Origin of the sequence: Pseudomonas sp. G5001 (assembly GCF_013385475.1) — a bacterium.
GTDB lineage: Bacteria > Pseudomonadota > Gammaproteobacteria > Pseudomonadales > Pseudomonadaceae > Aquipseudomonas.
In genome coordinates this window covers 111,615-169,285 of record NZ_JACAPZ010000005.1, presented here as the reverse complement: position 1 = coordinate 169,285, position 57,671 = coordinate 111,615, and the positions used below count along the sequence as shown (strand labels likewise).

The following is a 57,671-nucleotide window of genomic DNA, read 5'->3' as shown; positions in this document are numbered from 1 at the left end:
GGGGAAAGTGTCCGCAGCGGAGGGGGGCCCGCTGCGGTTGCACTCGGTTGTCGGTTATTCGCCGACTTTGCCGCCTTTCTGATCGCACATCGCCTTGCTCATCGACAGGAAGCCCTGGCCTTTGCAAGAACCCATGCCTTTGCAGGCGTGGTCTTTGGTTTTGCAGTCGTTCTGGCCTTTGCAGGCGTTGACGCCATAGCAATGGACCTGGGCGTCTGCTGCCTGTACCTGAGTGGCAACACCGGCAAACATGCCAGCAGCGGCGATAGCGAGGGCGGCACCAGCAGCAGCGGATTTGATGTTCATTGTGTATTCCTCATGATCGGTAGTGGAGCCGGTCTGAACGGATTGTTCAGTCTCGACATAGCACTAGAGTGAGGTCCCCCCATGGCGTTACAGCGCGACTGAAAAATTATTCCTCGAGTTTCAAGAGCGGCTCCTGGAACCGCAACAGACGCCCCGCATTGCCCAGCACCAGCAGCGTACTGAGGTTGTGCAGCACCGCCGCAATCATCGCGCCCGCCGCGCCCAGCCAGCCAAATGCGGCGAACACCACGATCGCCAGCGTCCAGCCCAGACCGATGATCACGTTAACCTGCAACGTGTGCCGGCACTGGCGACTCAAGCGCACACAGGTGCCCAGGCGCCGCAGGTCGCTGCCGATCAGCACCACGTCCGCCGATGCCAGCGCGATATCCGCCCCGCCCGCGCCCATCGCCACACCGACCACACCCGCCTTGAGCGCCAACGAATCGTTGATCCCGTCGCCCACCACCATCGGCCGGAAACCGCTGCCGATTTCCCCCAGCACGCGATTGAGTTTGTCCTCCGGCAAAGCCTGGGCTTCGACGTCGCTGATGCCCACTTCCAACGCCAGGCTGTCGGCCACGCTCTGGCGGTCGCCGGTCAGCAGCAGTTGGCGCCCCAGGCCCAATTCACGCAGCTCTTTCATCGCCTGGCGCGCTTCAGGTTTCACGCTGTCCGCCAGCAACAGCCAGGCAAGGAACTGCCCGTTCAACGCAAGCCCGGCAATCGGGCCGTCGTGATTGGGGACCGCCGTGGTCGTGATGCCCAGTTGCTCAAACAATTCCGGCCGGCCGAGGGCGGCTTCGCCCTGCCCGGTCTGCGCGACCACACCGAGGCCCTGGCGCTCGCGAATATCCGACAACACCAGCATCTGCTCTTGAGTCGCCAGCCCCGCCAATGCCCGGCTGACCGGGTGGCTGCTGGCCGAACCGAGGCTGGCCGCCAGGTTGAGCAGCACTTGCCGATCCGGCTCGCGGGTGTCGATGGACTGCAAACGCAGGGTGCCAAACGTCAGGGTGCCGGTCTTGTCGACCACCAGCGACGTCAGGTCCGCCAGCTCTTCGAGAAACGCCGAGCTGCGAATCAGAATGCCGTGACGCGCCGCCACCGCAATGCCCGCAATCGCCGTGGCCGGCGCCGACAACACCAAAGCACACGGGCACGCCGCCACCAGCACCGCGAGCATCGCCTGGGCGTCATTGGTGACAAACCAGGTGACCGCCGCCAGCAACAGCACCAGCACCATGTAGCTGCCGGCGTAGCGCTCCAGCAATCGGGTGATCGGCGGCTTCGAACGTTCGGCGCTCTGCATCAGGGCGATGACTTTACCCAGCGTCGACTCATTGCCGGTGCGGGTCACTTCCAGGCGCAGCAAACCGTCGAGGTTGATCGCGCCACCAAACACCTGCACGCCGATACTCGCTTCCAGCGGCACCGATTCACCGGTAATTGGCGCGGTGTCCAGGCTGGCCTGGCCCGACAGCACCACGCCGTCGGCGGGCACGCGGTCACCGGCACGCACTTCGACGATATCGCCGGTCTTCAGGATGCCGTTGTCCACTTCCAGGATCGTCCCGTCCGCCTGCACCAACCGTGCGTGGCTACGGGTCAGCTTGCCCAGGGCATGAATCGCTTCCTGGGAGCCGATGACGCTGCGCTCTTCCAGCACATGGCCGAAGATCATGATGATCGGCAGCAGCGCGGCGGTCAGCAGGTCACCGGTAGCCCAGGCGCCAAGCATGGCCAGGGCGATCAGTTGGTCGGTGATGCCATGCAAACTTGGATACCGCAGGCTGTACCAGGCCGAGCGCATCACGGGCACGGCCACCAGCAATGAGGCGACGCCCAACAGCAGTTGGCTCACGCCGGTCTGGTCCGGCGCCAGCCAGCGCCATACCAGGCCCAGGCCGAGCAGGCCCAGGGCGAGCATCGCCAGGGTCAGTTGCCGGGCGGCGCTGCGTTGTTCGGCCGATGAGAGCATCGGGGCGGCGTGGGCGGTCATTGTTCGGCTCCCTGAATGATCAGGCGGGAATCGTCTTTAGGGTCAACCGTGGTCACGGAGCCGGCCTGCCCGAGAATCTTCGGCAGGCGTTCGCGGTAGAGGCGCAGCAACAGGCCTGGGTCTTGGACCTGGGCCAGGCTGGCGACGGTAGCGGTTTGCGCCTGGGCGTTGGACAGCCGTTCGCTGGCCTGGGCGTGAGCCACTTGCACGGCGCGGTCGGCGTCCTGGTTGGCGGTCTGGGTAAGTTTTTCGGCGTCGGTGCGCGCATTGGCCACCGCCTTGTCGGCTTGCTGGCTGGCGGTCAGCACTGCGTTGAAGGCATTGACCGCCGGGCCCGGCAAGCTCGATTGCACGTCGACCCGGGTGACTTCGATGCCCAGGCCAAGGCCGGTGGACGCCAGGTCAGCCAGGCGTTGATTGATGCCGCGCACCAGGTCGCCACGCAGCCGTTCGCGGCGTTCGGCGGCTTGGTTGTCGGCGCCGATCAACTCGGGGCGCGCCACCAGAATCGTGTCCAGATCCCGCGCCGCAGTCAGCACCACAGCGCTGCGAGTGACCAGTCGATCCAGCGCCGGCAGCACGTGATCGCCCTGCAACACAAACGCGTAGGGCTCGGTGACCTTATAGAAGACCCGCACATCCAGCTGCACCACCCCGGCATCGCCGGTCAGCAGGTAACCGGAGCCGGCCAGGGCATCGCTCAGCGGCGTGGCAAAACTGGCCACGCGATCGGCTTGGGTGGCCGCATCGGAACGCAGCAGGTTTTCCACCCGGCGCTCGATCACCCGGTCCGCGGCGGGCAACAGCACCACTTGCTCGAACGGACGCGGCCAGGCCAGCAGCAGCCCGGCATTCTGGATCCGGTCCAGCGCACCGAAGTGCAACACCACGGCGCGGTTCTGCGGGTCGATCTGGCGCACGTTGGAAAACGCCCACGCCAGCGCGGCCAATACCGTCACCGCATACAGCGCCAGGAACGTCAGCCGTCCAGCCTGGATCCACGGGCTGTCGAGGCTTTCCCGCTCACTCATGGCTGGACATCCTTCGGCCCATCCACCAGCGCGCGGAAAGGCGCGGCGTCGGTGCGCAGGATGATCTTGGTGCCCGGCGTGACCACTGTGCCAAGGGTGTCGAGGGAACGCAGCAGGTTATACAGCTGCGGATTGCCGGCGTAGGCATGGCCATAAATCTGCGCGGCTTCGACCCGGGATTGCGCTTCGATGTCGGCGGCTTTCACCGTGGCGTCGGCCTGGACGATCCGCGCATCACGCTCGGCGGCCGAACGAATCTGCGCCGCTTCACGCTTGCCCACGGCGGTTCGTTCCGTGGCGATGGTCTCGCGCTCGGCGCGCATGCGGTCGACGGTGGCGGCCAGGGTCACCGACGGCAAGGTCAGCCGTTCAACGCCCACCTGCACCACACGCACGCCATAGGTGGTGAGCAATTGTTGATCAATCTGCTGGCGCAACTGCGCTTCAAAATCGGCAATGCGCACCTGGCTGGCATCGGTGTTCACCAGGTTGGCCAGGTCGAAACTGGCGGCGGTGGTTTCCAGCGCCGAGCCGACAAAGGTGCGAATCTGCCGCGCCGCTTCATCCGGCTGGTTCTGCACCGCGCGCATAAAGCGCTGCACGTTGTCGGGGTCGCCCTGCACCTGCCAGGCCACGTAGGCCTGCACGATGATCCGCAGGCCATCGCGGGTGCCCACATCCTGCAAACCGCTGGAGGTGGTGCGCAGGCGCAGGTCCACCGGAATCGCCGCCTCGAACGGCGCCGGCCAGCGCCATCCCAGGCCCGGCTCCAGCAATACCCGCGACGGGTTGCCGAAGCGAGTAATCACCGTGGCTTCACCGGAACGCACCTGCACCAGGCTCGCCGCGGCGACCGCGAACAGCACCAGCAACACCGCCCAGCCCATACGCCGCCAGGGGAACGGGCCGGCTTCGTGCTCGTCGCCATGATGGTGATGATGGTGGCCGTGGTGGTGACCATGGCCTGCGTGATCGTGAGAATGAGCGCTCAACAGATGAACTCCTTATTGAACGGCTTTACGCGGCACCGCAGGGTCGGCCGGTAAGGTAAAGGAACGCAGATCGATGGTCGGTGCGCCACTGGCGCCCAGGCGATGATCAAGAATGAGTAACTTGGCGTGAGCCAGGCCCTGGCTCAGTTGGCTCAGGTACTGCTCCAGCACGAACGCCTGGCCGGCTTGTTGATAGGCCTTTTGTTCGGCGCTGAAGCGCAGGTCCGCCGCTTGGGCGCCGGCGCTGACTTCATGGGCCGTGGCCTGGGCCTGGTCACGGGCGGTACTGGCTTGCAGCAACGCCTGGTTGGTCTGCTCACTGGCAGCGCCGCGCTCTCGGGAAATCAGCGCCTGGGCGCCGATCTGCGCAGCTTGCACCGCGTGGTAGGCATTCGCCGCACCGGAGGGCGGGTGAATGGCTTCCACCACGGTGGCGAGAATTTCCACGCCGCTGTCGAGTTTCTTCAGGTCCGCTTGCACCGCCTGGCCAATTTCATCGGCGAGGCTGTTGCGTTCCTCACCCAGCAATTCATCAAGGGTTCGCGAGGCAAACTCGTGGACGAGGATGCGGCTGGCGGTGCTGCGGATCAGCGTGGGCACATCGGCGCTGTTATAGGTGGCGGCGAGTGCGGCCTGGTCGGTCAAGCCGATGCGGTACACGAAGCGCACGTCCATATTGACGATCTGGAAGCTCTGCTTGTCGCCGCTGCTGCTGGCGATCACCTGGGATTTGTCATTTACATGGCTGGCGTCCCACAGGCGGTTGGCGATCAGCGGCGCCGGGCCCTCGGCCGGAGCGACGTCGGTGTTTGCCGCTTCGCCAACGCTGGTGGCCAGCTCATGGACCACGCCGTTCTCCACGTTCAGCACGCGGCCGAGCGGCCATGGCAAACCGGCATGCAGGCCAGGCCCGAAGACCTCCACCGGCTTGCCAAAGCGTTCATAGATCCCACGACTTTGCAGGGCGACTTCATGCACGCCGGTCAGCAACCAGCCTACGGCCAGCACCACCACCAACACCGGCAGGAATGCCCGGCGCATGTAGGTGAAGGCCCAGATCTGCCGCAGGTCGATGCCGAAACGGTTGTGCAGTTCGTGCTGCAAGGCGAGCAACGGTTGCGGCGGCCAGCGCAGCATCCCGGCGATAAAACTTTGCGCCATCAGGCGCGGCTCAAGCCGCTCCTGGCGTGGGCTGAACAGCGACAGCAGGCCTCTTAGTAGAAACTCCAGCGCCACCAGGGCCGGCAACAGGCCGATCAACACGGCCAGGCGCAGAGGCCACACGGACTCTTCACCGGCAAACAGCAGACAAATCGCACTGATCACCAGGCAGATAATCGCCACCCGGCTCAGTTGCGCCAGTTGCACCGCTTCCGGCCATTGGGCGGTGCTTTCCTGGGCCATGCGCCGTTCAAACACCAGCAAGCCGAATGCCAGTGCCAAGGCAATGGCGGCGCCCACACTGGCAGCCTGGCCCAGCGCCGCGGCGGGCAAGGTCAGGCTCCAGAATTCCAGAACGCTGAAGAATGCCAGCAACGACCAGCCGCACAGCCAGAACACCGGCGCGCCTATCTGCACCAGCAAGCCATTACCGACGCGACCGAACTGCCGGTTTAGCCAGCCAGGTTCTTCTTGTGGCAGCGGCGGTTCGATCAGCCGTGCAGCCGGCTCCTCCAGCGCCATGGCCCGCCAATCCGCGACCCACCACGCCGATTGCAAGCCAGCCACCAGCACCAGCAACGCCGAGGCGCAGTTGATCAGCACCACCGGCCAGATCGACAGCGGGGCGAACAGCGCCACAAACAGCGCCAGCATCCAGCCGCCGACCGCCAGCACCGTCAGGCCAATGCCGGCCTGCCTTAACCGGCGGGCATGAAACAACCCCTGCTGAAAACGCGGCAGCCCTTCGATGGCCACGTCATCAGCGTCTAGATCCACTCGCATCCCCAAACGCCCACCCAGAAACAATTAGTTACTCTATAACCCGAAGCGTGAAATTTTTGTTTGGTTTCACACAGATAGTGACGAAAGCCCCAGAAACACGAGCCATCACTGGTTTCAGCGGTGATAAATCGGCACACTCCCCAGAGTTTTTCGCGGGCTTACGGACAAGGAAGCGTCACTCCCCATGATTTCGATCTATCAGCTCAAACCGCGTTTTCAGAACCTGCTGCGCCCGCTGGTGCAGCGCCTCTACGACAACGGCACCACCGCCAACCAGATCACCGTGCTGGCCGGGGTGGTTTCCCTGCTGGTGGGATTGCTGATTGCCGGCTTCGCACAACATGTGTGGCTGTTTGCGCTGATCCCGCTGTGGATGATCCTGCGCATGGCCCTCAATGCCATCGACGGCATGCTCGCCCGGGAATTCGGCCAGCAATCGCGACTCGGCGCCTACCTCAATGAACTGTGCGACGTGATCGCCGACAGCGCACTGATCCTGCCGTTTGCGCTGATCCCCGAGGTCAGCCTGGCGCCGGTGTTGCTGGTGACGCTGCTGGCGGTGTTCAGCGAATACGCCGGCGTGCTCGGGCCGATGGTCGGGGCCTCGCGGCGCTACGACGGCCCGATGGGCAAGAGCGATCGGGCATTTGTGCTCGGGGTGCTGGCCACCGGCGTAGCGCTGGGTTGGCTGGGTGCCGGTTGGGTCGAAGCGGTGATGTGGCTGGTCGCCGCCTTGCTGGCCTACACCCTGGTCAACCGCGTGCGCCAAGGCTTGAAAGAAGAAACGAACACCTCCCCTTCTGCATAAGGATTTTGCGATGCGTGAACAGCAAGAGCACACCTTCAGCACCCATGACGGGGTGGAGCTTTTCTACCGTCATTGGCCCGCCACCGCACCCGCGGGCTTTGCGCCGCGCAAGGCGATCTTGCTGTTCCATCGCGGCCACGAGCATTCCGGTCGTATCGCCCACCTGGTGGACGAGCTGAACCTGCCGGAGTTCGACTTCTTCGCCTGGGACGCCCGTGGCCACGGCCAATCCCCCGGCGCGCGCGGCGACAGCCCGAGCTTCGCCACCAGTGCGCGGGACGTGCAGACTTTCGTTGACCATATCCGCAGCGCCTACAACATCGAGGAAGAACACCTCGCAGTGATCGCCCAAAGTGTCGGCGCGGTGATCGCGGCCACCTGGGTGCACGACTACGCGCCGAAGATTCGCTCGCTGGTACTCGCCTCCCCCGCATTCAAGGTCAAACTCTACGTGCCCTTCGCCCGGCCGGGCCTGGCGTTGATGCGCAAGTTTCGCGGCAACTTTTTCGTCAACAGCTACGTCAAGGCCAAGTTCCTGAGCCATGACCCGGAGCGCGTGGCGTCCTACGACAGTGATCCGCTGATCACCAAAGCCATCTCGGTGAATGTGCTGTTGGGCCTGTACGAAGCGGCCGACCGGGTTGTAGCCGATGCCCAGGCAATTCAGGTACCGACCCAACTGCTGATCTCCGGCTCGGACTTTGTGGTGCACCGCAAACCCCAGCAGCAGTTTTTCGACCGCCTCGGCAGCTTGAAGAAAGAGCTGCACATCCTCCCCGGCTTCTTCCACGACACCCTCGGTGAACGTGACCGCGCCGTGGCCTTGAGCAGCGCCCGGCGCTTTATCCTGCAGAACTTCGAACACCCGCTGGACCGCGCCTCCTTGCTGGATGCCGACAGGATTGGCCTGACCTGCGCCGAATCCGAGTCCCTCGCCGCGCCGTTGCCACGCAACTCCCTGCGCGACCTGTACTGGCGCATGACCCGCGCCAGCATGGGCCTGGGCAGCAAACTGTCGGATGGCGTGAAGCTCGGTTTCGACACCGGCTTCGACTCCGGCAGCACCCTGGACTACGTGTACCGCAACAAACCCACCGGCAAAGGCGGGCTGGGGCGGATGATCGACACCAATTACCTGAACTCCATCGGCTGGCGCGGTATTCGTCAGCGCAAGTTGAACGTGGAAGAGCTGCTGCGCCTGGCGATGGCCAAGCTGCGGGACGAGCAGCGGGAAGTGCGCATCGTCGACATCGCCGCCGGGCATGGTCGGTACATTCTGGAAGCCTTGCAGGGCGTTTCGCCGTTGCCGGAATCGATCCTGCTGCGGGACTACAGCGATATCAACGTGCGCGACGGTGGCGCGCTGATTCGTGAAAAAGGGCTGGGGGATATCGCCCAGTTCGTCAAAGGCGATGCGTTTGACCGGGCGGACCTGGCAGCGCTGGAGCCCAAGCCGACGCTGGCGGTGGTGTCCGGGCTGTATGAACTGTTCGCGGATAACGCGATGGTCGGTGGCTCGCTCGCCGGCTTGGCCGAAGCCGTGGAGCCAGGTGGTTATCTGGTGTACACCGGCCAACCGTGGCACCCGCAACTGGAACTGATCGCCCGCGCCCTCACCAGCCACCGCCAGGGCCAGGCCTGGGTAATGCGCCGGCGCAGCCAGGCGGAAATGGATCAACTGGTGGCAGCCGCCGGTTTCCGCAAGATCACCCAGCGTGTGGATGAGTGGGGGATTTTCAGCGTGTCCCTGGCACAGCGAGCCTGACCCATGCGTGAACCGGGCCTGTTGAAACCGGCGGTGCTGTGGCTGCTGCTGTTGGCGCCGCTGTTTTTCAGCACCTACGGCTTTGCCACGTGGGTCACCAGCCAGCGCAGCGATGTGGGCACGATGGTGTTCGGCTGGGAAACCCATATCCCGTTCTGGGCCTGGACCATCGTGCCCTACTGGTCGATCGACCTGCTCTACGGTTTCTCCCTGCTACTGCCAAGCACCCGCCATGAACTGAAACAACATGCCTTGCGCCTGCTGACGGCCCAAGTGATTGCCGTCACCTGCTTCCTGATCTGGCCCTTGCGCTTCACCTTTGAAAGGCCGGCGCTGGACGGCGTGTTTGGCTGGCTGTTTGCGGTACTCGCCGGGTTCGACAAGCCGTTCAACCAGGCGCCGTCATTGCACATCGCGCTGCTGGTGGTGCTGTGGATAATGTATCAGCGGCATAGCCAGGGCCTGTGGCGCTGGCTGGTGCATGGCTGGTTCGCGTTGATCGGCCTTTCGGTGCTGACCACTTATCAACATCACTTTATTGACTTACCCACAGGCGCCCTCGCCGGCTGGATGTGCGTGTGGCTGTGGCCGCTGGAACATCCGAGCCCGCTGCTGAATGCCCAGCTGACCAGGGACCGCCAGCGTTGGCGCCTGGGACTGCGCTATGGCTTCGGGTCGCTGGTGTGTTTGATCCTGGCGTTTTCCCTTGGCGGCGGCTGGTTGTGGCTGCTTTGGCCGGCGGTATCCCTTGGCTTGATGAAGGCGAATTACCTGGTACTGGGCGTTGCGGGATTTCAGAAACGCGCCGACGGACGACTCACTCCGGCGGCGCGCTGGTTGTTGGCGCCTTATCTGGTGGCCGCCTGGATCAATTCCCGCCTGTGGACACGTAGACATCCACAGCCCGATCAGGTTGTGGATAACGTTTGGCTGGGGCGAATTCCCACCAGCGGTGAGCTGGGATCATTCAAGGCGGTGGTCGATCTGTGCGCCGAATTGCCGATTAATCCACAGGGTCGCGCCTACTACAGCCTGCCAGTGCTCGACCTGACGGCGCCCACTGCAGCGCAATGCGTGGAAGCCGCCCAAGCGATAGAGCGGCTACGCTCAGCCGGACCCTTGCTGGTGTGCTGCGCCCTCGGTTACTCACGCAGCGCCACCGCCGTGGCTGCATGGCTGCTACATACCGGGCGCGCAGGCAATGTCGACGAGGCGGTGGCTATTATTCGTACAGCACGCCCACGTGTGGTGCTGCATTCCGCGCACCGTGAAGCCCTGGAGGGTTTAGCCCATGCCCGCTGATATGGAATTACAGGTCGTCGCCAGCCTGCTGCGGCGGGGCCGTTCCCTGGATCAGTTATCCACAGGCCTGACCTTGCTCGGCGTACTGTTCGGCCTCGCTCAACTGCTGATGGCCAGCATCACGCCGGTCTGCCTGATCCTCAGCCTGTGGATGATTGTGCTCGGGCTGCTGGAAAAATACTGGGCGCTGCGGGTGGCCTTCGACGCCGACCTGTTCGCCCTGCTCGCCCGCGACACCGACCGCACGCCCGACTTCGACCAGGCCATGCAAACCCTTGGCCTGCAATCCGCCAAACGCGCAGGCCGCCCCTGGACCGAGCGCCGTCGCGGCGCCCTGAAACTGTTGCGCAAGCAAGCCTACCTGCTGGCGGCGCAAGTGCTGCTGACCGTGGCCGTCATCCTGGCCAGCCCCTGGCTGCCCTTCGCCGGATAAGGAATCCCCATGTTCGAACCCGTGGTCGCCACCCTGATTACCTCCATGGCCCGCACCGTCACCGGCGCCCGCAGCCTGTGGCTTGGCTGCGCGCCGGTGCCGGTGCAACGCATCTACTACGCCAACCACAGCAGCCACGGCGATTTCGTGCTGCTGTGGGCCTCGTTGCCGCAGAACCTGCGTAAATTCACCCGCCCGGTGGCCGGCAGCGACTACTGGAACACCAGCGCCCTGCGCCGCTACATCATCAACCGGGTGTTCAACGGCGTGCTGATCGACCGCGAGCGCAAGGACCCTGTGGATAACCCTCTGGCGCCGATGCTTCAGGCCTTGGAAAACGGCGACTCGCTGATCATCTTTCCCGAGGGCACGCGCAACCTGGAAGATGGCCTGTTGCCGTTCAAAAGCGGGCTGTATCACCTGGCCAAGAGTTATCCACAAGCCGAATTGATCCCGGTGTGGATCGCCAACCTCAACCGGGTCATGCCCAAGGGCCGTGTGCTGCCGCTGCCCTTGCTGTGCACCACCAGCTTCGGCGCACCGCTGCAACTGGAGGACGGCGAAGACAAGGCGCTGTTCCTCGCCCGCACCCGCGACGCCTTGCTCGCCCTTGCCCCGGAGCATTCCTGAGATGGATAGCCAAACCCTGATGTTGTTCGGCGGGATCGGCGCGATCCTCGTGCTCGCCTCGCTGATCGGCCTGATCCTCAAACTGCGCACCCGTGGCACACCCAACGCGGTGATCGACAACCTCAACGCCCGCATCAATGCGTGGTGGGTGATGGTGGTGGTGATCGGCGTGGCGTTCTGGCTCGGCACCGGCGCGGTGATCCTGCTGTTTTACGCCGTGTCGTTCTATGCGCTGCGGGAATTCCTCACACTCACGCCGACCCGGCGAAGCGATTACCCGGCGCTGGTGGCGGCCTTCTACCTGGCGCTGCCACTGCAATACCTGCTGATCTACTTCGACTGGTACGGGCTGTTCTCGATCTTCATCCCGGTGTACGTGTTCCTGCTGTTGCCGATCCTCGCGTCATTGGGCGGCGACAGCACGCACTTCCTGGAACGGGCATCGAAGGTGCAATGGGGGCTGATGATCGCGGTGTTCTGTGTGTCCTTCGTGCCGGCGCTGCTGACCCTGGATATCGTCGGCTACGAAGGCCGCAACCTGCTGCTGATTGCCTACCTGGTGATCGTGGTGCAACTGTCGGACGTGTTGCAGTACGTGTGCGGGAAGCTGTTCGGCAAACACAAGATCGCGCCCAACTTGTCGCCATCGAAAACCGTGGAAGGGTTTGTCGGCGGGATTCTGCTGTCATCCCTGATCGGCGCGGCGCTGTGGTGGACCACGCCGTTCAATCCCTGGCAGTCGTTCCTGATTGCACTGTTGATCAACCTGCTGGGATTTGCGGGCGGGATCGTGATGTCAGCGATCAAGCGCGACCGCGGCGTGAAGGATTGGGGGCACATGATCGAAGGGCACGGCGGGATGCTGGATCGGCTGGATTCAGTGTGTTTTGCCGCGCCGATCTTCTTTCATCTCGTGCGCTACTGGTGGACCTGACGACCACCTCCCTCCCCAAATCCACACAACCCCAGTGGCGAGGGAGCTTGCTCCCGCTGGAGTGCGCAGCGCTCCCAGGATTTTGGGGCCGCTACGCAGCCCAGCGGGAGCAAGCTCCCTCGCCACAACAAGCGTCCTTACCACAATAAGAAATCACCAGCCGGGAAGATGCCCCCGGCGTCATTATCTGATCGTTCCCACGCTCTGCGTGGGAATGCATCCGGTGACGCTCCGCGTCACGACTTTTAAAGCGGACGCGGAGCGTCCAGGGCGGCATTCCCACGCGGAGCGTGGGAACGATCTAGCCGGGAAGGTGACTCAGCGGCAACGCCCCGGGCGTCTTCACCGTCTGAATCGCGAAGTTACTGCGGATATCACTCACCCCCGGCAACTTCAACAAGCTCCCGGTCAGGAACCGTTCATACCCGCGCAAGTCCGGCACCACCACTTGCAGCAGGAAATCCGACTCCCCCGACACCAGAAACGCCGAAATCACCTGGGGCAGCGCCGTCACCGCCAACCGAAACGCCTCCGCCTGCTCGTCGTTATGCCGCTCCACTTTCACCCCGACAAACACCGTCAGCCCCAACCCGACTTCATCCCGGTCCAGGCTTGCCTGGTAACCACGAATCACCCCGGCCTCTTCCAGCAGCCGCACACGCCGCAAGCAGGGCGAGGCCGAGAGGCCAATCTCGTCCGCCAGTTGCACGTTGCTCAGCCGGCCATCCCGTTGCAGGGCTTCAAGAATCTTGCGGTCAAATGCATCCAGCTTCAGATTTGGCATAAGTGAAATGTTTCGCCCGAAAAAAGTGGCAGATTGTGCCAAGACTAGACGCTTTTCCATCTGACTACGCAAGCACCTGCCCCGGCCTTCGCCCCTAAAATTGCCCTACGAATCACCTACCGCAAGGGGCAGGCACATGGCAGAACTCTGGTTGTTTTTAGTCGCGTTGGCAGTGGTGTACCTGCTGCCCGGCCCGGACATGATCCTGCTGCTGCAAACCGGCGCCCGCCAGGGCAAGGCGATGGCACTGGCAACCGCAGGCGGCTTGGGCCTGGCGCGAGCCTGCCACGTGGCGCTGGCGGGGATGGGCCTGGCGACCCTGTTCAAGGTCGCACCCTGGACCTTCGATGTGGTGCGCCTGGGCGGTGCGGCGTATCTGCTGTGGATCGGCGTGCAGTGCATGCGCTCAAACCTGCTGCCCAACCTGAACGCCGAGCACAGCACGGCACCGGCGCATGCCTGGCGCGAAGCCTTCCAGCGGGGGTTGCTGACCAACCTGCTCAACCCCAAGGCGCTGCTGTTCTGCTCCGTGCTGCTGCCGCAATTCATTGATCCACATGGCACATCGGTGACGGCGCAGTTTGCGCTGTTGGGGGCGATTCTGGTGGCGGTCGGCCTGGGATTCGACAGTTGCTATGGATTGGCCGGCGCAAGAATCGGCCGCTGGCTTGAACGCAGCCCGTCCGCCCAGCGCCTTCAGCAATGGCTGTTTGGCAGTCTTTTGATCGGTTTTGCGATACGCCTCACCTTCGTACAGCAAGCCTGAGCTTTGCGGCGCATTTGCCGTCATCTTTTGTATCAAAGAGACGTGTAAGATACGCGACACATTGCCAGGGATGCTCACCATGTTTGATTCGTTAAAAGCGACCAGCCGCCGTTTTTTCGGGGCCTTGATCTCAGTGGTGAGTGTCCTGTTCAGCGCCGTTCGATGGCTGGCGCGCAGCCTGTTCGGCCAGTGGCAGCCGCCGCGCTGGCTGCAAGCCACAGGCAACGGCCTGGTCAACGTCGGCCACAAGGCCCGGGCTTATCCGCGCCAGGCTGCGGGCGGCGCGCTGGCCCTGGTACTGGTGCTGGCCGCGGGCTTTTACGGCTGGCACTGGTATTCCCACCTGCCACAGCCCCACACCGTGGGTTATTCGCTGCACAAGCCCAACCTGACGGATTACACCCAGCCGCAGCCAGTTGTGGATAACTTGCAGGTGCGCTTCGCCGAATCCGTGGCCCCGCTGGCGGCCATCGGCAAGCCGGTCACCGAAGGCATCACCCTCAAGCCTGCCATCGCCGGCGCCTGGCGCTGGGCGGATGACCGCAGCCTGGTGTTCACCCCGGAAAAAGACTGGCCCGTCGACGCCCACTACACCATCGACCTGGCCAAGAAAACCCTGTTGGCCGACGGCGTACTGCTCAGCCAATACACCAGCCAATTCTCCACCCAGCCGTTCCGCGCCACCTTGACGCAAAACGAGCTGTACCAGGACCCGAGCAACCCGACGCAGAAACAGCTGGTAGCGACCTTCCACTTTTCCCACCCGGTAGACGAAGACAGCGTACGCAAACGTGCCTCGGTCGCCCTCGGCAAAGGTCTGGCCTACCGCGACGCGCAACTGCCCAATCGCCCGGAAATCACCTTCGACGAACACAAGCTCAACGCCTTTGTGCGCTCTGCCGCCCTGGCCACCCCACTGGAAAGCACCCCGGTCAGCGCCAAGCTCGATGAAGGCCTCAAGGCCCGTGATGGCGGCAATCCCAGCTCGGCGCCGCTGGTGGCCGAAGTCACCGTGCCCGGCCGCTATCGCCTGACCTTTACCGGCGCCGAAGTCAGCTTTGTCGACAACGAGCGCGGCGAACCCGAGCCGGTGTTGATGTTCAGCAGTTCCAGCGCCGTGGCCGACGAGACCATCGCCAACAAGGTGCAGGCCTGGATGCTGCCGGAAAAAGCCGAGGACGATACCCGCCCCTGGAACCTGCAAGACATCGACGACAAGCTGTTGGCCAGCAGCACCAAGGTCAAGCTGACCCACGTGCCGAGCGTCGAACCGCTGAACACCCTGCACGCCTTCAAGTTCAAGGCCCCGCCGGGCCGCGCCCTGTATGTGCGGGTGCCGGCCAACCTGGAAGCCATCGGCGGCTACCTGGCGAAAAATCCGACAGCCTCTCTCGTGAGCATGCCGGCTTATCCACGCACGCTGCAGTTCCTGTCCGACGGCGCCCTGCTCAGCCTCACCGGCGAAAAACGCCTGGGCTTCATGGCCCGTGGCGTACCCGGCGCCCATGTGGAAATCGCGCGCCTGCTGCCCAACCAGTTGCAACACCTGGTGGACCAGAGCAGCGGCAGCTTTGCCCGACCGAATTTTGCCAATGACTACTTCGACCGGATGGTGGAGCGTCAGAGCCTGGACATTCCGCTGTCGGCTGGCGACCCGTCGAAAACCGTCTACGACAATGTCGACCTGAGCAGCTACCTGACGGCCAACGGCGGCCGCCGGGGGATTTTTGTGCTCAAGCTGAGCCCGCAGGACGACCCGGCCGATCGCACCTTCGACTACTCGCGCAACACCACCAGCGACCTGCGTTTCATCGTGGTCACCGACTTGGGCATCATCGCCAAGCGCTCCAGCGATGGCAGTCACGATGTGTACGTGCAGTCCATCGGCAACGGCTCGCCGGTGTCCGACGCCCAGGTCGATATCATCGGCCGCAACGGTTTGCCGGTCGCCAGCGGCCATACCGACGCCGAAGGTCACGCGCACTTCGCCAAGCTGGATGAACTGCGCCGTGAGAAAACGCCGTTGATGTATGTGGTCAGTCGCGGCAATGACCAATCCTTCCTGCCGATTGCCCGTCAGTCGCAACAGCTGGATTTGTCGCGCTTTGATGTAGGCGGCCTGGAAGAAGACGGTGCGATCAATCGCCTCAGCGCCTACCTGTTTACCGATCGCGGCCTGTACCGGCCCGGCGAGACCGCGCACCTGGGCATGATCGTGCGCAGCGGCGACTGGAAAGGCGCCCTGCAAGGCCTGCCGGTTGAGTTGCAGATCACCGACCCCCGTGGCCTTGAGGTGATTCGCCAGCCGTTGAAACTGTCGGCCAGCGGTTTTGAAACCTTCGATTTCCCAAGCAGCGAAGTAGCGCCATCCGGCGATTACACCGCGACCCTGCAACTGATCGGTGAGAAGCAGCGTCGTACCGACCTGGGCAGCGTCAGCTTCAAGGTCCGCGACTTTGAACCGGACCGGATGAAAGTCAGCCTGAGCCTGCACGATACACCGGTGCTGGGCTGGATCCCGCCGGACCAGGTGGTGGCCAAGGTCACCGCGATGCACTTGTTCGGCGCTCCGGCCGCGGGTCGTCGCGTCACGGCGAAAATGTCTCTGAGCCCGACGCTCGCGGCCTTTGATCGCTACCCGGATTACCGCTTCCGCCTGAATGACTCGCTGGAAGAAGCCAGCTCCGAAGACCTGGCCGAAACCACCGTCGACGACAATGGCCAGGCGGTGCTGGACCTGAACCTGCAACGCTTCGCCAACAGCACCTACCGCCTGCAAGTGATGACCCAGGTGTACGAAGCCGAAGGCGGTCGCAACGTCGCCGCACAAAGCGCATTGCTGGTGTCGGCGGCGCCGTACCTGGTGGGTGTGAAGAGCAAGGATTCGCTGTCTTTCGTCGCCAAGGACGCTCCGCGTGAAGTGCAATGGCTGGCCGTGGCGCCAGACCTCACGCCAGTCGCAGTCGACGGCCTGACCAGTGAAGTGGTCGAGCACCGCTACGTCTCGGTGCTGGTGAAGCAATCCAACGGCACCTACAAATACGAGTCGCGCATCAAGAACATCAGCCAGCCGGCCTCGCCGCTGGTGATGACCAAGGACGGCGCCAAGCAAACCCTGAACACCGGCACCCCGGGCGATTTCACCCTGCAACTCAAGGACGCCAACGGCAACCTGCTGAACCAGATCGACTACAGCGTCGCCGGCCGGGGCAACACCTCGCGCTCCCTGGAGCGCAACGCCGAACTGCAACTGCGCCTGGATAAACGCAGCTACGCCACCGGTGATGAGATCGCCATCAGCATTCGCGCGCCGTACACCGGCGCCGGGTTGATCACCATCGAGCGGGACAAGGTCTACACCCAGCAGTGGTTCAAGGCCGACAGCACCAACAGCGTGCAACACATCCGCGTTCCTGCGGGGCTTGAGGGCAATGCCTACGTCAACGTGCAGTTCGTACGGGACATTGGTTCGTCCGAGGTCTACATGAGCCCGCTGTCCTACGGCGTGGTGCCGTTCAGCATCAACCTCGACGCGCGGCGCATGGCGCTGAAAGTCGAAGGTCCGGCGAAGATCGAGCCGGGGCAGACCCTGGATATCAAGGTCAACGCCGACCGCCCTGGCCGCGCAGTGGTCTACGCGGTGGACGAAGGCATCCTGCAAGTGGCGCGCTACCAGACGCCGGACCCGTTGGGCTTCTTCTTCCAGAAGCGTGCACTGGAGGTCGGCACCAGTCAGATCCTTGACCTGATCCTGCCGGAATTCAGCCGCCTGCTCAGTGGGGCAGCGCCGGGTGGCGATACGGAAGGCGCCCTGGCCAACCACCTCAACCCGTTCAAGCGTAAACATCAGCCGCCTGTGGCCTGGTGGTCTGGCCTGGTGGACTTGCCGGCCGGTGAAACCGTGCTGCACTACCAGGTTCCGGACAGCTTCAATGGCAAGCTGCACCTGTTTGCGGTGGCCGTGGACAGCGACAGCGTGGGCGTCAGCGAGGCCAACACCGAAGTGCGCGGGCCGCTGGTGATCACGCCGAACGTGCCGGCCTTTGTCGCACCGGGGGATGTGTTCAGCGTCAGCGCCGGGGTGTTCAGCAACCTGGACGCGGCGGCGGACGTGAAGTTTGAAGTGCAGACCAGCGATGGCCTGCAGGTGCAAGGCGACAAGGCCAGCACCCTGGCCCTGCAACCGCGCAAGGAGGGTGTCGCCGAGTTCAAGATCAAGGTAGGCGAAACCCTCGGCTCGGCAGACTTGCGCTTCGTCGCGGTGCTGCCGGATGGCAAGCGTATCCAGGTGGCGGAAACCACATCGATCCGACCCTTGAGCGAGCATCGGGTGGCCCTGAGCCTGGGCCGTTTCGACAGCGCCAGCAAAGAGCTGAAACCGACCCGCGAGCTGTTCAGCCAGTTGCGCGATGTGCAGTTGGGCGTCGCCGCTTCGCCGCTGGTATGGGCCAACGGCCTCAAGCATTACCTGGATGACTATGGCTACGCCTGCACCGAGCAATTGGTGTCCAAGGCCATGCCGGCGTTGATCTGGGGTGGTAACGCGCCGGAGGCCGAGCAGGCCTTCAGCGGTGCGGTGCGCATGCTGCGTCAACGGCAGAACCAGGCCGGCGGTTTCGGCTTGTGGGCGGCCAACCCGGATGTGGCGCCGTATGCCAGCCTGTACGCCACCGACTTCCTGATCGAAGCCAGGGAGCGCGGGCTGCCGGTGCCGGAAGACCTGCTGCAACGTTCCAACGCGTACCTCACCGACCTGGCCAACGGCCCGAGCGAAGGCCTGTCGGAATTGCGCAACCGCGCCTATGCCAGTTACCTCCTGAGCCGTCAGGGGATTCTGGTGAGCGGCGCCTTGAGCGATATCCGCGAGCGCTACGAAAGCTACTTCAAGGACACCTGGCAGAACGACATTGGCGCGGCGTACCTGGCCGCCAGCTACAAGCTGCTCAAGCAGGATCGTCAGGCCGATACCTTGTTCCGCAAGGTGCCGTGGCTTTCCCTGTCGGATAAATGGAACAGCGACGGCCTGTATTACGACCCGCTGGTGCACGACGCCGAGCACCTGCATTTGCTCGCGCGGCACTTCCCGGAAATGCTCGACGATGTGCCGACAAGCCTGCTGGATAAACTCGGCAAGCGTCTCAACGAGCAACGCTACAACTCGCTGTCGGCGGCACTGTTGCTGCGGGCCCTGGACAATTACGGCCAGCGCGCCCAAAGCGACATGACCCTCAAGGCCACCGCATGGCTCAGCGACAAGCAGCAACAGTTGTTGCAGATGGCCGGCCAGCCGCCACGTGCGGCGGTGCCTGCCGGTACGCAAAAACTGCAGATGGAAAAATCCGACGGCCCGGCGGCGTTCTACATGCTGAGCGAAGCGGGCTATGACAAGGGCGCCAACCTCAAGCCGATCAACAGCGGCCTGGAAATCATCCACGAATACCTCGACCTCAAAGGCAATCCAGTCAGCAAGGTCGCGGTAGGCGATGAGTTCCTGGTGCGCCTGCGCTTGCGGGCCACCGACCGTGATCAGGTGCAACAAGTGGCGGTGGTCGACCTGCTGCCGGGCGGCGTCGAGCCTGTGTATAACTTGCCGCCGGAGCCGGAAGCGGCCAGCACCGAGGAAAGCGAAGGCGACGATTCGGAGTACGTTGAAACCGGCGAAGACACCGAAGAAGCCGACGCCTGGCAGGCGCCGATTGGCGAGACCGACTTGAGCAACTGGCAACCGGACTACGTCGACGTGCGTGATGACCGAGTGGTGTTGTACGGCACCGCGCTGCGGGATGTAGGCACCTTCGTGTACCGCGTGCGCGCCACCAACGCCGGTACCTTCAATACGCCACCGGCCTACGCCGAGGGCATGTACGAAACCACCCTGCAAGGACGCGGCAAAGTAGGCCAGCTTGAAATTACCAAGCCTTAAAAGCCTGACGCCGCTGCTGGCAGCGGCGTTGATTCTGGCGGGGCTACGGTTGTGGCCCCACGCGCCGCTGGAACAGGCAGCCACCTCCTCACGGGTGGTGCTGGCCGATGACGGTTCGCTGCTGCGCATGACCCTGGCGGCTGACGGGCAATATCGCCTGTGGCTACCCCTGGAACGGATTTCTCCGTCACTGGTGGAGGCGTTGCTGCTCAAGGAAGACCGCAATTTCTACTGGCACCCGGGGATCAATCCCCCGGCGTTATTGCGGGCGGCCATGGCCACCTATAGCGGCGGCCAGCGTCAGGGCGGTTCGACGCTGAGCATGCAGTTAGCGAGGCGCCTGTGGGATCTCAACACTCGCCAAGTGCCCGGCAAGCTGCAGCAGATGGCCCTGGCGTTGTGGCTGGAGGCGCGTTACAGCAAGCACGACATCCTTGAGGCCTACCTCAACCTGGCGCCCATGGGCGGCAATATCGAAGGTGCCGAAGCGGCCAGCCGGATCTATTTTGGCAAGTCAGCGGCGCAGTTGTCCTTGTCTGAAGCCCTCGCGCTGGCCGTGATTCCCCAGCAACCGGGTCGTCGGGCGCGCTTTGGGCCTTCCCTGCAAACCGCCCGGCAACGGCTGATGGCCGACTGGCGGGAAACTTATCCACAGGACCCGCGTAACGACAGTTTGCTGGACCTGCCGCTGGAAGCCCGCAACCGCCAGCAGATCCCGTTTCTCGCGCCGCACCTGAGCGAACAGTTGCTGGCCTCGCAAACCGGCAATGAGTTGAACAGCACCCTCAACCTGGCGCTGCAACAATTGCTGGAACGGCTGATCACCGGCTTCATCGCCGAGCGCCGCAGCAGCGGTGTGGAAAACGCCACGGCGATCCTGATCGACAGCCGCGACCAGAGCGTAAAAGCCCTGGTGGGCTCGGCAGACTACTTATCCACAAGCATCCACGGCCAGGTCAACGGCGTGTTGTCGCGGCGCTCGCCGGGCTCCACCCTCAAGCCATTCCTGTATGGGCTGGCGCTGGACCAAGGGGTGATCCACCCCATGAGCATCCTCAAGGACATGCCGAGTAACTTCGGCTACTTCCAGCCGGAAAATTTCGACGGCAGTTTTGTCGGGCCGGTGACAGCCCGTGACGCGCTGATTCGCAGCCGCAATATTCCGGCGGTGTGGCTGGCCAGCCAAACCCGCTCACCGTCACTCTACGGATTGCTGCAACGGGCCGGGATCAAGGGCCTGCGCGGCGAAAGCCATTACGGCTTGGCGCTGGCCTTGGGCGGCGGCGAGATGACGCCCGAGGAGCTGGCGCGGCTGTATGTGATGCTGGCTGGTGACGGGCATTTGCGGCCGCTGCGCTATTTGCAGGAACAGCCGCAAACCACTGGCGCCCAGCTACTCACGCCGCAGGCCGCGTTTATGGTGCGCGACATGCTGCGGCGCAACCCGCGCCCGGACGGGCTGCCGGGGCGCCACTGGCGTACGGCCTGGAAGACCGGCACGTCCTGGGGTTTTCATGATGCATGGAGCGCCGGCCTCGTAGGCCCGTACGTGCTGGTGGTGTGGGTGGGCAACTTCGATGGCCGTCCGAATCCTGAGTTTATCGGTGCGAAAACTGCGGCACCGTTGTTCTTCCGTATCGCCGACGCCCTGCCGCTGGCCTTGCCCAATGTGGTGATCAAACCCGACAAGCCGCCTGCCGGGCTGATCCGCATCGACGTCTGCGCGGCCTCTGGTGACTTGCCCAACCGTTGGTGCCCACGTACCCGCAAGACCTGGTACATCCCCGGCGTGTCACCGATTCGGGTGTCCAACCTGCACCGCCCGGTGCTGATCGACACCCGCACCGGCAAGGCCGCGTGCCCGCCGTTCGACCCGCAGTACACCCGTGAAGAAGTCTTCGAATTCTGGCCCAGTGATGTGCAGCGGCTGTTCCGCGCCGCCGGGCTGCCCCGGCGTACGCCGCCCAATGTGCAGAAAAGCTGCCAACCCAACCGTGTCGGCGATCAAAGCGAAGCGCCACAGATTCGCTCGCCGCTGACCCAGGTCAGCTACCACCTGCGCCTGTCCCAGCCCCAGGAAAGCATCCCGCTGAACGCCAACGCGGCCAGTGATGCACTGACGCTGTATTGGTTCGCCGACCAGACCCTGATCGGCCAGGGCCCGCCGCAAACCACGCTGAACTGGCGGCCGGGTAAGTCGGGGGAGTACCGGTTGCGGGTCACTGACGATCAGGGCCGCAGCGCCAGCCGAGGCTTGAAGGTTGAGTTTGTACCCTGATCAGGCGTCTTCGTCGCCTAAACCGGCAGTGCCGGCATCTTTTGCGAAATGCTTGTACGCCACCCCTAGCTTGCGTTGCTCAAAGATCGAAAACACCAGGGTGCCCAGCAGAATCATCATCCACACCAGGAACACCTTCATGGTGTCCACCTGGGCCACCACCAGCAGCAAGGTCACTACGCCGCCAATCACCATGCCCAGGCCCATCCAGGCGCCGAGCACGCGGCCTACCGCCAGGCGCATGCCCGTGGGCAGCAAGAGCCGCAGCGCGAGCAACACCACAAACATCGTCAGCAAGAAGCCAAACGCGGCCATGAAAGGAATCACGAAGCCGTTGTCACGGTACAACCAGGCCAGAAACCGATAGGCGGGATTCAGCTCTGCCATTTGCTGGTAGGTGGCAGGGCCCGGCAAATGCAGTTGGGCAAAATGTTCCGGCGTCATGGCCATGATGCCGACGCCGATCAAACCCACCACCACCGCGTAGAAACCACCGGCGCGCCACAGCGGCGCCAGCACACGGCGGTTTTCCACCTCCTTGGTCTCGGCCAGGCCGAACACCGCGTCAGGTTGCCGGCCCTGGGCAATCACCGTCTTGCCCGCACGCTCGCAGGCGTCGCCAATCAGCATCACCTGCATATCCTGGGTGAGGAGCAGTTCGCCCTGGCGGCGGGAGTTGCTGATCCATTCATGGTCGTCAGGGCGCTTCTTGCCGAACAGGTCGATACCCTCGGCAATCACTGTCACTTCACCGGTGGCGTCCTGCAGGCGGAAGTCATTGCAGCGAGCCTCGGCCGAGACCTGGCTCCAGCTCCAATCGCCATCCTTGTCTTTGGTGCCTTCTTCGATGACCCACACGTAACCGGCGCAAGGCTTGCCGTGGACCGGGGAGATCAGGGGCGTGTCGACGATCACCTTGCCGTTCACCTCCACCAGCCCCATGGCCAATGAGCGTATCTGGCTGGTGGCCAGGCGCTGTTCGGTGCGATAGAAATTGGGGCCGAAGCTGGCCAGCAGTCCGATCAGGATGCACACAGGAAAAAACAGCGCCACCAGGATCGTCGGGGCGTAGACCATCAGGCCAATAAAGCCGGCGAGAAAGGCCAGTGCCACCAGGGTTTTCCACGCTGGTTTTTTTGTGACAACCCCTGCCTGGGTGGTTTTCATGCCCCCGGCACCTCAAGCTTCACGCCGTCGTAGCGGGTTTCTTCGGCGCTGATGGCCAGCAGCGGAATGCGCTGATAGCCGAGCATCTTGGCGAAGAACAGATCAGGAAAAATCGCGATGGCGATGTTGTAGAGGTTGACCGACTCATTGAAGAACTCGCGACGGTCGGCGATGCGTTCCTCCACCGCCGAGATCGCATGCTGCAACTCGACCATGTTGGGGCCGGAGATCAGCGTCGGATAATTCTCGGCCACTGCAATCACCGACTTGAGCGCCGTATTGAGCTGGTTGGAGGCATCGACTTTATCGGTGAGGCTGCTGGCGTTGAGGTACGCGGTGCGGGCGTCGCTGAGGCGGGTAAACAGCGCGTTCTCATGGTTCATGGCGGTTTGCACCACGCGCATCAGGTCGGGAATCTGGTCTGCCCGCTGCTTGAGCAGCACGTCGATGTTGGCGAAGGCTTTATCCACATCGTTGCGGCGCATCACCAGGCCGTTGTAGACCCCCACCAGCCAGCCGACCAGGCCGACGACAATAATCAGCACGACGATACCGGCGATCAGCAGTTCGATGTTCATGGCGGCGGCATTCCCTGGCTAGTTATCCACAGGGCGCATTCTAGGGGTAAAGCAGGGGAATACTCCCGGAATTAGTCCACAGAAACGGCAAGACCCGATGCTCGGTAGCCTGAAAAAGCAAAACCCCCGAAGAACGGGGGTTTTGGTGGTTCGGGTGCGGCTTATTCCACCGTCACCGACTTCGCCAGGTTACGCGGCTGGTCAACGTCGGTGCCCTTCAGCACAGCCACGTAATACGACAGCAGCTGCAGCGGGATGGTGTAGAGGATCGGCGACAGGGTGTCGTGGATGTGCGGCATGTTGATGACGTGGGTGCCTTCGCCATTGGTCATGCCGGCCTTCTCGTCGGCGAACACGATCAGTTGGCCGCCACGGGCGCGCACTTCCTGCAGGTTGGACTTGAGCTTCTCCAGCAGTTCGTTGTTCGGCGCGACGGTAACGACTGGCATGTCGTCATCCACCAGGGCCAGCGGACCGTGCTTGAGCTCACCGGCCGGGTAGGCTTCGGCGTGGATATAGGAGATTTCCTTGAGTTTGAGCGAACCTTCCATTGCCACCGGGTATTGCGCACCACGGCCGAGGAACAGGGTGTGGTGTTTGTCGGCGAACAGCTCAGCGACTTTCTCCACGGTGCTGTCCATGGCCAGGGCTTCACCCAGGCGGGCCGGCAGGCGGCGCAGTTCTTCGACCAGGTGTGCCTCGACGCCTTCGCCCAGCGTGCCGCGAACCTGGCCCAGGGACAGGGTCAGCAACAACAGGCCGACCAACTGGGTGGTGAAGGCCTTGGTGGATGCCACGCCGATTTCACGACCGGCCTGGGTCAGCAGGGTCAGGTCGGACTCGCGCACCAGCGAGCTGATGCCGACGTTGCAGATCGCCAGGCTGCCGAGGAAGCCCAGTTCCTTGGCGTTGCGCAGGGCGGCCAGGGTGTCGGCGGTTTCGCCGGACTGGGAGATGGTCACGAACAGAGTGTCGGGCTGCACCACCACCTTGCGGTAGCGGAATTCGCTGGCGACTTCGACCTGGCACGGGATGCCGGCCAGTTCTTCCAGCCAGTAACGGGCGACCATACCGGCGTGGTAGCTGGTGCCGCAGGCGACGATTTGCACGTTGCGCACTTTGGCGAACAGCTCAGCAGCTTGCGGGCCGAAGGCTTGCACCAATACCTGGTTCTGGCTCAGGCGACCTTCCAGGGTGCGTTGCACCACGGCCGGTTGCTCGTGGATTTCCTTGAGCATGAAGTGGCGGAACTCGCCCTTGTCGGCGGCTTCGGCGCCGTCGCGGTACTGCACGGCTTCACGTTCCACGGACTGGCCGTTGACGTCCCAGATGGACACGCTTTCGCGGCGGATCTCGGCGATATCGCCTTCTTCCAGGTACATGAAGCGGTCGGTTACCTGGCGCAGGGCCAGTTGGTCGGAGGCGAGGAAGTTCTCGCCCAGGCCCAGGCCAATCACCAATGGGCTGCCACTGCGGGCGGCGACCAGGCGGTCGGGCTGGCTGGCGCTGATCACGGCCAGGCCATAGGCGCCGTGCAGTTCCTTGACGGTGGCCTTGAGGGCGTTGGTCAGGTCGCCGATGTCCTTGAGCTTGTGGTTCAGCAGGTGGGCGATGACTTCGGTGTCGGTGTCCGAGGTGAAGACATAACCCTGGCCCTTGAGTTGTTCACGCAGCACTTCGTGGTTTTCGATGATGCCGTTGTGCACAACCGCCAGGTCACCGGAGAAGTGCGGGTGGGCGTTGCGTTCGCACGGCGCGCCGTGGGTGGCCCAACGGGTGTGGGCGATACCCAGGCGGCCTACCAGCGGCTCACCGGCCAACGCTTGTTCGAGTTCGCTGACCTTGCCCGGGCGACGCATGCGCTCAAGCTTGCCGGCGTTGGTAAAGAGCGCCACACCGGCGCTGTCGTAGCCACGGTATTCCAGGCGTTTGAGGCCTTCGAGCAAAATGGCAGTGACGTTTCGTTCAGCGACTGCGCCAACAATTCCACACATGGTTTCTCTCCTAGATGACTGCCGCGCAAATCAGCGTGATGCCGCGGGCTTGAATCTGGTCGCGGGCCTCAAGTGGCAGGCGATCATCGGTAATAAGGGTATGGACGCTGCTCCAAGGCAGTTCCAGGTTGGGGATCTTGCGGCCAATCTTGTCGGACTCGACCATCACCACCACTTCGCGGGCGACTTCGGCCATGACGCGGCTCAGCCCCAGTAATTCGTTGAAAGTGGTGGTGCCGCGCTCCAGGTCGATGCCATCGGCACCAATAAAGAGCTGGTCGAAATCGTAGGAACGCAGTACCTGTTCGGCGACCTGGCCCTGGAACGAGTCCGAATGCGGGTCCCAGGTGCCGCCGGTCATCAACAATACCGGCTCGTGTTCCAGGTCGCTCAAGGCGCTGGCCACGTGCAGGGAGTTGGTCATCACCACCAGGCCGGGCTGGTGGCCCAATTCGGGGATCATGGCGGCGGTGGTGCTGCCGCTGTCGATGATGATGCGCGCGTGTTCCCGCAAACGCCGGACGGCCGCACGGGCGATGGCGCGCTTGTAGGCCGAAATGGGCTGTGCCGGATCACCGACCAGTTCCTGAGGCATGGTGATGGCGCCACCGTAGCGACGCAGCAACAGACCGTTACTTTCGAGGGCAGCCAGGTCCTTGCGGATGGTGACTTCCGAGGTTTCGAAACGCTTGGCCAATTCGTCCACGCTGACTTCACCTTGCTCGGTGAGCATGGCAAGGATGTTGTGGCGACGTTGGGGTGTATTTCGTTTCGACATGGTGATGATAAGTTTCGTTTCGAAAGATAACGAAGGCAATCAAAACCTATTCATTCAAAATGGTCAAGCGTGCGGCGGAGTTTTTTGAATCAACTCAGATAAAAATGTGGGAGCGGGCTTGCTCGCGAAGGCGGTGTGTCAGTCGGCGCATGTATCAACCGAAAGACCGCCTTCGCGAGCAAGCCCGCTCCCACATGAGTACCGCATTGTTTCAGGGTTGTGGATAACTCAGGTCTTTTTGATTTTGACCGGGCGTTTCCAGCCGTCGATGTTGCGCTGGCGGGCGCGGGCCACGGCCAACTGGGACTTATCCACATCCTGGTTGATGGTGGAACCTGCGGCGGTGTTTGAACCATCACCGATAGTGACGGGGGCGATCAGCGAGTTGTTGGAGCCGATAAACACGTCTTCGCCAATGGTCGTCTGGTACTTGTTGGCGCCGTCGTAATTGCAGGTGATGGCGCCTGCGCCGATATTGCTGCGGGCACCGATCACTGCATCGCCGAGGTAAGCCAGATGGCCGGCCTTGGCGTCGTCACCCATCCGGGCGTTTTTCAGTTCGACAAAGTTACCCACGTGGGCGCGGGCGCCCAGCACGCTGCCCGGACGCAAACGCGCGAACGGACCCGCATCACTGCCCTCGCCCATCACCGCACCGTCGATATGGCTGTTGGCCTTGATCACCACACCCTTGCGCAGGGTGCTGTCCTTGATCACGCAGTTCGGCCCGATCACCACGTCGTCTTCAATGACCACACGGCCTTCGAGGATCACGTTGATATCGATCAGCACGTCGCGGCCAACGGTGACGTCACCCCGCACATCGAAACGTGCCGGATCACGCAGCGTCACGCCCAGCGCCATCAGGCGGCGGCCTTCACGCAGTTGGTAGTGACGCTCCAGCTCCGCCAGTTGCTTGCGGTCGTTGGCGCCCTGCACTTCCATCGGGTCGTGGGGCTGTTCGGTGGCTACCACCAGGCCATCGCTGACGGCCATCTCGATGACGTCGGTCAGGTAGTACTCGCCTTGGGCGTTGTTGTTGGACAAGCGGCTCATCCAGTCAGCCAGGCGGTCAGCCGGCACAGCGAGGATGCCGGTGTTGCCTTCAGTGATGGCGCGCTGGGCTTCGCTGGCGTCTTTATGCTCGACGATGGCGGCGACCTTGCCGTCAGCGTTGCGCACGATGCGACCGTAGCCGGTCGGGTCGTCCAACTCGACAGTGAGCAAGCCCATCTGGCCTGGCACCACGTGCTTGAGCAGGCGCTGCAAGGTTTCCACTTCGATCAGCGGCACGTCACCGTAGAGGATCAGCACGGTGTCGGCCTTGATGAACGGCACGGCCTGCGCGGTGGCATGCCCGGTACCCAACTGCTTGTCTTGCAATACGAAATTCAGGTCATCCGCCGCCAGCCGCTCACGCACCACATCGGCACCGTGGCCGATCACCACATGAATGCGCTGTGGATCCAGCTGCCGGGCGCTGTGGATAACATGGCCAAGCATGGAGTTGCCGGCAACCGGGTGCAGCACCTTGGGCAGGGCCGAACGCATGCGGGTGCCCTGGCCTGCGGCAAGAATTACGATTTCGAGAGACATGAATGGCTACCAATCCTGGGCGGTCAGACTTCAGACCAAAGAAGTGTTTTGCAAAAAAAGAAAAAGGGTAGCCGAGGCTACCCTTTTTAATCAATCACGCATGAGGCTTGACGGCTTAGCCGCCAAACTTCTTGCGGATCTGCTGGACGGTGCGCAGCTGAGCTGCGGCCTCGGCCAGACGTGCAGCAGCAGAACCGTAGTCGAAATCTGCGCCTTTTTCGTTCAGGGCCTTCTCGGCAGCCTTGACGGCTTCCTGAGCGGAGGCTTCATCCAGGTCGGCAGCACGTTGCACGGTGTCGGCAAGTACCTTGACCATGTTCGGCTGAACCTCGAGGAAACCACCGGAGATGTAAAACACCTCCCGTTCCCCGCCCAGCTTGGTCAGAGTGATCGGACCAGGCTTCAAGGATGTAATCAATGGCGCGTGGCCAAAGTTAATACCCAGGTCGCCCAGTTCGCCGTGTGCAATCACACTCTCGATCTGACCGGAGAAGATTTCCCCTTCCGCGCTGACGATATCGCAATGGAATGTCATAGCCATCTGCTTGCCTCAACCTGATTAGCGCCCGTTACCGGGCGCCGGAATTACAGTTTCTTGGCTTTCTCGATCGCTTCTTCGATGCCGCCGACCATGTAGAACGCTTGTTCTGGCAGGTGGTCGTAGTCACCGTTGAGGATGCCTTTGAAGCCAGCAATGGTGTCTTTCAGGGAAACGTATTTACCCGAGGCACCGGTGAAGACTTCAGCCACGAAGAACGGCTGCGACAAGAAGCGCTGGATCTTACGAGCGCGGGATACCAACTGCTTGTCGGTTTCCGACAGCTCGTCCATACCCAGGATCGCAATGATGTCCTTCAGTTCTTTGTAACGCTGCAGAACGTACTGGACGCCGCGAGCGGTGTCGTAGTGTTCCTGGCCGATGACGTTCGGGTCCAGCTGGCGCGAAGTCGAGTCCAGTGGATCGACCGCTGGGTAGATACCCAGGGAGGCGATGTCACGGGACAGTACGACGGTGGCGTCCAAGTGGGCGAACGTGGTCGCTGGCGACGGGTCAGTCAAGTCATCCGCAGGTACGTATACCGCTTGGATCGAGGTGATCGAACCGTTTTTGGTCGAAGTGATACGCTCTTGCAGAGTACCCATCTCTTCGGCCAGGGTCGGCTGGTAACCTACTGCGGAAGGCATACGGCCCAGCAGTGCGGATACTTCAGTACCGGCCAGGGTGTAACGATAGATGTTGTCGACGAACAGCAGAACGTCGTTACCTTCGTCACGGAACTTCTCGGCCATGGTCAGGCCGGTCAGTGCTACGCGCAGACGGTTACCCGGCGGCTCGTTCATCTGACCGTAAACCAGTGCCACTTTGTCCAGAACGTTGGAATCCTTCATCTCGTGGTAGAAGTCATTACCCTCACGAGTACGCTCACCCACACCGGCGAACACGGAATAACCGCTGTGCTCGATGGCGATGTTACGGATCAGTTCCATCATGTTTACGGTTTTGCCTACACCGGCACCACCGAACAGACCGACTTTACCGCCCTTGGCGAACGGGCAAACCAGGTCGATAACCTTGATGCCGGTTTCCAGCAGGTCGTTGCCGCCCGCTTGTTCCGCGAAGGAAGGCGCAGGACGGTGAATGCCCCAGCGCTCTTCGGTGTCGATTGGACCGGCTTCGTCGATCGGGTTACCGAGGACGTCCATGATCCGGCCCAGGGTCGCTTTACCGACCGGTACGGAGATGGCTGCGCCAGAGTCAGTGACTTCCAGACCGCGCTTCAAGCCTTCGGTGGAACCCATTGCAATGGTACGAACCACGCCGTCGCCCAGCTGCTGCTGAACTTCCAGGGTGGTGCCTGCATCGCTTTTGACTTTCAAAGCGTTGTAGATGCTCGGTACGCTGTCGCGTGGGAATTCCACGTCGATAACGGCGCCGATGATTTGAACGATACGTCCGCTACTCATAGCTGGATCCTCTGAATATTTGAACCGTTAAACCGCGGCAGCGCCGCCGACGATTTCCGAGATCTCTTGGGTGATCGCAGCCTGACGCGCCTTGTTGTAGATCAGCTGCAAATCGCTGATCAAATCACCGGCGTTGTCGGTAGCGTTCTTCATCGCGATCATCCGCGCAGCTTGTTCAGCCGCGTTGTTCTCGACCACCGCCTGGTACACCTGCGACTCCACGTAGCGCACCATCAAGCCGTCAAGCAGCTCTTTGGCGTCTGGTTCGTAGAGGTAGTCCCAGTGGTGCTTGAGTTCTTGTTCCGGGGCGGCCACCAATGGAATCAACTGCTCCACGGTAGGCTGTTGCGTCATGGTGTTGATGAACTTGTTGGATACCACGGAGAGGCGGTCAATCCGGCCTTCCAGGTATGCATCCAGCATCACTTTGACGCTGCCGATCAAATCATTGATCGACGGTTCTTCACCCAGGTGGCTGATAGCTGCAACGACGTTACCGCCGAAGTTGCGGAAAAAGGCCGCACCCTTGCTACCGACCACACACAGATCGATCTCGACGCCTTTTTCGCGGTTTACCGCCATGTCCTTGACCAGGGCCTTGAACAGGTTGGTATTCAAACCACCGCACAAACCACGGTCACTGCTCACCACGACATAACCGACGCGCTTTACTTCGCGATCGATCATGAACGGGTGGCGATATTCCGGGTTGGCGTTGGCCAGATGACCAATAACCTGGCGGATACGCTCCGCGTAGGGACGGCTAGCAGCCATGCGCATTTGTGCCTTGCGCATTTTGCTGACCGCCACTTTTTCCATGGCGCTGGTGATCTTTTGCGTGCTTTTGATGCTCGCAATCTTACTGCGAATCTCTTTTGCGCCTGCCATGTAACACCTATCAGGTTAGCAAGCGGGAGCCTCGCGGCCCCCGCTGCGGCTTACCAGGTTTGGGTGGCCTTGAACTTCTCGATACCGGCTTTGATGCCAGCGTCGATGTCGTCATTGAAGTCACCCTTCACGTTGATCTTCGCCATCAATTCGGCGTGATCGCGGTTGAAGTAAGCAATCAGCGCTTGTTCGAAGCTGCCGACCTTGGTGATTTCAACGTCGGTCAGGAACCCACGCTCAGCGGCATACAGCGACAGCGCCATGTCAGCGATCGACATTGGTGCGTATTGCTTCTGCTTCATCAGCTCGGTAACGCGCTGACCATGCTCAAGTTGCTTACGGGTCGCTTCGTCCAGGTCAGAAGCGAACTGGGCGAATGCCGCCAGTTCACGGTACTGAGCCAGAGCGGTACGGATACCACCGGAGAGCTTCTTGATGATCTTGGTCTGAGCGGCACCACCCACACGGGATACCGAAACACCGGCGTTCACTGCAGGACGGATCCCGGAGTTGAACATGGCCGATTCCAGGAAGATCTGACCGTCGGTGATGGAAATCACGTTGGTCGGAACGAACGCGGAAACGTCGCCAGCCTGGGTTTCGATGATCGGCAGTGCGGTCAGGGAACCGGTTTTGCCGGTCACTGCGCCGTTGGTGAACTTCTCTACGTATTCTTCCGAAACGCGGGATGCGCGCTCCAGCAGACGGGAGTGGAGATAGAACACGTCGCCTGGGTAAGCTTCACGGCCTGGTGGACGGCGCAGCAGCAGGGAAATCTGGCGGTAAGCCACTGCTTGCTTGGACAGATCGTCATAAACGATCAGCGCGTCTTCACCGCGGTCGCGGAAGTATTCGCCCATGGTGCAACCGGAGTACGGTGCCAGGAACTGAAGTGCAGCGGATTCGGAAGCACTGGCGGCCACGACGATGGTGTTAGCCAGGGCGCCGTTTTCTTCCAGCTTGCGAACCACGTTGGCGATGGTCGATTGTTTCTGACCGATGGCTACGTAGACGCAGAAAATCCCGCTGTCTTTCTGGTTGATGATCGCGTCGATCGCCAGAGCGGTTTTACCGATCTGACGGTCACCGATGATCAGCTCACGCTGGCCACGGCCGACAGGAATCATGGCATCGACAGCCTTGTAGCCAGTCTGTACAGGCTGGTCTACCGACTTACGCCAGATCACGCCTGGAGCAACTTTCTCGACCGCATCGGTCTCGGTGTTGTTCAGCGGACCTTTGCCGTCAACTGGGTTACCCAGTGCGTCGACAACGCGACCCAGCAGTTCCTTACCAACCGGAACTTCCAGGATGCGGCCTGTGCACTTGGCGCTCATGCCTTCGGCCAGAGTCTGGTAGGAGCCCAATACAACGGCACCTACAGAGTCTTGCTCCAGGTTGAGGGCCATACCGTAGACGCCGCCCGGAAACTCGATCATCTCGCCGTACATTACGTCGGCCAGACCGTGAATCCGCACGATGCCGTCAGATACGCTGACGACAGTGCCTTCGTTACGGGCTTGGGAGGTCACATCGAGCTTGTCGATGCGGCCCTTGATAATTTCACTTATTTCGGAAGGATTGAGTTGCTGCATTGCTCTGCTGCCCCTTCAAACTCAAGATTTCAATGCTTCGGCAAGATTCGCGAGTTTGCCGCGAATCGAGCCATCGATAACCAGGTCGCCGGCGCGAATGATGACACCACCAATCAGGGTGGCATCCTCCGCAACTTGCAGGCGCACTTCCCGGTCGAGTCGTGCACTGAGAACCTTGGCGAGTTTGTCTTGCTGTTCTTGGTTCAATGCAAAAGCACTGGTCACTTCAACATCTACCGATTTCTCTTGTTCGGCCTTGTACAGGTCAAACAGAGCGGCGATCTCCGGCAGAAGCGAGAGACGGTCGTTTTCGGCAACGACGTGGATGAAGTTCTGCACTTTCACATCAAACTTGTCGCCGCACACGTCAATAAACGTGGCGGCCTTGTCTGCGCTCGTCAGTCGCGGGGCCTTGAGCACGCGCTGCATGGTGTCGTCTTGCGACACTGCTGCAGCCAGGCCGAGCATGGCTGACCAAGAGGCCAGCTGCTGGTGGGCCTGGGCGTGCTCGAAGGCTGCCTTAGCGTAAGGTCGGGCCAACGTGGTCAATTCTGCCATGATCGCCCTCGCTTAAATTTCAGCAGCCAGTTTGTTTACCAGCTCCGCGTGCGCGTTTTGATCGATTGTGGCACCCAGGATCTTCTCAGCACCGCCGACGGCCAGAGCACCCAGTTGGGCACGCAGCGCATCTTTGACACCGTTCAGTTCCTGCTCGATCTCGGCTTGAGCCTGAACCTTCACACGGTCAGCGTCGATACGGGCTTTTTCAACAGCCTCTTCAACGATCTGGTTACCGCGTTTCTTGGCTTGCTCAATGATTTCAGCTGCCTGAGCTTTCGCTTCGCGCAGTTGTTGACCCGCTTTATCTTGGGCCAACTCCAGGTCGCGAGCTGCTCGTGCGGCAGCGTCCAGTCCGTCTGCGATCTTCTTCTGACGTTCGTGCAAAGCCGCGATGACCGGAGGCCATACGAACTTCATGCAGAAAACTACAAAAATCAAGAACGCTAAGGACTGACCAATAATGGTTGCATTAATGTTCACGCCAATACCTCGCTCGTTCGTTGCACAACACACCAATCACTCGAAAAAACGAGTGATTAACCGGCGAGTTGACCAACGAAGGGGTTCGCGAAGGTGAAGAACAGAGCGATACCAACACCGATCATGGTCACGGCGTCGAGCAGGCCGGCGACGATGAACATTTTAACTTGCAGCATTGGAACCATTTCTGGCTGACGCGCTGCGCCTTCCAGGAACTTGCCGCCCAGCAGGCCGAAACCAATGGCAGTACCCAGGGCGCCCAGGCCGATCAACAGTGCAACAGCGATAGCGGTTAGACCAACTACAGTTTCCATCTTTCCTCCCGACTTTTACGTCGTATGGTTTAGGTTTTTTAGATTTTAAAGCGGTAAAACAAATCGTTTCATAGCCCTTCAGGGCTACCCTCCCGTTTGACCGGGAGGGACATCAGACTAGTCGAGACTGGTCTTAATGGTTCTCTTCGTGCGCCATCGACAGGTAGACGATGGTCAGCATCATGAAGATAAACGCCTGCAGGGTGATGATCAGGATGTGGAACACAGCCCACGCCCACTGCAGAACAATGCCCAGGCCGCTAAGCCAGAGCAGACCACTGCCGAACATCACAGCGATCAGAATGAACACCAGCTCGCCGGCATACATGTTGCCGAACAGTCGCAGGGCCAGGGAAATCGGCTTGGCGACCAGGGTCACGAACTCCAGCAGGAAGTTCACCGGGATCAGCAGCGCTTGAACGAAGATGTTCTTGCTGCCGAACGGGTGCAGGGTCAGTTCGCCGATGAAGCCGCCGATGCCCTTGATCTTGATGCTGTAGAAAATGATCAACGCGAACACCGACAGGGCCATGCCCAGGGTGGCGTTAGGGTCCGTGGTCGAAACCGCACGGAATGGAATGTGGTGATCGCCGGAGATCAGGATGGCCAGCTGAGGAATCCAGTCGACCGGGATCAGGTCGACGGCGTTCATCAGGAACACCCAGACAAAGATGGTCAGTGCCAACGGTGCAATCACCGCGCTACGACCATGGAAGCTGTCCCGCACGCTGCCATCGACGAATTCGACCAATACTTCAACGAAGTTCTGCAAAGCACCTGGCTGACCGGAAGTCGCCTTCTTTGCCGCCATGCGGAAAATCAGGACGAAGATCAGGCCCAATGCGACAGACCAGCCCAGAGTATCCAGGTGGAATGCCCAGAAGCCCATTTCTTTGGCTTCTGCTGCGGAGTGGGCAAAGCCCCAGCCGCCGTTGGGAAGCTGACCGAAGGTCAGGTTCTGCAAGTGGTGCTGGATATAGCCCGAAGCGGTTGTTTCTGCCATGGTTGCCTCAAACGCCCTAAGGTTTCGAAAGTCTTGTTTTCATTAGCAGGGGAGCGAACCAGCTGACCAGTTGGGTCAACACGAAGACGCCGAATACAGCCAGCGGCGCCAATGGCTTCACACCTGCAAAGGTCAGTGCAAACAGCACTGCCGTCAAAATCAATTTCCCCGCCTCGCCGGCATAAAAAGACCGGACGATAGCCTGGGCTGCTCGGGCGCCGGAAAACCGAAAGGCCCTGTGAGCAAAATACATATTGGGCAGCAAGGCTATCAGGCCTCCGCAGAGTCCCGAGTATCCGGCTACGACTCCATACCAATACCAGAGCGCCAAAGAGGCGATCAGTAAAATGACAAATTGAGCCACTAAAACCGGGAAAACGGCCAAGCGATGGAACGGCAACGTGTTTGGCGTGCGGGTTTCCATCACTCTTGCTCCTCAATGGTCGGCTGCCGGAAATCAATAACTTGGCATAATTTGTGCCGACAAAATGCGCGCAGAGTATAGGGGCGGTTCTGCCCCTATTCAACTGCCGGGTAGTGATTTCCGACTGCGCGCTACAGAAGCAATTGTTTCAGCGGATGTGGGCAAGGACGCCCTGAAGCTCATCCAATGAGTTATATCCGATGACCAATTGCCCTTTGCCTTTCTTGCCATGACGAATTTGCACCGCAGAGCCTAGGCGTTCGGCCAGGCGCTGCTCCAGGCGTGCAATATCCGGATCAGGTTTGGCGGTTTCGACCGGTGCAGGTTTGCCACTGAGCCACTGGCGAACCAGGGCCTCGGTCTGACGAACGGTGAGGCCTCGTGCGACAACGTGTCGCGCCCCCTCAACCTGTTGATTTTCCGGCAAACCGAGCAAAGCACGGGCATGACCCATTTCCAGGTCGCCATGGGAAAGCATGGTTTTGATGACTTCCGGCAGCGCGATCAGGCGCAACAGGTTGGACACGGTAACCCGGGACTTGCCCACCGCATCCGCGACTTCCTGCTGAGTCAGTTTGAATTCCTGCTGCAAACGCTGCAGGGCGATCGCTTCCTCGATCGGATTGAGGTCTTCACGCTGGATGTTCTCGATCAACGCCATGGCGATGGCGGTTTCATCCGGCACATCGCGCACCATTGCCGGAATGGTTTCCTTGCCGGCCTGCTGGCTGGCGCGCCAGCGGCGCTCGCCGGCGATGATTTCAAAGCGGCCTGCACCAATCGGGCGCACCACGATCGGCTGCATCACGCCCTGGGCCTTGATCGAATTCGCCAATTCCTCCAGCGCCTGCGGGTCCATGTCCCGGCGCGGCTGGTATTTGCCGCGCTGGATCAGGTCCAGCGGCAGGTGCTGCAGCTCGCGCTCGTCGGCCTGCACTGCCTGTTCTTCAAGGGTCGTGACAGTCGGACCACTCAGCAGTGCATCCAGTCCACGTCCGAGACCTCGTTTCTTGACGGCCATGGGGATTCCTTAAGTTGGCTGGGCTGCAGCGGTGCGTGAATTGCGGCGTTGACGGCGAACCATCTCGCCGGCCAGCGCCAGATAGGCAATGGCGCCGCGGGAAGACTTGTCGTACGCCAGCGCGGGCATGCCATAGCTTGGCGCTTCGGCCAGGCGGATGTTGCGTGGAATCACGGTGTCGTAGAGCTGATCGCCGAAGTGTTCCTTGAGCTGTGCCGACACATCGTTCATCAGGCTCAGGCGCGGGTCATACATGGTCCGCAGCAGGCCTTCGATTTGCAGGTTCGGGTTGAGCAACTCGGCGATACGCTTGATGTTATCCACAAGGTCGCTCAAGCCTTCGAGCGCGAAGTACTCGCACTGCATGGGGATAATCACCCCGTCGGCCGCAACCAGTGCGTTCAACGTCAGCATCGACAGCGACGGCGGGCAGTCGATCAAAATGTAGTCGTAATTCTCGCGAATCGGCGCCAGAGCGCTGCGCAGACGGCTTTCTTTCATCTGCATTTCCAGCAGCACCACTTCCGCCGCGGTCAAATCGCGGTTGGCAGGCAGCAGTTGATAACCGCCGTGCTCGGAGAAGTGCATGGCCTGGGCCAGGTCGCACTCGCCAATCAGCAAGTCGTAGACCGAGTTTTCCAGGCCGTGTTTATCCACACCGCTACCCATGGTGGCGTTGCCCTGTGGATCGAGATCGATCAACAGCACCCGACGCTTGGTAGCGACCAGGGATGCTGCGAGGTTGATGCAGGTGGTGGTTTTGCCCACGCCACCTTTCTGGTTCGCTATCGCGAATACCTTAGCCATTCTTGCTTGTGTTCCCAATCATGCCGTGCGGCGCAGTATCAGCAGATGGCGTTGGCCTTGGCAACCGGGTACGGCCAAGGCGTGTTCGCTATCGAGGTGGAAGTCTGCCGGCAATGCTAACAGCTCGTCGCTTGGATGAACGCCCTTCATTGCCAGCCAACGGGTATCGCGGTCGCCGAGGTGGCGGGTCCAGTTGCTGAAGTTCTCCATGCTGCTGAACGCCCGGGAAACAATTCCGTTGAAAGGCTGTTCAGGCGTAAAGGCTTCGACGCGACTGTGGATAACTTGCAGGTTATCCAGCTTGAGTTCGAGTTTGACCTGGGTCAGGAAGCGGGTTTTCTTGCCGTTGCTGTCCAGGCAGGTCACTTGCGACTCCGGAAACAGGATCGCCAGCGGGATGCCGGGCATGCCGCCGCCGCTGCCAACGTCGAGCCAGCGGCCGTTTTCGATAAACGGCATCACACTGAGACTGTCGAGCAGATGGCGGGAGACCATTTCGTCCGGGTCACGCACCGCAGTGAGGTTGTAAGCCTTGTTCCATTTGATCAACAGGGCCAGATAACCCAGCAGCAACTCGTGCTGGGCTTCGGTCAGGTTGACGCCAAGCTGGCGAGCACCTGTGGATAACTCTTCGGCGTGTTGCGAGGTGACCAACGAACTCAAGCGCTTTGCTCCAACTGACGGCCCGCGCCGCGTTTTTTCAAATGAATCATCAACAGCGAAATGGCTGCCGGCGTGACGCCCGGGATACGGGACGCCTGGCCCAGGGTCTCCGGTCGAGTTATCCCCAGCTTGCCTTGGATCTCTTTCGACAGCCCGGAAATGTTTGTGTAATCGATATCCACAGGCAGCTTGGTGTCTTCGCTGGCCCGCAGACGAGCGATCTCATCCTGCTGACGGTCAATGTAACCGGCGTATTTGGTCTTGATTTCGACCTGCTCGGCAACCTGTGGATCTTCTGCGCCAGCGCCGGTGACCGAGATCAGACCAGCGTAGTCGATTTCCGGCCGGGACAGCAGGTTCAGCAAGTTGTATTCGTGAGTCAGCGGCGTGCCGAATTTTTCGGCAATCGCATCGCCTTGCTCGGTGCCCGGGCGAACCCAGGTACTTTTCAGGCGTTGCTCTTCCAACTCGATACTTTCGCGTTTTTTGCAGAAGGCCGCCCAACGCACGTCGTCGACCAGGCCCAATTCGCGACCTTTTTCGGTCAAGCGCAGGTCGGCGTTGTCTTCCCGCAGGATCAGGCGGTATTCGGCCCGGGACGTAAACATTCGGTACGGTTCCTGGGTTCCGAGGGTGATCAGGTCGTCGACCAACACACCGATGTACGCCTCATCGCGACGCGGGCACCAGCTGTCTTTGCCCTGTGCACGCAGTGCCGCGTTGGTTCCGGCCAGCAAACCCTGGGCGCCGGCTTCTTCGTAACCGGTGGTGCCGTTGATTTGCCCTGCAAAGAACAAACCGCCGATGACCTTGGTTTCCAGGCTGTATTTCAGGTCACGCGGGTCGAAGTAGTCGTACTCGATGGCGTAGCCAGGACGCACGATGTGCGCATTTTCCATACCGCGAATCGACTGCACGATCTGGATTTGCACGTCGAACGGCAAGGAAGTTGAAATCCCGTTCGGGTAAAGCTCGTGGGTAGTCAGACCTTCCGGTTCGATAAAAACCTGGTGGCTTTCCTTGTCGGCAAAGCGGTGGATCTTGTCTTCGATCGACGGGCAGTAGCGCGGGCCAATACCTTCGATCACCCCGGAATACATCGGCGAACGGTCGAGGTTCGCAGCAATGATTTCGTGGGTGCGGGCGTTGGTATGGGTAATCCAGCAACTGACCTGCTTTGGATGCTGTTCCTTGGAGCCCATGAACGACATCACCGGGATCGGTGTATCGCCGGCTTGCTCGGTCATCACCGAGAAATCCACAGACCGGCCATCAATTCGCGGCGGCGTGCCGGTTTTCAGGCGACCAACACGCAGTGGCAGTTCGCGAAGGCGCTGAGCCAAGGCGATTGACGGTGGATCACCGGCGCGGCCACCGGAATAGTTCTGCATACCGATGTGGATAAGTCCGCCGAGGAAGGTACCGGTGGTCAACACCACGGATTCTGCGAAGAAACGCAGGCCCATTTGCGTGACAACACCGCGTACCTGGTCTTGTTCGACGATCAGGTCATCGGCTGCCTGTTGAAATATCCACAGGTTCGGCTGGTTTTCCAGGGTTTCGCGGACAGCGGCCTTGTACAGGATGCGGTCGGCTTGAGCACGTGTGGCTCGTACGGCCGGGCCTTTGCGACTGTTCAATACGCGAAATTGAATACCACCTTTGTCGGTAGCCATGGCCATCGCGCCGCCGAGGGCATCGATTTCCTTGACCAGATGGCTTTTGCCAATCCCGCCAATCGCGGGGTTGCAGCTCATGGCGCCGAGGGTTTCCACGTTATGCGTCAGCAACAGGGTTTTTGCCCCCATGCGTGCTGACGCCAGTGCTGCCTCGGTACCGGCATGACCGCCGCCGATGACGATCACTTCAAAACGGGAAGGGAAATCCACCACGCACCTCGTGCCTGCTTCTGTAGGTAATTAGGAATGAGCGTTCGAGATCAGGTTTTCGAACGAGTCGGCAAGTATAGGGACTTCGCCCTTCCTAAAGAACCCTTTGCACAAAATTTAACCAGCTGTGGATGAATCACGAACAATAGAAATTAAAAGAGAGAAATTTATTAAATCTTTGTTTTTATGTTTATTTCTACTGAGGCATGTTTCTGTGGATAAATCTCTACAGGCCTTTATTTACATTATGTACAGAGATTCAAAAGTCTGTGGTTAGGTGCCAATGAGGCCCTTGGATAAGTGCTTTAAGCCTGTGGATTAAACGGGTGGTTATCCACAGAGGGGTTTTTACTCAGGTTTCAAGCCTGGTTATCAACTGGGCACAGGGGCGGTTATTCACAGGGCTTAATCCACAGAAAATACGGATCCCGATAAGTTTCAGGCAGGCAGATGCCTCCGAAAATCCTCGGTCAGGCAGGAAACAGTTCATTTGCATTTGTGAAACGGGTTGATGGAACGCCTATTGTGAGAAAGCGTCACGGCAGTTAATAATAGTTATTATCATTAACCTGCCTCGTCACCTCTCATGGCCCTTCCCTCGCATACCGTTGCAGTCCAACACATCTATGAGCAGCACCATTCGTGGTTGCACAGCTGGCTCAAGGGAAAGTTGCATAACGCCTGCGATGCAGCTGACGTGGCACACGATACGTTCGTGCGGATCCTGGGCGGCCGCAATGCGACGCAGATCCTCGAGCCCAGGGACTATCTGGCCACAGTTGCCCGGGGACTGGTGATTGACCGCTATCGTCGCCGCGCCATTGAGCAGGCCTATCTGCAAACCCTGGCAGACCGGCCCGAAGCGATCGCAATCAGTGAAGAAGACAAGGCCATCATCATTGAAACCCTCGTTGCTGTGGATAAAGCCTTGTGTGGGCTGGGGGAGCGGGCCAGGCGAATTTTCATGCTGTCCCAGGTCGAAGGCCTGACTTATCAACAGATCGCCGATCAGTTGCGTGTCTCGCTGACCACCGTCAAGAAACATATGGTTCGGGCCCTGACTGAATGCGCCTTGATCATGGCGGGCATGTAATGGCTGCCCCGGATCGCAAGACGTTCGAAGCCGCCGCCAGTTGGTACGTGCAATTTCAATCGCAGCCACCGACACCCGCGCAACAAAGTGCCTGGCAGCAATGGCTCAACGGCGATCCCTCCCATCAGGCGGCCTGGAACCAGATGGAGCAGTTGCAACGTGGCCTCGGTGCGCTACCCAAGGACTTCACCCGTCGTGCGCTCTCGGCCAGTCAACAACGGCGGCAAGTGCTCAAGCTGATGCTGATGCTCGGTGCCGCCGGGTACTTGGGGTGGAACGTTCAACAACACACATCCCTGGGCAACCTCTGGGCTGACTATCGGACCAAGGTCGGCGAACGACGGCGAATCGGGTTGGCCGACGGCACTCAAATTGACCTCAATACGAACACGGCTATCGACGTACTTTTCGATGGGCAGCAGCGACTGGTCCGTTTGCGTGAGGGGGAAGTACTTATCCACACCGGAAAGTCGGGCCGGCAGACACCGTTTTATGTCGAAACCCATGAGGGTCGTGTTCAAGCCTTGGGTACGCGGTTCACTGTTCGCCAACTGCAAGGGTCGACGCGGGTTGGTGTGCTGGAAGACCGGGTCAGCGTGCAACCCGTCGACCAGCCGGCCCATAGCCGAGTGCTTGGACCTGGTGAGAGTGTCGACTTCGGCACGCAAGACGTAGGCCCCAGCCATATTTATCGCAGGAACCAAGCCGCATGGGTCGACGGCCAACTGATCGTTCTGGATGCGCGACTGGGGGATGTCATCGACGAACTGGCGCGCTATCGGCCGGGCGTTATGCAGTGCGATGCCGCATCAGCGCGGCTGCGGGTGTCCGGCACTTTCCGTCTTGATTCCACCGACGCCGTATTGGCCAACTTGCAGGTCACGCTGCCGATCCACGTGAAGTATTTCACGCGCTATTGGGTCTCCGTAACGCTTACAGCTTGATACTGAAAAAATACTCTCAACTGGGGTTATCTTTTTTTTACCTGGCGCGGCCCTACAGGTAATCACGATGCTACCTTCAGGGCTTACTCACACATGCGCCTTCCTACAAAACTTCGCCAGCGTCTCTCCCATCACGGCATCACGTATGGCTTGCTGCTGGCCACGGCCGCGACTGCCAGCACCTTGCTATGCACTCGGGCCATTGCTGCCAGCCCAGTGCAACATTACGTGATCGCCTCCGGGCCACTCGACAATGCCTTGAGCCAATTTGCGTCGAAGGCCAATGTGATTCTGTCATTCTCGCCGCAGCAGACGGCGCGCCTGCAAAGTCCTGGGCTGGAGGGTGACTACTCGGTGGAGCAAGGGTTTGCGTTATTGCTGCAAAACTCGGGATTGCAGGCGGCGGTTCAAGGCCCCGGCAGCTACGCGCTGCAGCCGGCTACGAGCGGGGAACAGCTCATGTTGGCCCCCACTACTGTCAGCACTTATCAACAGACTGGGTTCAATCAGGAAATTGCCGGGGATATAGGTTACAAGGCGCAAAACAGCCGAATCGGTACCAAGACCAGCACACCATTGTCGGAAACCCCGCGCTCGGTGTCGGTGGTGACCGGCCAGCGCATCAAGGATCAAAAATCCCAGACGCTCACAGAAGTGCTGGGCTATGTGCCGGGAATCTTTGCCCCTCCCTTCGCTGCGGGCGACGGGCTGGCCGGTGACTTGTTCTTCATTCGCGGTTTCAACGCCACGGATTATGGCTACGGCCTGCTGCGCGATGGCTTGCGAGTCCAAGGCAACCGGTATGACACCACCAGCGAACCTTATGGCCTGGAACGGGTGGAGATATTCCGTGGCCCTTCTTCCCTGCTCTACGGCGAAAACGCACCCGGTGGCCTGGTCAACCTGGTGAGTAAACACCCGACAGCTACACCACAAGGCGAAGTTCAGCTGACCTACGGTTCTAATAACCGGCGCCAGGTGGGTGTGGATATCTCCGGTCCCTTGGACGACAGCGGCAATATCCTTGGACGGGTGGTGATGCTCGGCAGGAAGTCCGACACCCAGACCGATCACGTTCCCGATGACCGCCTGTATATCGCACCGTCCCTGACCCTCAATTTCGACGACTACAACACCCTGACGCTGCTGGCCAACTACCAGAAAGACCACACCAATCTTGAACTTGGCCTACCTGCAGCAGGCACGTTACTGACCAACCCCAACGGAAAGCTCTCCAAGCACACCATGCTCGGTGACCCGGATTGGAACACCTTCGAACGGGAAACCTGGAGCACCGGCTACGAGTTCAGCCACAGCTTCAATGATGACTGGCAGTTTCGGCAGAACTCGCGCTACATGCAGTCGCGAATCACCCGCCATGAAACCTGGCCAGGCAACCTGAATAATGCGGGGTTCGGCACACAGCTGAACATGAATGCCTACGACCGCTACAACAAATCGATGGTCTACTCGCTGGATAACCAGTTGGAAGGCAAATTCCAGGTAGGCGGGCTGGAAAATACCGTGCTGTTCGGTGCCAGCTATGACCGTACCTCGTTCAGCCAGGATTGGAATGCCGGATTTGCAGGCACGATCAATGTGTATAACCCGGTGTACCTGAGGGACCCATTGACGCCTCTCGCGGTGCAAAACACGTTGCTCGAACAGCAGATGAAAGGTGTTTATGCACAGCTTCAGAGCAAGTATGACCACTGGTTATTCTTGCTCGGCGGGCGGCAGGACTGGGTCGACAGTGATTTTCGCGACAAGGTGGCCAAGGCCGGCAACATCAGCTCTGAAGACCGCAAGTTCACCTATCAGGGCGGGATCATGTACCAGTTCGACAATGGCCTGACGCCATATGTCAGCTACTCGACCGCGTTCGTTCCGGTACAGCAGATCTCCAATGCCGGCACACCGCTGGACCCGATCACCAGCAGTCAATATGAAGTAGGCCTCAAGTACGAGCCGATCGGCTGGGACACGGCGATGACGTTGTCGGTCTATGACTTGCGCAAGCAGGACGACACGTACCTCGACGCCACGACCAATACCTACCGCCAGGTCGGCGAAAGCCGGGCCAAGGGTGTGGAAGTGGAGGTCAACAGCAACCTCACACCTAATTTGAACGTGACTGCGGCCTACACCTACACCGATGCTCGGATTACCAAGGATTCGGCAACGTCGCTCGTGGAAGGTCACCAGATGACCGGTGTTCCGCGTAATCAGGCTTCGGTCTGGGGCAAATACCGCTTTCTTGATGGCCAGCTCAAGGGCTTGTCCGTCGGCGGCGGCGTGCGCTACTTCGACAGCACTTTCGCTTACACCGCGCCTTCTCTATACGGGAAGCTGGATGCTGGAAGCGTGACGTTGGTGGATGCCGCCATTGGTTACCAGATTGACCAGCACTGGTCGGTAGACGTGAACGCGAAGAACCTGTTCGACAAGGAGTATGTGTCCGGCTGCAACGATGCGGGCCGCTGCTACTGGGGTGAAAGCCGGACGCTACTCGGAACTGTTTCCTACAACTGGTAACCAGCCAGCTGTGGATAACCGCCTATTTCCCGATACAGAAGCTTGAAAAGATCCGCCCCAACAAATCATCGGAGCTGAATGCGCCGGTGATCTCACCCAACAGCTGCTGCGCCTGGCGTAAATCTTCAGCCAGCAGCTCACCGGCTCCTGCCAGCGTCAGTTGCGCACGGCCATGCTCGAGGGCGGCGCTGGCATGCCGCAGTGCCTCCAGGTGCCTGCGACGAGCGCTGAAGCTGCTTTCCGAAGTCTGCTCGTAGCCCATGCACGCTTTCAGATGATCGCGCAGCAGTTCCAGCCCTTCTCCTGCAGCCTTGGCACTCAAGCTGATTGTCACGTGGCCATCTTCACTGACTTCCAGGGCAATTGCCTCGCCCGTCAGGTCAGCCTTGTTGCGAATCAGCGTGACCTTGGCCGGGTCCGGCCGTTGTTCGAGGAATTCCGGCCACAGTGCGAACGGGTCTGCAGCCTCTGGCGCGGTGGCATCCACCACCAGCAACACGCGGTCAGCTTCCGTGATGGCCTTCAACGCGCGTTCCACCCCGATCTTTTCCACCTGGTCATCGGTGTCACGCAGTCCAGCGGTGTCCACCACATGCAGGGGCATGCCATCGATGTGGATATGTTCGCGCAGGATATCCCGCGTGGTGCCGGCGATCTCGGTGACGATCGCGGCCTCTCGCCCGGCCAGGGCATTGAGCAGGCTCGACTTGCCGGCGTTGGGACGGCCGGCAATTACCACGGTCATACCGTCACGCAGCAAGGCACCTTGCCCGGCTTCGCGCAGCACTGTGGATAACTCGTCGCGAACCTTATCCAGCATCGCCAGGACATGCCCATCGGCAAGGAAGTCGATTTCTTCCTCCGGGAAATCAATCGCGGCCTCCACGTAGATGCGCAAGCTGATCAATTGCTCGGTGAGGTTATGCACACGCAGGGAAAACGCGCCCTGCAACGAGCGCAACGCATTGCGCGCAGCTTGTGCAGAGCTGGCTTCGATCAGGTCGGCAATCGCCTCGGCCTGGGCCAGGTCGAGTTTGTCGTTGAGGAACGCGCGTTCGCTGAATTCACCCGGACGTGCCAGGCGGCAACCCAACTGCAGGCAACGCTGCAGCAGCATGTCCAGAACGATCGGGCCGCCGTGGCCTTGCAGCTCCAGGACGTCTTCGCCGGTAAAGGAGTTCGGCCCCGGGAAATAAAGGGCGATACCTTCATCCAACACTTCTTCATCAGCACCTAAAAACGGCCCGTAATGCGCATACCTCGGCTTCAGTTCCCGCCCGCTGATGGCCTGGGCCGCCACGCCGGCGAGCGGCCCGGAAATACGAACGATACCGACACCACCACGACCTTGAGCGGTGGCGACAGCGGCGATGGTTTCACGAGGAGCGCTCATGGCGGGTACCCGGATAAAAGTGACAGAAAGCAAAACGCCCCACTAGGGGGCGTCTTGAGTGGTGTTATCCACAGAGTAAATTACGCCTCGGCTTTTTTGGTAGCCGCTTCGATTTTACGTGTGATGTACCACTGTTGGGAGATCGACAGGCAGTTGTTGACCACCCAGTACAGCACCAGACCAGCCGGGAACCACAGGAAGAAGAAGGTGAAGATGATTGGCATCATTTTCATTACCTTGGCCTGCATCGGGTCCGGCGGAGTCGGGTTCAGACGCTGCTGGATGAACATGGTCGCGCCCATGATGATCGGCAGGATAAAGAACGGGTCTTTGATCGACAGGTCAGTTATCCACAGCATGAACGGAGCCTGGCGCATTTCCACGCTTTCCAGGAGCACCCAGTACAGCGACAGGAATACCGGCATCTGCACCAGAATCGGCAAGCATCCACCCAACGGGTTGATCTTCTCTTTCTTGTACAGCTCCATCATGGCCTGGGACATTTTCTGCCGGTCATCGCCATGTTGTTCTTTCAGCGCGGCTAGTTTCGGGGCCACGGCACGCATACGCGCCATCGACTTGTAGCTGGCAGCCGACAGTGGGAAGAAGATCCCCTTGATCAGCATGGTCAGCAGGATAATCGAGAAGCCCCAGTTACCCACAATGCTGTGGATATGTTGCAGCAGCCAAAAAATAGGCTGGGCAATGAACCACAGAATGCCGTAATCCACAGTCAGTTCCAGACCTGGGGATAACTCTTTGAGGACTGCCTGGCTCTTCGGACCGGCGTACAACGTGGCGCTGGCTTCAGCCTTGGCACCCGGCGCGACGGTCAACGTCGGGCCAGTAAAGCCAATGATGTAGTTACCTTGGCTGTCTTTGCGGGTTTGAACCAGGTTGGCATCACCTTTGTTCGGGATCCATGCGGTCACGAAGTAGTGTTGCAACCAGGCAACCCAGCCACCTTGAACGGTTTCTTTCAGCGCGCCCTTGTCGATATCTTTCATCGACACTTTTTTGTACGGCTCGCTACTTGTCCACAGGGCTGCGCCCAGGTAAGTCGCGGTGCCGGTGGCGGTGCTGGAAGAAGGATCGGCGCTGTTGTCACGCTTGAGCTGGGCAAACAGGTTGCCCGTCCACGGCTTCGCGCTTTCGTTGTCGATCAGGTAAGTGACTTTCAGATCGTACAAACCGCGGGTGAAGCTGAAACGCTTGATGTAGTTGACGCCGTCGTGACTGAATTTCAGGTCGACGTTCAACTGGTTCTGGCCATCGGCCAGTTGATAAGTCTTCTGTTCGGTCGAATAAACCGGACGACCGGTAGCACGAGCATCCGGACCGTCAGTACCGGTCAGGCCACTTTGCGCCAGATATACACGTTCGCCACCGTTATCGAACAGTTGGAACGGAACATCCGGATGGTCTTGGCGACGTGGATACAGCGGCAGCTTCAGCTGGGCGATATCACCACCCTGTGGGTCGATTGCCAGGTCCAGTACATCCGTTTTTACATGGATGAGGTCTTTATTGGTGACGACCGGGGTTTCTACCGGGGTACTGGTATCGGCATTCGCGCTGGGTACATCGGCACTGGCGGCAGCATTGTTACCCAGTGGCGTATCCGGAATAGCCGGCGCCGACTGATTGGTAGCAACATTCTGAGTCGGCAGGGCAGCTTGGCCATAATCCTGGTTCCACTTAAGAACCATAGAGTAGGACACGATTGCCAGGGCGACGATCAGGATCGTGCGTTTAATATCCATGATTACTCGGCCATCGAAGAAGAACGGGAGGTAGGGATAGGCGGAACCGGGTCATAACCACCGGGATTCCACGGATGACAGCGACCTAAACGACGAAAGGTCAGCCAGCCACCGCGCAGAAGGCCATGATTTTCTATGGCTTCCAACGCGTAGCAGGAACAACTGGGGTAGAAACGACAGTGGTTTGCCATCAGGGGACTAATGGCATAGCGATAAAACTGGATCGGAACGAGGGCCAGTTTACGCATCAGTACTGTCTACCCCTACAGTTTCGGTGCTGACAGCTGGTGCTGGCTTGTTGGTACGAGCCAAACGTTTCCAGAGCTTGCCGAAATGCTGAATCAATTCGGGGTTTTCTACGTCCCCCAAGCCTTTGCGCGCGACGATAACAATATCCCAACCAACCAGAGTCTCCTGGTGGAGGCGAAACGATTCGCGCATCAGACGCTTGAGGCGATTGCGCTCAACGGAGAGCTTTACGCTCTTCTTGCCGATCACCAACCCGAGACGGGGGTGATCCAGATCGTTGTTACGCGCAAGGAGCAGGAGATTTTTCCCCGGAACCTTGCCGGTGGGGGAGTCAAAGACTGCCTTGAAATGCCGGGGGGTTAGCAGACGCTTTTCCCGACTGAAGTCCTGACTCACCACCAGTACCGGATTATCAAACTGCCAGACGCGCACGACCTTTGGCGCGGCGACGCGACAGGACAGCACGGCCGTTCTTGGTGGCCATGCGAGCACGGAAGCCGTGAGTACGGGCGCGTTTGATGGTGCTTGGTTGGAAAGTACGTTTCATGGCGTGTTACCTGGTTCGTCCACAACGGGCCGGAATGGCCCCCGTTTTAAGAGACCGGCGATTCTAGAGAAAGCAAGCCTCTAGGTCAATTTCCAACCAGCTTTTCCTTTAATTAGATATCTGGAGGCCTGCGGACCGAATCCGGGCGATTCGCCTTTGACGAGCAATGCCATAGATATAAAAATAAAGAAGGAAGTTATTTAAAGCTTTTCTGTAAAGCTTATAAAAGCTAGGCACCCCATCTTCTGTGGATAACTGCCTTTAGACCTTATTCTACGGGCTGTACAGAGAATGACAACACGGGGGAGAAACGGTGCTCTGCCTGTGCTGCGCTATCGGATAACCTGTGTGTGGAATGGCTAGTTATCCACAGGCCAGTTACCCACAGACTTTCGACCCCACTTGTACAACGAGCTTAGGGGCGCTTATCCACAGAGCTTATGCACAGACCATTTGTCGCCTTTTTTACGGTTAAGGCATTGATTCTTGGCGCCCTGTGAGCAACCTACATGTGGATAAGTGGGCGGCTGGCCGCTACAATGGCGGCTGTTTTTGCCTCACCGGCTTTCAACTTAGGGGATATCCGTGTCAGTGGAACTTTGGCAGCAGTGCGTGGAGCTTTTGCGCGATGAGCTGCCTGCCCAGCAATTCAACACCTGGATCCGTCCGCTACAGGTCGAAGCCGAAGGCGACGAGTTGCGTGTCTACGCACCCAATCGTTTTGTTCTCGACTGGGTCAACGAGAAATACCTGAGCCGCGTTCTCGAATTGCTCGACGAACACGGCAACGGGCTTGCTCCGGTGCTCTCCTTATTAATAGGCAGCAAACGTAGCTCGGCACCTCGTGCTGCGCCGAATGCACCGTTGGCAGCCAGTGCCTCCCAGGCTCAGGCCGCTGCGGCACCTGTTAATAACTCTCCAGCCCCGGTCGCCCAGACGCCTTCGAAATCCTCGTCGCAGAAAAACGCGCCTATAAATGAAGAGCCGTCCCGCGACAGCTTTGACCCAATGGCCGGCGCCAGCTCACAACAGGCCCCGGTTCGTGCCGAACAGCGCACCGTCCAGGTAGAGGGTGCGCTCAAGCACACCAGCTATCTGAACCGCACGTTCACCTTTGAGAACTTTGTCGAAGGTAAATCCAACCAGCTGGCCCGCGCGGCTGCCTGGCAGGTCGCCGACAATCCCAAGCACGGTTACAACCCGCTCTTCCTTTATGGTGGCGTTGGCTTGGGTAAAACTCACTTGATGCACGCCGTGGGTAACCACCTATTAAAGAAGAACCCGAATGCCAAGGTCGTGTACCTGCACTCGGAGCGCTTCGTGGCCGATATGGTCAAGGCGTTGCAGCTCAACGCCATCAACGAGTTCAAGCGGTTCTACCGTTCCGTTGATGCCTTGCTGATCGATGACATTCAATTCTTCGCCCGCAAGGAACGTTCCCAGGAAGAGTTTTTCCACACGTTCAACGCGTTGCTCGAAGGTGGCCAGCAGGTCATCCTGACCAGTGACCGTTATCCGAAGGAAATCGAAGGCCTGGAAGAGCGCCTGAAGTCGCGCTTCGGCTGGGGCCTGACCGTAGCGGTAGAACCGCCGGAGCTTGAAACCCGCGTCGCGATCCTGATGAAAAAGGCCGACCAGGCCAAAGTCGACCTGCCGCACGACGCCGCGTTCTTTATCGCCCAGCGCATTCGCTCCAACGTGCGTGAACTGGAAGGCGCACTCAAGCGGGTCATCGCTCACTCGCACTTCATGGGTCGTGACATCACCATCGAGCTGATTCGCGAATCCCTGAAAGACCTGCTGGCGTTGCAAGACAAGCTGGTGAGTGTGGATAACATCCAGCGCACCGTGGCCGAGTATTACAAGATCAAGATTTCCGACCTGCTGTCCAAGCGCCGTTCGCGCTCGGTGGCACGTCCCCGCCAGGTAGCGATGGCGCTCTCCAAAGAGCTGACCAACCACAGCCTGCCGGAAATTGGTGATGTGTTTGGCGGTCGCGACCACACCACGGTCTTGCACGCGTGCCGCAAGATCAACGAACTTAAGGAATCCGACGCGGATATTCGCGAGGACTACAAGAACCTGCTGCGTACACTGACTACTTGATGAACACCAGCGCAGCTTATTAAGGCAAGGGACTAGACCATGCATTTCACCATTCAACGCGAAGCCCTGTTGAAACCCCTGCAACTGGTCGCAGGCGTCGTCGAGCGCCGACAGACCTTGCCGGTGCTTTCCAACGTATTGCTGGTTGTCGAAGGCCAGCAATTGTCCTTGACCGGTACCGACCTGGAAGTCGAGCTGGTCGGTCGCGTCCAGCTCGAAGAGCCCGCCGAACCCGGCGAGATCACCGTGCCGGCGCGCAAGCTGATGGACATCTGCAAGAGCCTGCCCAACGACGCGCTGATCGACATCAAGGTTGATGAGCAAAAGCTGGTGGTCAAGGCCGGTCGCAGCCGTTTCACCCTGTCGACCTTGCCGGCCAACGACTTCCCGACCGTGGAAGAAGGCCCAGGCTCGCTGACCTGCAGCCTGGAACAAAGCCGACTGCGCCGTTTGATCGAGCGCACCAGTTTCGCCATGGCCCAGCAGGACGTGCGTTATTACCTTAACGGCATGCTGCTGGAAGTCTCCGAAGGCATCATCCGCGCCGTAGCCACCGACGGTCACCGACTGGCCATGTGCTCGATGAAGGCCGATATCGGTCAGCCGGATCGCCACCAGGTGATCGTGCCGCGTAAAGGTATTCTGGAACTCGCGCGCCTGCTGACCGAGCCGGATGGCAATGTCAGTATCGTGCTGGGCCAGCACCACATCCGCGCGACCACTGGCGAGTTCACCTTCACTTCCAAGCTGGTTGACGGCAAGTTCCCGGATTACGAGCGCGTTCTGCCAAAAGGCGGCGACAAGCTGGTGATCGGTGATCGTCAGGCCCTGCGTGAAGCGTTCAGCCGTACCGCTATTCTTTCCAACGAGAAATACCGTGGTATCCGCCTGCAATTGGCCAACGGCCAACTGAAAATCCAGGCGAATAACCCTGAGCAGGAAGAAGCGGAAGAAGAAGTGGGCGTCGACTACAACGGCGGCAACCTGGAAATCGGCTTCAACGTCAGCTACCTGTTGGACGTGCTGGGCGTGATGACCACTGAACAGGTTCGCCTGATTCTGTCTGACTCCAACAGCAGCGCCCTGGTACAAGAATCCGACAACGATGACTCGGCTTACGTTGTCATGCCGATGCGCCTGTAATCATGTTCAGCAGAAGCTAGATGTCCCTCAGTCGCGTCTCGGTCACCGCGGTGCGCAATTTGCACCCGGTGACCTTCTCCCCCTCCCCCCGCATCAATATCCTCCACGGCGCCAACGGCAGTGGCAAAACCAGCGTGCTGGAAGCCATTCACCTGCTGGGGCTCGCTCGTTCCTTTCGCAGTGCCCGCTTGTTACCGGTGATTCAGTACGAACAACTGGCGTGCACAGTATTTGGCCAAGTCGAATTGGCCGAAGGCGGTCATAGCAGCCTGGGGATTTCTCGTGATCGTCAGGGGGAGTTTCAAATCCGCATCGATGGGCAGAATGCTCGTAGTGCTGCGCAGCTGGCAGAAATCCTGCCGCTGCAACTGATCAACCCGGACAGCTTCCGCTTGCTGGAAGGCGCGCCAAAAATCCGCAGGCAATTCCTCGATTGGGGAGTGTTCCACGTGGAACCGCGTTTCATGGCCACTTGGCAGCGCCTGCAGAAGGCCCTGCGGCAGCGGAACTCATGGCTGCGGCATGGTACACTTGACGCCGCTTCGCAAGCTGCTTGGGACCGGGAACTGTGCCTGGCCAGCGCTGAAATAGATGAATACCGCCGCGCCTATATCAAAGCCTTGAAACCAGTCTTTGAGCAGACCTTGAGCGAGTTACTTGAACTCGAGGGGCTGACGTTGAGCTACTACCGTGGTTGGGACAAAGACCGGGAACTGAGTGCAGTGCTCGCGACGTCCTTGCAACGGGATCAGCAAATTGGTCACACCCAGGCCGGACCACAACGGGCTGATTTGCGCCTTAGATTGGGCGCACACAATGCTGCGGATATCTTGTCCCGCGGTCAGCAGAAGTTGGTGGTCTGCGCTTTGCGTATCGCCCAGGGGCATCTGGTTAGCCAGGCCCGGCGCGGGCAATGTATTTATCTGGTGGATGACTTGCCGTCCGAACTGGACGAGCAGCACCGCCGCGCGTTATGCCGCTTGTTGGAAGACTTACGCTGCCAGGTGTTTATCACCTGTGTAGACCACGAATTATTGAGGGAAGGCTGGCAGACGGAAACGCCAGTCGCTTTGTTCCACGTGGAACAAGGCCGTATCACCCAGACCCACGACCATCGGGAGTGAAGGCATGAGCGAAGAAAATACGAATACGTACGACTCGACCAGCATTAAAGTGCTTAAAGGTTTGGATGCCGTACGCAAACGTCCCGGTATGTACATCGGTGATACCGATGATGGCAGCGGTCTGCACCACATGGTGTTCGAGGTGGTCGATAACTCGATCGACGAAGCTTTGGCCGGTCACTGCGACGACATCAGCATCATCATCCACCCGGACGAATCCATCACCGTACGCGACAACGGTCGCGGCATTCCGGTAGATGTGCATAAAGAAGAAGGCGTTTCGGCGGCAGAGGTCATCATGACCGTGCTCCACGCCGGCGGTAAGTTCGACGATAACTCCTATAAAGTATCCGGCGGTTTGCACGGTGTAGGTGTTTCGGTAGTAAACGCCCTTTCTGAAGAGCTGATCCTGACTGTACGTCGTAGCGGCAAGATCTGGGAACAGACTTACGTTCATGGTGTTCCACAGGAACCGATGAAAATCGTCGGTGACAGCGAAAGCACTGGTACGCAGATTCACTTCAAGCCTTCGGCTGAAACCTTCAAGAACATCCACTTCAGCTGGGACATTCTGGCCAAGCGGATTCGTGAACTGTCTTTCCTGAACTCCGGTGTGGGTATCGTCCTCAAGGACGAACGCAGCGGCAAGGAAGAGCTGTTCAAGTACGAAGGCGGTCTGCGTGCGTTCGTTGAATACCTGAACACCAACAAGACCGCGGTCAATCAGGTGTTCCACTTCAACATCCAGCGTGAAGACGGCATCGGCGTAGAAATCGCCCTGCAGTGGAACGACAGCTTCAACGAGAACCTGTTGTGCTTCACCAACAACATTCCTCAGCGCGATGGCGGTACTCACCTGGTGGGTTTCCGTTCTGCACTGACGCGTAACCTGAACACCTACATCGAAGCAGAAGGCCTGGCGAAGAAGCACAAAGTCGCCACCACCGGTGACGATGCCCGCGAAGGTCTGACAGCGATTATTTCGGTCAAGGTTCCGGATCCGAAGTTCAGCTCCCAGACCAAAGACAAGCTGGTGTCCTCCGAAGTGAAGACAGCGGTCGAACAGGAAATGGGCAAGTACTTCTCCGACTTCCTGCTGGAAAACCCGAACGAAGCCAAACTGGTTGTCGGCAAGATGATCGACGCGGCGCGAGCTCGTGAAGCGGCGCGTAAAGCCCGTGAGATGACCCGTCGTAAAGGCGCGCTGGATATCGCTGGCCTGCCCGGCAAACTGGCTGACTGCCAGGAGAAAGACCCTGCCCTCTCCGAACTGTACCTGGTGGAAGGTGACTCTGCTGGCGGTTCCGCCAAGCAGGGCCGTAACCGTCGCACCCAGGCCATCCTGCCGTTGAAGGGTAAGATCCTCAACGTCGAGAAGGCGCGCTTCGACAAGATGATTTCCTCGCAGGAAGTCGGCACCTTGATCACCGCCCTGGGCTGTGGCATCGGCCGCGATGAGTACAACATCGACAAGCTGCGCTATCACAACATCATCATCATGACCGATGCTGACGTTGACGGTTCGCACATCCGCACCCTGCTGCTGACGTTCTTCTTCCGTCAGTTGCCGGAGTTGATCGAGCGTGGCTACATCTACATCGCCCAGCCACCGTTGTACAAAGTGAAAAAAGGCAAGCAAGAGCAATACATCAAAGACGACGACGCCATGGAAGAGTACATGACGCAGTCGGCCCTGGAAGATGCGAGCCTGCACTTGAACGACGAAGCCCCGGGCATCTCCGGTGAAGCGTTGGAGCGCCTGGTAAACGACTTCCGCATGGTGATGAAGACCCTCAAGCGTTTGTCGCGCCTGTACCCTCAGGAGCTGACCGAGCACTTCATCTACCTGCCATCCGTCAGCCTGGAACAGTTGGGTGATCATGCCCACATGCAGGCTTGGTTGGCCCAGTACGAAGTCCGCCTGCGTACCGTTGAAAAATCCGGCCTGGTCTACAAAGCCAGCCTGCGTGAAGACCGTGAACGTAACGTCTGGCTGCCAGAGGTCGAACTGATTTCCCACGGCCTGTCGAACTACGTCACCTTCAACCGCGACTTCTTCGGCAGCAACGACTACAAGACGGTTGTTACCCTCGGCGCGCAACTGAGCACCCTGCTGGACGACGGTGCTTACATTCAGCGTGGCGAGCGCAAGAAAGCGGTCAAAGAGTTCAAGGAAGCCCTGGACTGGTTGATGGCGGAAAGCACCAAGCGCCATACCATTCAGCGATACAAAGGTCTGGGCGAAATGAACCCGGATCAGCTGTGGGAAACCACCATGGACCCAGCCCAGCGTCGCATGCTGCGCGTGACCATCGAAGACGCCATTGGCGCGGACCAGATCTTCAACACCCTGATGGGTGATGCGGTCGAGCCTCGTCGTGACTTCATCGAGAGCAATGCCCTGGCGGTTTCCAACCTGGACTTCTGATCAGGTTGCAGCAAAAAAAAAGGCCAACGCTTAGCGTTGGCCTTTTTTATGGGCAGGATATGAGCATTTTATAAATGCTCCACGTGGAACATCTCAGTCCTCGGAAGCCGCCGTCACACTCTCCAACCGATATCCGTACCCATAGATCGTCAGCAACTGCCAACCCCGATCCGCCGTCAGCCCGAGCTTATTCCGCAGCCGATAAATATGCGTATCCAGCGGCCGCGACGACACCATCTCCTCATGGGTCCAGAACCGTTCATACAGGTACTCTCGAGACAGCGGCCGCGCCAGGTTCTCAAACAGGCACCGCGCCAGGCGGTATTCGCGCTCCGTCAGGCTGATGGGTTTTCCCGCCCTGCTCACCGTGAGTTCAGCATCATCAAAGGTCAGGTCATTGAAGGTATGCACCTCACTGGCTGCAGACTTCTGCAACCCGTGGCGACGCAGAACGGCATTCACCCGAGCCTTAAGCTCATTGGGACGAAACGGCTTGCTGACGTAATCATCGGCACCACTGTTCAGCGCCTGGACGATATCGCTCTCGGCATCGCGGCTGGTAAGCATGATGGCGGCTGGGGGCGCTTCCATGTGCTCGCGGGTCCAGCGCAGCAATGCCAGGCCACTGAGGTCGGGCAGTTGCCAGTCAAGGATCAGCAAGTCGAAGGTCTCGCGGCGCAGTTGTCGCAGCAGGTCTTCTCCACGCTCGAAGCAGTGCAGGGTCCATGGCTGACCCGCAGCGCTGGGGATTTGTCGCAGTGTCTGTTCCACCCGCCGCAGTTCAGCAGGTTCGTCATCCAATATTGCGACACGCATGGCAGGGTCCTTTCTTATTGAAGAATGCGGGCATCGAATCTGAACAATTATGGCCAGATTCTCAGGCCCTCTGAATCTCTCGGTACGCTGATATCAAATGGCCGCAAGCCATTGGAAATCGTCAACACCCAAGCTGGGAAGATACCGGCTCGAGACCTTCAGGAAAAGGATCAATGGCAATCTGGTTTTATGCTGTTTCGAGACGTATGGCCGTTCTGGGGAAGGTTGATGTATGGGGAAGACTGGTATTGGTGGTGATGGTTACTACGCTGGGCACGGAAACGGTCGGGGCCAATAAGCCGGCGATACCTATGCCGTTCGAGGAACGGCAGACTTTGAGTGAGCCCGGCAATGGCATGGGCTTCGCCCGTTCACCGTTTCAGCAACTCAGCGAACAGCAGCAGACCCAACGTTGGGTATTTTAAGTACCCGCAAATCTGAACAAATGTTGTGAATCGGTCCGATGCACCTATGTTGTAGGTAAATTCGCTCTCGCTGGATGACACACGGATTGGAGCGACGGAAGTGCTCCGACACAGGGACGTGTCATCTTCTGCAATGGATCTCACGCCCCCAGATATTTCGGCTATCGACTGGATACCTCATCGAGTATCGTAGACGGTACTCAAGGTCTTCCCGCTGCAAGACGCTGCCTGAAAGTGCTTTCTGATGACCCATTAGAACTAGAATCTTGATGAGCGCCATGACCTTTTTCCCTTGCCGATTCCGCTCTGCCGCTTCTACGCTGTTGAGTTCGGGCCTGATCGTTACGCTTGGCGTAGTGAGTCTTCCGGCCTTGGCACGCCCTGCCCCTCCCCGTGCACCCTATATCGACGACAACCGGATGTGCCGCGCGCAACCGCTTCCGGCAGTGGTGCAGCACCTCACGGGGGAAGCCTGGAAACTGGATGCCAAGGGTGTGTCCACGGCCCTGGAAGAAGGCATGTTCATTGATGAACAAGAAAGCGTGAAAACCTCATCGGGCGCATTTGTCAGCCTGATGCTGGGGGACGGCTCGCGGATTGTCTTGCCCTCCAGCTCCCAGGTCCGATTGCATCTGGTCGAGGAGCAATCCATTCCCCAGGTGATTCTTGAAGAAGGTCAGGTCGAGGCTTACGTGATCAAGCGTGCCAGCGACTATGACCGTTTCCAGATCATGACCCCGGTGGGCGTTCTGGGGGTACGCGGCACGCATTTCCGTGTGCGTAACGATGGCGAACAATCGCTGGTGGAAGTACTCAACGGGCAAGTGGCGGTCAATCGTGATGACGCTCCACCGAGCCCGCGCCCTATCAAGAAGAAGCCCATTACCGGTCCAGTCTCTGGTGAAGTAAAGGTTGGTGCGCGGCAGGGCCTGGCCTTCAAGAAACAAGGTGAACTCAAACCCGTGGAACTGCTTGATGCGCCACGGTTGGTCGGCCAGGACGGTCAAAAGGGCGATGCGCCTGTCTGGACCCTGTTCCTGCGGCCATTGGCCGGGGCCCAGCGCTACCGGGCCCAGGTCGCGACCGATAAGGAGTTTCTGAACATCAAGCAGGAAAACTTCTCCGACAAGCCGCAAATGCGCTTCACTGGGCTGAAAGCATCGTTCTATCACGTTCGCTTGTCGGCATATGATGAACACGGGCTTGAGGGAGAAACCGGGGTTTATGACATTTTCTATTACCCACCCGCGAACCGCGTGCAGTAGTGCCCTGGACGCGAGCCGGTGAGGCTGTGGCACAGGGCTGAAAAGCGCCAACCGACTCAGGCTCAGCGGCTGTTCAATGGCCTGGTGCGCGAATGGCTGTGGGTCAGCCTGTTGCTATTACCCATCACGGCCTTCCTGTCCCTGAGCCCTGGCCTGGCCCTCAATAACCCGCTGTATGACAGCCTCCGCCGGCTGGCACCTTTATCGGTGGATCCACGC

The 57,671-nt window shown here is 60.0% G+C and carries 49 protein-coding genes (1 of these 49 only partly in view); 19 read left to right on the top strand and 30 right to left on the bottom strand.

Annotated elements, in window-relative coordinates; translation table 11 throughout:
• Positions 1–54: 54 nt before the first annotated feature.
• From HX805_RS02135 to hflK (HX805_RS02115), 5 genes are all read right to left on the bottom strand, one after another.
• Entirely contained in the window at positions 55–306 is a 252-nt protein-coding gene (locus HX805_RS02135) for a hypothetical protein (protein ID WP_003213503.1), read from the bottom strand.
• A gap of 106 nt (positions 307–412) precedes the next feature.
• Positions 413–2,308 carry a cation-translocating P-type ATPase gene (locus HX805_RS02130; protein WP_177116561.1) on the bottom strand — a complete coding sequence of 632 codons (1,896 nt, stop codon included), beginning with the start codon at positions 2,306–2,308 and terminating at the stop codon, positions 413–415.
• Positions 2,305–3,339 (bottom strand): protease modulator HflK, encoded by a 1,035-nt coding sequence (gene hflK / locus HX805_RS02125; protein ID WP_003213508.1) that lies wholly within the window; start codon positions 3,337–3,339, stop codon positions 2,305–2,307. Before hflK (HX805_RS02125) ends, HX805_RS02130 begins: the two co-directional genes overlap by 4 nt.
• Complete coding sequence (gene hflC / locus HX805_RS02120) at positions 3,336–4,334, bottom strand: protease modulator HflC (protein WP_173883038.1); 999 nt, start codon at positions 4,332–4,334, stop codon at positions 3,336–3,338. Before hflC ends, hflK (HX805_RS02125) begins: the two co-directional genes overlap by 4 nt.
• A gap of 9 nt (positions 4,335–4,343) precedes the next feature.
• Positions 4,344–6,275 (bottom strand): protease modulator HflK, encoded by a 1,932-nt coding sequence (gene hflK / locus HX805_RS02115; RefSeq protein ID WP_177050690.1) that lies wholly within the window; start codon positions 6,273–6,275, stop codon positions 4,344–4,346.
• A 184-nt stretch (positions 6,276–6,459) separates the two neighbouring features.
• Between hflK (HX805_RS02115) and HX805_RS02110 the strand changes: the two genes are divergently transcribed.
• Genes HX805_RS02110 through HX805_RS02085 form a run of 6 tightly spaced genes read left to right on the top strand, consistent with a single transcriptional unit; the run spans position 6,460 to position 12,147 of the window.
• Positions 6,460–7,083 (top strand): CDP-alcohol phosphatidyltransferase family protein, encoded by a 624-nt coding sequence (locus HX805_RS02110; RefSeq protein WP_003213515.1) that lies wholly within the window; start codon positions 6,460–6,462, stop codon positions 7,081–7,083.
• A 10-nt stretch (positions 7,084–7,093) separates the two neighbouring features.
• Positions 7,094–8,848: a bifunctional alpha/beta hydrolase/class I SAM-dependent methyltransferase gene (locus HX805_RS02105; RefSeq protein ID WP_003213517.1), complete on the top strand. Its 1,755-nt coding sequence runs from the start codon at positions 7,094–7,096 to the stop codon at positions 8,846–8,848.
• Positions 8,849–8,851: 3 nt separating this feature from the next.
• Positions 8,852–10,150: a phosphatase PAP2/dual specificity phosphatase family protein gene (locus HX805_RS02100; RefSeq protein WP_177116560.1), complete on the top strand. Its 1,299-nt coding sequence runs from the start codon at positions 8,852–8,854 to the stop codon at positions 10,148–10,150.
• Complete coding sequence (locus HX805_RS02095; RefSeq protein ID WP_003213520.1) at positions 10,140–10,583, top strand: hypothetical protein; 444 nt, start codon at positions 10,140–10,142, stop codon at positions 10,581–10,583. Before HX805_RS02100 ends, HX805_RS02095 begins: the two co-directional genes overlap by 11 nt.
• 9 nt (positions 10,584–10,592) lie before the next feature.
• Positions 10,593–11,213 carry a 1-acyl-sn-glycerol-3-phosphate acyltransferase gene (locus tag HX805_RS02090; protein WP_003213522.1) on the top strand — a complete coding sequence of 207 codons (621 nt, stop codon included), beginning with the start codon at positions 10,593–10,595 and terminating at the stop codon, positions 11,211–11,213.
• Between the two features lies 1 nt (position 11,214).
• Positions 11,215–12,147, top strand: coding sequence for a phosphatidate cytidylyltransferase (locus HX805_RS02085; protein ID WP_063033761.1), 933 nt, complete (start codon positions 11,215–11,217; stop codon positions 12,145–12,147).
• Positions 12,148–12,448: 301 nt separating this feature from the next.
• Here the strand turns inward: HX805_RS02085 and HX805_RS02080 are convergent, their stop codons facing one another.
• Positions 12,449–12,922: an Lrp/AsnC family transcriptional regulator gene (locus HX805_RS02080; RefSeq protein WP_032899927.1), complete on the bottom strand. Its 474-nt coding sequence runs from the start codon at positions 12,920–12,922 to the stop codon at positions 12,449–12,451.
• 145 nt (positions 12,923–13,067) lie between these two features.
• On the opposite strand from HX805_RS02080, the gene HX805_RS02075 reads away from it, so the two are divergent.
• The 3 genes from HX805_RS02075 (at position 13,068) to pbpC (ending at position 21,898) form a co-directional block, all read left to right on the top strand.
• The gene (locus HX805_RS02075) at positions 13,068–13,697 is read left to right on the top strand and encodes a LysE family translocator (protein ID WP_177116559.1); all 630 of its coding nucleotides are present in this window, start codon (positions 13,068–13,070) and stop codon (positions 13,695–13,697) included.
• Between the two features lie 79 nt (positions 13,698–13,776).
• Complete coding sequence (locus HX805_RS02070) at positions 13,777–19,620, top strand: alpha-2-macroglobulin (protein WP_177116558.1); 5,844 nt, start codon at positions 13,777–13,779, stop codon at positions 19,618–19,620.
• Entirely contained in the window at positions 19,601–21,898 is a 2,298-nt protein-coding gene (pbpC, locus tag HX805_RS02065) for a penicillin-binding protein 1C (protein ID WP_032899911.1), read from the top strand. Before HX805_RS02070 ends, pbpC begins: the two co-directional genes overlap by 20 nt.
• Here pbpC and HX805_RS02060 read toward each other — a convergent pair whose 3' ends face one another.
• The 18 genes from HX805_RS02060 to mnmG form a co-directional block, all read right to left on the bottom strand.
• A complete protein-coding gene (locus HX805_RS02060) occupies positions 21,899–23,065 on the bottom strand; it encodes a hypothetical protein (RefSeq protein WP_177116557.1) in 1,167 nt (388 codons plus the stop codon).
• Entirely contained in the window at positions 23,062–23,643 is a 582-nt protein-coding gene (locus tag HX805_RS02055) for a LemA family protein (protein ID WP_177116556.1), read from the bottom strand. Before HX805_RS02055 ends, HX805_RS02060 begins: the two co-directional genes overlap by 4 nt.
• A 161-nt stretch (positions 23,644–23,804) precedes the next feature.
• Positions 23,805–25,637, bottom strand: a complete 1,833-nt coding sequence (gene glmS / locus HX805_RS02050; RefSeq protein ID WP_008439539.1) for a glutamine--fructose-6-phosphate transaminase (isomerizing) — start codon at positions 25,635–25,637, stop codon at positions 23,805–23,807.
• Between the two features lie 10 nt (positions 25,638–25,647).
• The gene (locus HX805_RS02045) at positions 25,648–26,415 is read right to left on the bottom strand and encodes a DeoR/GlpR family DNA-binding transcription regulator (RefSeq protein ID WP_003213539.1); all 768 of its coding nucleotides are present in this window, start codon (positions 26,413–26,415) and stop codon (positions 25,648–25,650) included.
• A gap of 228 nt (positions 26,416–26,643) precedes the next feature.
• Complete coding sequence (glmU, locus tag HX805_RS02040; RefSeq protein WP_102370203.1) at positions 26,644–28,011, bottom strand: bifunctional UDP-N-acetylglucosamine diphosphorylase/glucosamine-1-phosphate N-acetyltransferase GlmU; 1,368 nt, start codon at positions 28,009–28,011, stop codon at positions 26,644–26,646.
• Between the two features lie 115 nt (positions 28,012–28,126).
• Entirely contained in the window at positions 28,127–28,552 is a 426-nt protein-coding gene (locus HX805_RS02035) for a F0F1 ATP synthase subunit epsilon (RefSeq protein WP_008439541.1), read from the bottom strand.
• 44 nt (positions 28,553–28,596) lie between these two features.
• On the bottom strand, positions 28,597–29,976 hold the full coding sequence (atpD, locus tag HX805_RS02030) for a F0F1 ATP synthase subunit beta (protein ID WP_003213545.1): 1,380 nt from the start codon (positions 29,974–29,976) through the stop codon (positions 28,597–28,599).
• Positions 29,977–30,003: 27 nt separating this feature from the next.
• On the bottom strand, positions 30,004–30,864 hold the full coding sequence (gene atpG / locus HX805_RS02025; protein ID WP_003213547.1) for a F0F1 ATP synthase subunit gamma: 861 nt from the start codon (positions 30,862–30,864) through the stop codon (positions 30,004–30,006).
• Positions 30,865–30,914: 50 nt separating this feature from the next.
• A complete protein-coding gene (gene atpA / locus HX805_RS02020; RefSeq protein WP_003213549.1) occupies positions 30,915–32,459 on the bottom strand; it encodes a F0F1 ATP synthase subunit alpha in 1,545 nt (514 codons plus the stop codon).
• 21 nt (positions 32,460–32,480) lie between these two features.
• Positions 32,481–33,017, bottom strand: a complete 537-nt coding sequence (locus tag HX805_RS02015; protein WP_177116555.1) for a F0F1 ATP synthase subunit delta — start codon at positions 33,015–33,017, stop codon at positions 32,481–32,483.
• A 12-nt stretch (positions 33,018–33,029) separates the two neighbouring features.
• Positions 33,030–33,500, bottom strand: coding sequence for a F0F1 ATP synthase subunit B (locus HX805_RS02010; RefSeq protein WP_008439543.1), 471 nt, complete (start codon positions 33,498–33,500; stop codon positions 33,030–33,032).
• 56 nt (positions 33,501–33,556) lie between these two features.
• Positions 33,557–33,814, bottom strand: coding sequence for a F0F1 ATP synthase subunit C (atpE, locus tag HX805_RS02005; RefSeq protein ID WP_002555987.1), 258 nt, complete (start codon positions 33,812–33,814; stop codon positions 33,557–33,559).
• A gap of 133 nt (positions 33,815–33,947) precedes the next feature.
• Complete coding sequence (gene atpB, locus HX805_RS02000; protein WP_003213554.1) at positions 33,948–34,817, bottom strand: F0F1 ATP synthase subunit A; 870 nt, start codon at positions 34,815–34,817, stop codon at positions 33,948–33,950.
• A 16-nt stretch (positions 34,818–34,833) separates the two neighbouring features.
• Positions 34,834–35,241 carry a F0F1 ATP synthase subunit I gene (locus HX805_RS01995; protein ID WP_003213556.1) on the bottom strand — a complete coding sequence of 136 codons (408 nt, stop codon included), beginning with the start codon at positions 35,239–35,241 and terminating at the stop codon, positions 34,834–34,836.
• A 148-nt stretch (positions 35,242–35,389) separates the two neighbouring features.
• Positions 35,390–36,262, bottom strand: a complete 873-nt coding sequence (locus HX805_RS01990; RefSeq protein ID WP_003213558.1) for a ParB/RepB/Spo0J family partition protein — start codon at positions 36,260–36,262, stop codon at positions 35,390–35,392.
• Positions 36,263–36,271: 9 nt separating this feature from the next.
• Complete coding sequence (locus HX805_RS01985; RefSeq protein ID WP_003213559.1) at positions 36,272–37,069, bottom strand: ParA family protein; 798 nt, start codon at positions 37,067–37,069, stop codon at positions 36,272–36,274.
• An 18-nt stretch (positions 37,070–37,087) separates the two neighbouring features.
• Positions 37,088–37,732 carry a 16S rRNA (guanine(527)-N(7))-methyltransferase RsmG gene (rsmG, locus tag HX805_RS01980; protein ID WP_003213561.1) on the bottom strand — a complete coding sequence of 215 codons (645 nt, stop codon included), beginning with the start codon at positions 37,730–37,732 and terminating at the stop codon, positions 37,088–37,090.
• Complete coding sequence (mnmG, locus tag HX805_RS01975) at positions 37,729–39,621, bottom strand: tRNA uridine-5-carboxymethylaminomethyl(34) synthesis enzyme MnmG (protein ID WP_087694608.1); 1,893 nt, start codon at positions 39,619–39,621, stop codon at positions 37,729–37,731. Before mnmG ends, rsmG begins: the two co-directional genes overlap by 4 nt.
• Before the next feature lie 586 nt (positions 39,622–40,207).
• On the opposite strand from mnmG, the gene HX805_RS01970 reads away from it, so the two are divergent.
• The 3 genes from HX805_RS01970 (at position 40,208) to HX805_RS01960 (ending at position 44,193) form a co-directional block, all read left to right on the top strand.
• Positions 40,208–40,714: a sigma-70 family RNA polymerase sigma factor gene (locus HX805_RS01970; protein WP_008439546.1), complete on the top strand. Its 507-nt coding sequence runs from the start codon at positions 40,208–40,210 to the stop codon at positions 40,712–40,714.
• Positions 40,714–41,658, top strand: a complete 945-nt coding sequence (locus tag HX805_RS01965) for a FecR domain-containing protein (protein ID WP_177048263.1) — start codon at positions 40,714–40,716, stop codon at positions 41,656–41,658. Before HX805_RS01970 ends, HX805_RS01965 begins: the two co-directional genes overlap by 1 nt.
• 93 nt (positions 41,659–41,751) lie before the next feature.
• Positions 41,752–44,193: a TonB-dependent siderophore receptor gene (locus HX805_RS01960; RefSeq protein WP_177116554.1), complete on the top strand. Its 2,442-nt coding sequence runs from the start codon at positions 41,752–41,754 to the stop codon at positions 44,191–44,193.
• A 22-nt stretch (positions 44,194–44,215) separates the two neighbouring features.
• Here HX805_RS01960 and mnmE read toward each other — a convergent pair whose 3' ends face one another.
• From mnmE to rpmH, 5 genes are all read right to left on the bottom strand, one after another.
• Complete coding sequence (mnmE, locus tag HX805_RS01955; protein WP_008439550.1) at positions 44,216–45,586, bottom strand: tRNA uridine-5-carboxymethylaminomethyl(34) synthesis GTPase MnmE; 1,371 nt, start codon at positions 45,584–45,586, stop codon at positions 44,216–44,218.
• 80 nt (positions 45,587–45,666) lie between these two features.
• A complete protein-coding gene (yidC, locus tag HX805_RS01950; RefSeq protein ID WP_003213572.1) occupies positions 45,667–47,349 on the bottom strand; it encodes a membrane protein insertase YidC in 1,683 nt (560 codons plus the stop codon).
• A gap of 2 nt (positions 47,350–47,351) precedes the next feature.
• Entirely contained in the window at positions 47,352–47,597 is a 246-nt protein-coding gene (gene yidD, locus HX805_RS01945; RefSeq protein ID WP_003213574.1) for a membrane protein insertion efficiency factor YidD, read from the bottom strand.
• Positions 47,590–47,994: a ribonuclease P protein component gene (gene rnpA / locus HX805_RS01940; protein WP_010168490.1), complete on the bottom strand. Its 405-nt coding sequence runs from the start codon at positions 47,992–47,994 to the stop codon at positions 47,590–47,592. Before rnpA ends, yidD begins: the two co-directional genes overlap by 8 nt.
• A gap of 16 nt (positions 47,995–48,010) precedes the next feature.
• Positions 48,011–48,145 (bottom strand): 50S ribosomal protein L34, encoded by a 135-nt coding sequence (rpmH, locus tag HX805_RS01935; RefSeq protein ID WP_003213577.1) that lies wholly within the window; start codon positions 48,143–48,145, stop codon positions 48,011–48,013.
• Between the two features lie 585 nt (positions 48,146–48,730).
• Between rpmH and dnaA the strand changes: the two genes are divergently transcribed.
• From dnaA to gyrB, 4 genes are read left to right on the top strand one after another with little or no spacing between them, the layout of a single operon-like run.
• Entirely contained in the window at positions 48,731–50,251 is a 1,521-nt protein-coding gene (gene dnaA, locus HX805_RS01930) for a chromosomal replication initiator protein DnaA (RefSeq protein ID WP_032868695.1), read from the top strand.
• Positions 50,252–50,290: 39 nt separating this feature from the next.
• A complete protein-coding gene (dnaN, locus tag HX805_RS01925) occupies positions 50,291–51,394 on the top strand; it encodes a DNA polymerase III subunit beta (RefSeq protein WP_003213582.1) in 1,104 nt (367 codons plus the stop codon).
• A gap of 20 nt (positions 51,395–51,414) precedes the next feature.
• A complete protein-coding gene (recF, locus tag HX805_RS01920; protein WP_003213585.1) occupies positions 51,415–52,518 on the top strand; it encodes a DNA replication/repair protein RecF in 1,104 nt (367 codons plus the stop codon).
• A gap of 4 nt (positions 52,519–52,522) precedes the next feature.
• Positions 52,523–54,946 carry a DNA topoisomerase (ATP-hydrolyzing) subunit B gene (gene gyrB / locus HX805_RS01915; RefSeq protein WP_003213587.1) on the top strand — a complete coding sequence of 808 codons (2,424 nt, stop codon included), beginning with the start codon at positions 52,523–52,525 and terminating at the stop codon, positions 54,944–54,946.
• A 93-nt stretch (positions 54,947–55,039) separates the two neighbouring features.
• On the opposite strand, the gene HX805_RS01910 is transcribed toward gyrB, so the two are convergent.
• Positions 55,040–55,762 carry a response regulator transcription factor gene (locus tag HX805_RS01910; RefSeq protein ID WP_177116553.1) on the bottom strand — a complete coding sequence of 241 codons (723 nt, stop codon included), beginning with the start codon at positions 55,760–55,762 and terminating at the stop codon, positions 55,040–55,042.
• 173 nt (positions 55,763–55,935) lie between these two features.
• On the opposite strand from HX805_RS01910, the gene HX805_RS01905 reads away from it, so the two are divergent.
• From HX805_RS01905 to HX805_RS01895, 3 genes are all read left to right on the top strand, one after another.
• Complete coding sequence (locus HX805_RS01905; RefSeq protein ID WP_177116552.1) at positions 55,936–56,187, top strand: hypothetical protein; 252 nt, start codon at positions 55,936–55,938, stop codon at positions 56,185–56,187.
• A gap of 269 nt (positions 56,188–56,456) precedes the next feature.
• The gene (locus tag HX805_RS01900) at positions 56,457–57,452 is read left to right on the top strand and encodes a FecR domain-containing protein (RefSeq protein ID WP_256343976.1); all 996 of its coding nucleotides are present in this window, start codon (positions 56,457–56,459) and stop codon (positions 57,450–57,452) included.
• A gap of 18 nt (positions 57,453–57,470) precedes the next feature.
• Positions 57,471–57,671: the 5' portion of a CHASE2 domain-containing protein gene (locus tag HX805_RS01895; protein WP_177116551.1), read on the top strand. It continues 2,091 nt past the right edge of the window; the window shows 201 of its 2,292 coding nt (coding positions 1–201); the start codon lies at positions 57,471–57,473; its stop codon lies off the right edge, out of view.

What these genes read in the sequence shown, in the direction of transcription:
- HX805_RS02085 (WP_063033761.1), top strand. Translation starts at nt 11,215, where the DNA reads ATGGATAGCCAAACCCTGATGTTGTTCGGCGGGATCGGCGCGATCCTC.
- HX805_RS02105 (WP_003213517.1), top strand. Translation starts at nt 7,094, where the DNA reads ATGCGTGAACAGCAAGAGCACACCTTCAGCACCCATGACGGGGTGGAG.
- HX805_RS02015 (WP_177116555.1), bottom strand. Translation starts at nt 33,017, where the DNA reads ATGGCAGAATTGACCACGTTGGCCCGACCTTACGCTAAGGCAGCCTTC.
- HX805_RS01965 (WP_177048263.1), top strand. Translation starts at nt 40,714, where the DNA reads ATGGCTGCCCCGGATCGCAAGACGTTCGAAGCCGCCGCCAGTTGGTAC.
- HX805_RS02135 (WP_003213503.1), bottom strand. Translation starts at nt 306, where the DNA reads ATGAACATCAAATCCGCTGCTGCTGGTGCCGCCCTCGCTATCGCCGCT.
- glmU (WP_102370203.1), bottom strand. Translation starts at nt 28,011, where the DNA reads ATGTCTCTCGAAATCGTAATTCTTGCCGCAGGCCAGGGCACCCGCATG.
- HX805_RS02075 (WP_177116559.1), top strand. Translation starts at nt 13,068, where the DNA reads ATGGCAGAACTCTGGTTGTTTTTAGTCGCGTTGGCAGTGGTGTACCTG.
- atpD (WP_003213545.1), bottom strand. Translation starts at nt 29,976, where the DNA reads ATGAGTAGCGGACGTATCGTTCAAATCATCGGCGCCGTTATCGACGTG.
- HX805_RS02095 (WP_003213520.1), top strand. Translation starts at nt 10,140, where the DNA reads ATGCCCGCTGATATGGAATTACAGGTCGTCGCCAGCCTGCTGCGGCGG.
- yidD (WP_003213574.1), bottom strand. Translation starts at nt 47,597, where the DNA reads ATGCGTAAACTGGCCCTCGTTCCGATCCAGTTTTATCGCTATGCCATT.
- dnaN (WP_003213582.1), top strand. Translation starts at nt 50,291, where the DNA reads ATGCATTTCACCATTCAACGCGAAGCCCTGTTGAAACCCCTGCAACTG.
- atpE (WP_002555987.1), bottom strand. Translation starts at nt 33,814, where the DNA reads ATGGAAACTGTAGTTGGTCTAACCGCTATCGCTGTTGCACTGTTGATC.
- HX805_RS02060 (WP_177116557.1), bottom strand. Translation starts at nt 23,065, where the DNA reads ATGAAAACCACCCAGGCAGGGGTTGTCACAAAAAAACCAGCGTGGAAA.
- HX805_RS02055 (WP_177116556.1), bottom strand. Translation starts at nt 23,643, where the DNA reads ATGAACATCGAACTGCTGATCGCCGGTATCGTCGTGCTGATTATTGTC.
- HX805_RS02045 (WP_003213539.1), bottom strand. Translation starts at nt 26,415, where the DNA reads ATGTCGAAACGAAATACACCCCAACGTCGCCACAACATCCTTGCCATG.
- HX805_RS02035 (WP_008439541.1), bottom strand. Translation starts at nt 28,552, where the DNA reads ATGGCTATGACATTCCATTGCGATATCGTCAGCGCGGAAGGGGAAATC.
- HX805_RS01905 (WP_177116552.1), top strand. Translation starts at nt 55,936, where the DNA reads ATGGCAATCTGGTTTTATGCTGTTTCGAGACGTATGGCCGTTCTGGGG.
- HX805_RS02070 (WP_177116558.1), top strand. Translation starts at nt 13,777, where the DNA reads ATGTTTGATTCGTTAAAAGCGACCAGCCGCCGTTTTTTCGGGGCCTTG.
- HX805_RS01990 (WP_003213558.1), bottom strand. Translation starts at nt 36,262, where the DNA reads ATGGCCGTCAAGAAACGAGGTCTCGGACGTGGACTGGATGCACTGCTG.
- atpG (WP_003213547.1), bottom strand. Translation starts at nt 30,864, where the DNA reads ATGGCAGGCGCAAAAGAGATTCGCAGTAAGATTGCGAGCATCAAAAGC.
- glmS (WP_008439539.1), bottom strand. Translation starts at nt 25,637, where the DNA reads ATGTGTGGAATTGTTGGCGCAGTCGCTGAACGAAACGTCACTGCCATT.
- HX805_RS01995 (WP_003213556.1), bottom strand. Translation starts at nt 35,241, where the DNA reads ATGGAAACCCGCACGCCAAACACGTTGCCGTTCCATCGCTTGGCCGTT.
- HX805_RS02110 (WP_003213515.1), top strand. Translation starts at nt 6,460, where the DNA reads ATGATTTCGATCTATCAGCTCAAACCGCGTTTTCAGAACCTGCTGCGC.
- recF (WP_003213585.1), top strand. Translation starts at nt 51,415, where the DNA reads ATGTCCCTCAGTCGCGTCTCGGTCACCGCGGTGCGCAATTTGCACCCG.
- HX805_RS01960 (WP_177116554.1), top strand. Translation starts at nt 41,752, where the DNA reads ATGCGCCTTCCTACAAAACTTCGCCAGCGTCTCTCCCATCACGGCATC.
- atpB (WP_003213554.1), bottom strand. Translation starts at nt 34,817, where the DNA reads ATGGCAGAAACAACCGCTTCGGGCTATATCCAGCACCACTTGCAGAAC.
- yidC (WP_003213572.1), bottom strand. Translation starts at nt 47,349, where the DNA reads ATGGATATTAAACGCACGATCCTGATCGTCGCCCTGGCAATCGTGTCC.
- HX805_RS01970 (WP_008439546.1), top strand. Translation starts at nt 40,208, where the DNA reads ATGGCCCTTCCCTCGCATACCGTTGCAGTCCAACACATCTATGAGCAG.
- rpmH (WP_003213577.1), bottom strand. Translation starts at nt 48,145, where the DNA reads ATGAAACGTACTTTCCAACCAAGCACCATCAAACGCGCCCGTACTCAC.
- HX805_RS02090 (WP_003213522.1), top strand. Translation starts at nt 10,593, where the DNA reads ATGTTCGAACCCGTGGTCGCCACCCTGATTACCTCCATGGCCCGCACC.
- hflK (WP_003213508.1), bottom strand. Translation starts at nt 3,339, where the DNA reads ATGAGTGAGCGGGAAAGCCTCGACAGCCCGTGGATCCAGGCTGGACGG.
- HX805_RS02130 (WP_177116561.1), bottom strand. Translation starts at nt 2,308, where the DNA reads ATGACCGCCCACGCCGCCCCGATGCTCTCATCGGCCGAACAACGCAGC.
- HX805_RS02100 (WP_177116560.1), top strand. Translation starts at nt 8,852, where the DNA reads ATGCGTGAACCGGGCCTGTTGAAACCGGCGGTGCTGTGGCTGCTGCTG.
- HX805_RS01900 (WP_256343976.1), top strand. Translation starts at nt 56,457, where the DNA reads ATGAGCGCCATGACCTTTTTCCCTTGCCGATTCCGCTCTGCCGCTTCT.
- mnmE (WP_008439550.1), bottom strand. Translation starts at nt 45,586, where the DNA reads ATGAGCGCTCCTCGTGAAACCATCGCCGCTGTCGCCACCGCTCAAGGT.
- HX805_RS01910 (WP_177116553.1), bottom strand. Translation starts at nt 55,762, where the DNA reads ATGCGTGTCGCAATATTGGATGACGAACCTGCTGAACTGCGGCGGGTG.
- atpA (WP_003213549.1), bottom strand. Translation starts at nt 32,459, where the DNA reads ATGCAGCAACTCAATCCTTCCGAAATAAGTGAAATTATCAAGGGCCGC.
- hflK (WP_177050690.1), bottom strand. Translation starts at nt 6,275, where the DNA reads ATGCGAGTGGATCTAGACGCTGATGACGTGGCCATCGAAGGGCTGCCG.
- HX805_RS01985 (WP_003213559.1), bottom strand. Translation starts at nt 37,069, where the DNA reads ATGGCTAAGGTATTCGCGATAGCGAACCAGAAAGGTGGCGTGGGCAAA.
- gyrB (WP_003213587.1), top strand. Translation starts at nt 52,523, where the DNA reads ATGAGCGAAGAAAATACGAATACGTACGACTCGACCAGCATTAAAGTG.